Origin of the sequence: Bradyrhizobium uaiense, from assembly GCF_010811875.1 — a bacterium.
GTDB classification, from domain to species: domain Bacteria; phylum Pseudomonadota; class Alphaproteobacteria; order Rhizobiales; family Xanthobacteraceae; genus Bradyrhizobium; species Bradyrhizobium uaiense.
The window spans coordinates 1-54783 of the sequence record NZ_VKHP01000026.1 but is presented as its reverse complement, the minus strand read 5'-3'; the positions used below and the strand labels follow the sequence as shown (position 1 = coordinate 54783).

50 protein-coding genes are annotated in these 54783 nt (G+C 64.1%); 39 read left to right on the top strand and 11 right to left on the bottom strand.

The features are described 5' to 3' along the window. The first annotated feature begins 405 nt into the window (after positions 1-405). The 3 genes from FNJ47_RS09610 to FNJ47_RS09600 all read left to right on the top strand — a co-directional run bounded on the left by FNJ47_RS09610 (position 406) and on the right by FNJ47_RS09600 (position 3181). Positions 406-2061, top strand: coding sequence for a type II and III secretion system protein family protein (locus tag FNJ47_RS09610; RefSeq protein WP_163152836.1), 1656 nt, complete (start codon positions 406-408; stop codon positions 2059-2061). 12 nt (positions 2062-2073) lie between these two features. Beyond that, positions 2074-2472 (top strand): hypothetical protein, encoded by a 399-nt coding sequence (locus tag FNJ47_RS09605; RefSeq protein WP_163152835.1) that lies wholly within the window; start codon positions 2074-2076, stop codon positions 2470-2472. 142 nt (positions 2473-2614) lie between these two features. After that, positions 2615-3181, top strand: coding sequence for a tetratricopeptide repeat protein (locus FNJ47_RS09600; RefSeq protein ID WP_235999709.1), 567 nt, complete (start codon positions 2615-2617; stop codon positions 3179-3181). Between the two features lie 359 nt (positions 3182-3540). On the opposite strand, the gene FNJ47_RS09595 is transcribed toward FNJ47_RS09600, so the two are convergent. Beyond that, a complete protein-coding gene (locus FNJ47_RS09595; protein WP_163152834.1) occupies positions 3541-4683 on the bottom strand; it encodes a hypothetical protein in 1143 nt (380 codons plus the stop codon). Between the two features lie 223 nt (positions 4684-4906). Continuing rightward, positions 4907-5173, bottom strand: coding sequence for a hypothetical protein (locus tag FNJ47_RS09590; RefSeq protein ID WP_163152833.1), 267 nt, complete (start codon positions 5171-5173; stop codon positions 4907-4909). A gap of 306 nt (positions 5174-5479) precedes the next feature. Here FNJ47_RS09590 and dinB point away from each other — a divergent pair, with 306 nt between their 5' ends. Beyond that, a complete protein-coding gene (gene dinB / locus FNJ47_RS09585) occupies positions 5480-6727 on the top strand; it encodes a DNA polymerase IV (protein ID WP_163152832.1) in 1248 nt (415 codons plus the stop codon). Between the two features lie 168 nt (positions 6728-6895). Here the strand turns inward: dinB and FNJ47_RS09580 are convergent, their stop codons facing one another. Beyond that, positions 6896-7666: an SGNH/GDSL hydrolase family protein gene (locus FNJ47_RS09580; protein ID WP_163152831.1), complete on the bottom strand. Its 771-nt coding sequence runs from the start codon at positions 7664-7666 to the stop codon at positions 6896-6898. A gap of 31 nt (positions 7667-7697) precedes the next feature. On the opposite strand from FNJ47_RS09580, the gene FNJ47_RS09575 reads away from it, so the two are divergent. The 13 genes from FNJ47_RS09575 to dhaK all read left to right on the top strand — a co-directional run bounded on the left by FNJ47_RS09575 (position 7698) and on the right by dhaK (position 19806). Then, positions 7698-8762, top strand: coding sequence for a hypothetical protein (locus tag FNJ47_RS09575; protein WP_163152830.1), 1065 nt, complete (start codon positions 7698-7700; stop codon positions 8760-8762). A gap of 940 nt (positions 8763-9702) precedes the next feature. Further along, positions 9703-11061 (top strand): ABC transporter substrate-binding protein, encoded by a 1359-nt coding sequence (locus FNJ47_RS09570; RefSeq protein ID WP_163152829.1) that lies wholly within the window; start codon positions 9703-9705, stop codon positions 11059-11061. A 70-nt stretch (positions 11062-11131) separates the two neighbouring features. Then, a complete protein-coding gene (locus FNJ47_RS09565) occupies positions 11132-12106 on the top strand; it encodes a carbohydrate ABC transporter permease (protein ID WP_206685301.1) in 975 nt (324 codons plus the stop codon). Further along, positions 12103-13065 carry a carbohydrate ABC transporter permease gene (locus tag FNJ47_RS09560; protein WP_163152828.1) on the top strand — a complete coding sequence of 321 codons (963 nt, stop codon included), beginning with the start codon at positions 12103-12105 and terminating at the stop codon, positions 13063-13065. Before FNJ47_RS09565 ends, FNJ47_RS09560 begins: the two co-directional genes overlap by 4 nt. Continuing rightward, a complete protein-coding gene (locus FNJ47_RS09555; RefSeq protein WP_163152827.1) occupies positions 13062-13262 on the top strand; it encodes a hypothetical protein in 201 nt (66 codons plus the stop codon). Before FNJ47_RS09560 ends, FNJ47_RS09555 begins: the two co-directional genes overlap by 4 nt. Before the next feature lie 4 nt (positions 13263-13266). Beyond that, positions 13267-14364 (top strand): ABC transporter ATP-binding protein, encoded by a 1098-nt coding sequence (locus tag FNJ47_RS09550; RefSeq protein WP_163152826.1) that lies wholly within the window; start codon positions 13267-13269, stop codon positions 14362-14364. Next, entirely contained in the window at positions 14357-15382 is a 1026-nt protein-coding gene (locus tag FNJ47_RS09545; protein ID WP_163152825.1) for an ABC transporter ATP-binding protein, read from the top strand. The genes FNJ47_RS09550 and FNJ47_RS09545 overlap by 8 nt, the downstream gene beginning before the upstream one ends. Before the next feature lie 21 nt (positions 15383-15403). Then, complete coding sequence (gene dhaL, locus FNJ47_RS09540) at positions 15404-16027, top strand: dihydroxyacetone kinase subunit DhaL (protein ID WP_163152824.1); 624 nt, start codon at positions 15404-15406, stop codon at positions 16025-16027. Then, positions 16024-16416, top strand: a complete 393-nt coding sequence (gene dhaM, locus FNJ47_RS09535; protein ID WP_163152823.1) for a dihydroxyacetone kinase phosphoryl donor subunit DhaM — start codon at positions 16024-16026, stop codon at positions 16414-16416. Before dhaL ends, dhaM begins: the two co-directional genes overlap by 4 nt. Before the next feature lie 31 nt (positions 16417-16447). Continuing rightward, positions 16448-16750 (top strand): HPr family phosphocarrier protein, encoded by a 303-nt coding sequence (locus tag FNJ47_RS09530; RefSeq protein ID WP_229181712.1) that lies wholly within the window; start codon positions 16448-16450, stop codon positions 16748-16750. Position 16751: 1 nt separating this feature from the next. Continuing rightward, on the top strand, positions 16752-18371 hold the full coding sequence (gene ptsP / locus FNJ47_RS09525) for a phosphoenolpyruvate--protein phosphotransferase (protein WP_163152821.1): 1620 nt from the start codon (positions 16752-16754) through the stop codon (positions 18369-18371). Next, on the top strand, positions 18364-18786 hold the full coding sequence (locus FNJ47_RS09520; protein WP_163152820.1) for a hypothetical protein: 423 nt from the start codon (positions 18364-18366) through the stop codon (positions 18784-18786). Before ptsP ends, FNJ47_RS09520 begins: the two co-directional genes overlap by 8 nt. Positions 18787-18822: 36 nt before the next feature. Further along, positions 18823-19806, top strand: coding sequence for a dihydroxyacetone kinase subunit DhaK (gene dhaK / locus FNJ47_RS09515; RefSeq protein ID WP_163152819.1), 984 nt, complete (start codon positions 18823-18825; stop codon positions 19804-19806). A gap of 37 nt (positions 19807-19843) precedes the next feature. Here the strand turns inward: dhaK and FNJ47_RS09510 are convergent, their stop codons facing one another. From FNJ47_RS09510 to FNJ47_RS09495, 4 genes are all read right to left on the bottom strand, one after another. Next, positions 19844-20290 (bottom strand): VanZ family protein, encoded by a 447-nt coding sequence (locus FNJ47_RS09510; RefSeq protein ID WP_488226090.1) that lies wholly within the window; start codon positions 20288-20290, stop codon positions 19844-19846. 202 nt (positions 20291-20492) lie between these two features. Continuing rightward, positions 20493-21275 carry a fumarylacetoacetate hydrolase family protein gene (locus tag FNJ47_RS09505; RefSeq protein ID WP_163152818.1) on the bottom strand — a complete coding sequence of 261 codons (783 nt, stop codon included), beginning with the start codon at positions 21273-21275 and terminating at the stop codon, positions 20493-20495. Positions 21276-21280: 5 nt separating this feature from the next. Then, complete coding sequence (locus FNJ47_RS09500) at positions 21281-22300, bottom strand: 2-dehydropantoate 2-reductase (RefSeq protein WP_163152817.1); 1020 nt, start codon at positions 22298-22300, stop codon at positions 21281-21283. An 86-nt stretch (positions 22301-22386) separates the two neighbouring features. Continuing rightward, the gene (locus FNJ47_RS09495) at positions 22387-22800 is read right to left on the bottom strand and encodes a CBS domain-containing protein (RefSeq protein ID WP_163152839.1); all 414 of its coding nucleotides are present in this window, start codon (positions 22798-22800) and stop codon (positions 22387-22389) included. Between the two features lie 227 nt (positions 22801-23027). Here FNJ47_RS09495 and FNJ47_RS09490 point away from each other — a divergent pair, with 227 nt between their 5' ends. From FNJ47_RS09490 to FNJ47_RS09470, 5 genes are all read left to right on the top strand, one after another. Next, entirely contained in the window at positions 23028-23870 is an 843-nt protein-coding gene (locus tag FNJ47_RS09490) for an IclR family transcriptional regulator (RefSeq protein WP_163152816.1), read from the top strand. A 191-nt stretch (positions 23871-24061) separates the two neighbouring features. Then, positions 24062-25849 carry a glyoxylate carboligase gene (gcl, locus tag FNJ47_RS09485; RefSeq protein ID WP_163152815.1) on the top strand — a complete coding sequence of 596 codons (1788 nt, stop codon included), beginning with the start codon at positions 24062-24064 and terminating at the stop codon, positions 25847-25849. Between the two features lie 38 nt (positions 25850-25887). Next, the gene (gene hyi / locus FNJ47_RS09480; RefSeq protein WP_163152814.1) at positions 25888-26673 is read left to right on the top strand and encodes a hydroxypyruvate isomerase; all 786 of its coding nucleotides are present in this window, start codon (positions 25888-25890) and stop codon (positions 26671-26673) included. A 24-nt stretch (positions 26674-26697) separates the two neighbouring features. Then, positions 26698-27585, top strand: coding sequence for a 2-hydroxy-3-oxopropionate reductase (locus FNJ47_RS09475; RefSeq protein WP_163152813.1), 888 nt, complete (start codon positions 26698-26700; stop codon positions 27583-27585). 145 nt (positions 27586-27730) lie between these two features. Next, positions 27731-29323, top strand: a complete 1593-nt coding sequence (locus FNJ47_RS09470; protein WP_163152812.1) for a gamma-glutamyltransferase family protein — start codon at positions 27731-27733, stop codon at positions 29321-29323. 52 nt (positions 29324-29375) lie between these two features. Here FNJ47_RS09470 and FNJ47_RS09465 read toward each other — a convergent pair whose 3' ends face one another. Together FNJ47_RS09465 and FNJ47_RS09460 are read right to left on the bottom strand one after the other, a co-directional pair. Beyond that, the gene (locus FNJ47_RS09465; protein WP_163152811.1) at positions 29376-30113 is read right to left on the bottom strand and encodes a TetR family transcriptional regulator; all 738 of its coding nucleotides are present in this window, start codon (positions 30111-30113) and stop codon (positions 29376-29378) included. Positions 30114-30255: 142 nt separating this feature from the next. Next, positions 30256-31476 carry an amidohydrolase family protein gene (locus FNJ47_RS09460; protein WP_163152810.1) on the bottom strand — a complete coding sequence of 407 codons (1221 nt, stop codon included), beginning with the start codon at positions 31474-31476 and terminating at the stop codon, positions 30256-30258. A 311-nt stretch (positions 31477-31787) separates the two neighbouring features. Here FNJ47_RS09460 and FNJ47_RS09455 point away from each other — a divergent pair, with 311 nt between their 5' ends. The 15 genes from FNJ47_RS09455 (at position 31788) to FNJ47_RS09385 (ending at position 50385) form a co-directional block, all read left to right on the top strand. Further along, positions 31788-32990: an ABC transporter substrate-binding protein gene (locus tag FNJ47_RS09455; RefSeq protein ID WP_163152809.1), complete on the top strand. Its 1203-nt coding sequence runs from the start codon at positions 31788-31790 to the stop codon at positions 32988-32990. Positions 32991-33030: 40 nt separating this feature from the next. Then, complete coding sequence (locus tag FNJ47_RS09450; RefSeq protein ID WP_163152808.1) at positions 33031-33906, top strand: branched-chain amino acid ABC transporter permease; 876 nt, start codon at positions 33031-33033, stop codon at positions 33904-33906. After that, positions 33903-36431 carry a branched-chain amino acid ABC transporter ATP-binding protein/permease gene (locus FNJ47_RS09445; RefSeq protein ID WP_163152807.1) on the top strand — a complete coding sequence of 843 codons (2529 nt, stop codon included), beginning with the start codon at positions 33903-33905 and terminating at the stop codon, positions 36429-36431. The genes FNJ47_RS09450 and FNJ47_RS09445 overlap by 4 nt, the downstream gene beginning before the upstream one ends. An 87-nt stretch (positions 36432-36518) precedes the next feature. After that, the gene (locus FNJ47_RS09440; RefSeq protein ID WP_163152806.1) at positions 36519-37388 is read left to right on the top strand and encodes an oxamate carbamoyltransferase subunit AllH family protein; all 870 of its coding nucleotides are present in this window, start codon (positions 36519-36521) and stop codon (positions 37386-37388) included. Positions 37389-37582: 194 nt separating this feature from the next. Continuing rightward, on the top strand, positions 37583-37771 hold the full coding sequence (locus FNJ47_RS09435; RefSeq protein ID WP_163152805.1) for a hypothetical protein: 189 nt from the start codon (positions 37583-37585) through the stop codon (positions 37769-37771). 10 nt (positions 37772-37781) lie between these two features. Next, positions 37782-39032, top strand: coding sequence for a YlbE family protein (locus tag FNJ47_RS09430; protein ID WP_163152804.1), 1251 nt, complete (start codon positions 37782-37784; stop codon positions 39030-39032). Beyond that, on the top strand, positions 39029-40537 hold the full coding sequence (gene fdrA / locus FNJ47_RS09425; protein WP_163152803.1) for an acyl-CoA synthetase FdrA: 1509 nt from the start codon (positions 39029-39031) through the stop codon (positions 40535-40537). The genes FNJ47_RS09430 and fdrA (FNJ47_RS09425) overlap by 4 nt, the downstream gene beginning before the upstream one ends. Positions 40538-40541: 4 nt before the next feature. After that, positions 40542-41501: a carbamate kinase gene (arcC, locus tag FNJ47_RS09420; RefSeq protein ID WP_163152802.1), complete on the top strand. Its 960-nt coding sequence runs from the start codon at positions 40542-40544 to the stop codon at positions 41499-41501. Between the two features lie 230 nt (positions 41502-41731). Further along, complete coding sequence (gene fdrA / locus FNJ47_RS09415; RefSeq protein ID WP_163152801.1) at positions 41732-43330, top strand: acyl-CoA synthetase FdrA; 1599 nt, start codon at positions 41732-41734, stop codon at positions 43328-43330. Then, the gene (locus FNJ47_RS09410; protein WP_163152800.1) at positions 43330-44775 is read left to right on the top strand and encodes a YlbE family protein; all 1446 of its coding nucleotides are present in this window, start codon (positions 43330-43332) and stop codon (positions 44773-44775) included. The genes fdrA (FNJ47_RS09415) and FNJ47_RS09410 overlap by 1 nt, the downstream gene beginning before the upstream one ends. Positions 44776-44885: 110 nt before the next feature. Continuing rightward, complete coding sequence (locus FNJ47_RS09405; RefSeq protein WP_163152799.1) at positions 44886-45875, top strand: BMP family protein; 990 nt, start codon at positions 44886-44888, stop codon at positions 45873-45875. 2 nt (positions 45876-45877) lie between these two features. Next, the gene (locus FNJ47_RS09400; RefSeq protein ID WP_163152798.1) at positions 45878-47428 is read left to right on the top strand and encodes an ATP-binding cassette domain-containing protein; all 1551 of its coding nucleotides are present in this window, start codon (positions 45878-45880) and stop codon (positions 47426-47428) included. 13 nt (positions 47429-47441) lie between these two features. Beyond that, positions 47442-48521: an ABC transporter permease gene (locus FNJ47_RS09395; RefSeq protein ID WP_235999703.1), complete on the top strand. Its 1080-nt coding sequence runs from the start codon at positions 47442-47444 to the stop codon at positions 48519-48521. Further along, positions 48518-49441: an ABC transporter permease gene (locus FNJ47_RS09390; RefSeq protein WP_163152797.1), complete on the top strand. Its 924-nt coding sequence runs from the start codon at positions 48518-48520 to the stop codon at positions 49439-49441. Before FNJ47_RS09395 ends, FNJ47_RS09390 begins: the two co-directional genes overlap by 4 nt. A 44-nt stretch (positions 49442-49485) precedes the next feature. Next, a complete protein-coding gene (locus tag FNJ47_RS09385) occupies positions 49486-50385 on the top strand; it encodes a cysteine hydrolase family protein (protein ID WP_163152796.1) in 900 nt (299 codons plus the stop codon). Between the two features lie 239 nt (positions 50386-50624). Here the strand turns inward: FNJ47_RS09385 and FNJ47_RS09380 are convergent, their stop codons facing one another. Together FNJ47_RS09380 and FNJ47_RS09375 are read right to left on the bottom strand one after the other, a co-directional pair. Continuing rightward, on the bottom strand, positions 50625-51836 hold the full coding sequence (locus FNJ47_RS09380) for an ABC transporter substrate-binding protein (protein WP_165445618.1): 1212 nt from the start codon (positions 51834-51836) through the stop codon (positions 50625-50627). A 41-nt stretch (positions 51837-51877) separates the two neighbouring features. Further along, positions 51878-53017, bottom strand: a complete 1140-nt coding sequence (locus tag FNJ47_RS09375) for an acyl-CoA dehydrogenase family protein (protein WP_163152794.1) — start codon at positions 53015-53017, stop codon at positions 51878-51880. Between the two features lie 82 nt (positions 53018-53099). Here FNJ47_RS09375 and FNJ47_RS09370 point away from each other — a divergent pair, with 82 nt between their 5' ends. Both FNJ47_RS09370 and FNJ47_RS09365 read left to right on the top strand, forming a co-directional pair. Beyond that, positions 53100-53963: a FadR/GntR family transcriptional regulator gene (locus tag FNJ47_RS09370; protein WP_163152793.1), complete on the top strand. Its 864-nt coding sequence runs from the start codon at positions 53100-53102 to the stop codon at positions 53961-53963. A 57-nt stretch (positions 53964-54020) separates the two neighbouring features. Then, positions 54021-54783 (top strand): enoyl-CoA hydratase/isomerase family protein (locus FNJ47_RS09365; RefSeq protein WP_347341643.1); only part of this gene is annotated, 763 nt, incomplete at its 3' end.

Genomic DNA, 54783 nt, shown 5'->3' with positions numbered 1-54783 from the left:
CCACGCGTTGAGCTCCAGGCGCGGGTGGTGCCGGGGCGCGGCTGGGGCTGCGTCGTGCCGGGCGGCGGGGCGACATGGTCCGTGCTCAGTGAGGAGGTGGTGCGGGGATGGGATGTCGTGTCGGTTTCTCGGGGGCGGGGGCGGCGCGGCGGGGCTCTTTCCTTGCAATCAAGGTGGGGGGCGGGGGATGATCTTGGAGCCGTCATTAGCGGTCAGGCGCGACGTGTCCGGAGTGAACTACGTTCTGGTTCAGCTCAGCGCGCCGGGGAATGGGAATTCGCGAGTAACTATTTGTAGTCGGACAGACTGTAAGCTCTACGGCGTGGTGCACGAACTGGAGTGATCGGGACGTCGGGGCCGTAGATTTACGGGGATCGTCGTGGAGACGCGGCGAAGGGGATTGGCATGATGGGAAGTCGCGTTTCGGTTGATGCGGGACTTGGGCTGGTCGCCTTGAGCGCGATGGCATTTGGCGCTGCGGTTGCCCTGTTTCATTTCACCGATCCTGCTACTGCCGCGGAGCGGCGGGCTCCGTCGTCCAGCGGCGTCTTCGTCAGCGAGATGAGCGACGTCCAGCGTGTCAGGGTGACCCTCAATAAGTCGCGCACCTTCAGGGTCGATACCGCGTTCTCATCGATCGTTGCGGGTTCGCCCGATATCGCCGACGTGAAGTCGCTGAGCGACCACCTGCTCTACATCCAGGGCAAGAAGACCGGCACCACCAACGTCATCCTGTTCGACAGCTCGATGAAGCAGATCGGCATCCTCGATGTCGAGGTGACATTCGATATCGGCAACCTGCAGCAGAACATCCATGCCGGCACTGGCAACCGGGGTATTCGCGTGTCCGCCTCCGAAGGCCAGGTGGTGCTGAGCGGAACGGCCGCCGATGCCGTCGCCGCCGAGCGGGCGCTGACGATTGCCAAGGGCAGCGTTCCCGAGGGTGCCATCGTCGTCAATGCGATGAGCGTTGCGGCGCCGCAGCAGGTGATGCTCGAGGTGCGCTTCCTCGAGGTCAATCGCGACGCCGGACGCCAGTTGGGCGTGAACCTTTATGCAGCGAATGCCAATGGGACTAATGTTGGAAATACGGGGGTAGGCGGGGCCACAGCGGTAGGCCGAAGGCCGATCGGTGGTATCAACAATGCTGCCCTCGGCAATGGCGGGGGGCAGGTTGGTTCTCCTCCGACGGGGAGCCTTCCGGTACTTGGAACAGCGGGAACGCTCCTTGGTGCCGCCGGCGGCGTAGCGCCCGTTCCGTTCGGAAGTTTGTTGACCAGCATCGTCCGAACCAGCAACGGCGGCTCAGTGGACCTGTTGATCTCGGCATTGGAAACGAAGGGATTGGTTCGCTCGCTGGCGGAGCCGAACCTGGTCACGCTGTCGGGCGACGCCGCGCGCTTCCTGGCCGGTGGCCAGATTCCAGTTCCCACAGTGCAGCCGGGAAGCGTAAATGGTTTCGCCCAGGTTACGACCCAATACCAGCCGTTCGGCGTGGAATTAGCCTTCGTTCCCACGGTCCTTTCGCGAGGCACTATCAATTTGAGGATTGAACCTTCGGTAAGCGAACTCGACTTCTCGAATGCTGTGACGATCGCCGGGACTCAAGTCCCAGCGCTGACTAGTAGGAGCGCGAGAACCACCGTCGAGCTGCGTGACGGCCAGAGCTTTGCGGTTGCCGGCCTGTTGCAGACCCGGAATGTCCAGGACGTATCGCAGTTGCCCTGGATCGGCTCGGTGCCGGTGCTCGGCACACTATTCAGCAGCAAGTCCTACCAGCAGCAGGAAACCGACCTCGTCATCATCGTGACGCCGCGCCTGGTCGCGCCGGCGGCACCCGGCCAGCAACTGGCGTCGCCGCTCGATTCCCGGCTGCCGGCCAACGACGTCGATTTCTTCCTCAACGGTCAGATGGAAGTTCGCAAGCGTTACGACGACTACGTCAATTCCGGCGGCGAGGTGAAGGGACCCTATGGCCACATCATCGCGCCCAATGCGGTCGTGCCCGCTCCGGCGCCGGCGGCCGTTGTCGACCAGCCGGTCGTCAAGACCCTGAACTAGAGGAGGCGAGAGATGACCGTCAGATACCTCGCTTTGCTCGCTCCCTTCCTGCTCGGCGGCTGCTACGGCGTCTACGGGCACGACGAGATGGACCGCTATGTGCAGCGTTCCGACACCATCACGATGAGTGCCGGCAATGCCAAGGAGGTCAACGCCGTCACCCACACGATTCACCCATGGCCGTCCTATGTCGGCGATCGCAGGATCGCGTACGACGCGCGGCGCGCGACCGACGCTGTGAAACGCTACGGCACCCAGCAGCGGCCGCTCGATCAGCTCCCCGACGTGGGCGATCCGACCAAGGCGATGGGCCAGCCGCCGCCCGTCACCACAATTCAGAACGTCAATACAACCGGATTGGGCGCGGGGACCGGTGGATCGGTGGCCGTCGGGGTAGGCGGCGCCAGGTAATATCCTTGCAGCGCGGCCGGATGCCGGGGCAGGGACTCGGAAGAGGAAATACGACGTTGGTCTCTGGCGCTGACTTACGTTTCGGTCGTGCTGTCTGTTTTTCGTAGGTAGTTTCGCGATGATGTTTCGAATGGGGCAAGAGATGCGCTGGACTTGGGGAACGGGGCGAGGATTGCATCGTCTCGCGCCGGCGCTGATCTGTTGCTGCTTGGCGACCGGCCTCGGCGCCTGTGACTACACGACGCGGGAGGCGGCGATCGTAGCCCCCGTGGATCCGCCGGGCGGCGATCCCGTGCAGGAGCCGACCGACGTCAAATATTATCCCTCCGATGAGCCGGTGCGGATGGGGCTCGAGCAGTACAACCGCGGCAACTACGGCATCTCGCAGCGCTATTTCAAGGACGCGGTCGAGAAGGCGCCGAAGGACGTCACAGCCTGGGTCGGGCTCGCGGCAAGCTACGACAAGATTCGCCGCTTCGATCTTGCCGATCAGGCCTATGCGCAGGCGATCCGGCTTGGCGGCGAGACCGTCCAGATCCTCAACGATCAGGGCTATTCCCTCATGCTGCGTGGCAATCTGAACGGCGCGCGGCGGAAGTTCGAGAAGGCCTATTCGCTCGATCCCGGCAATCCGGTCATCGCCAACAACCTCGAGCTTCTCAACGGCAGCCGGAAATTCATCGAGCGGCCGCCGAACAATCAGCCGTAGGCTGCGGCCGCGAATAAGGCGCGTTCCGTATCCCTTCTGCCACTGGAAGCGTCAGTTGCAGAAGCCCGCAAATGTCATACGCGATAGTCTCGGGCGACCGGACGTTTGTATAATTTCGGAATATTAGAAGAATATCCCTGAGTTGCCCGACGTGTCAAGTTGCTCGGTCGAACGCCGGCCGCCGCCGGCTCCTTTGCATGGGGTTGTTTTCGATATTTTGGCAGCGCCCTCGACGGCGGCAGCTCTAAAGCGGGATGAATTTTGCTTGAATCGGCCCGCCAAGGCTTCGGATCACCTCTCCCCGCCCGGTAGAGGTGAACTTTCGACGCCGCACAAGCTCAACCTAATTCCATCAAGCTCTAGTTCGGTACCAGCACGGCATCGACGCGGCGGCTGCTTCGTGTGCTGATGATGATCGCGCCGTTGCGGATGGCAAACCGTGCACCGGCGAGCCTCGGAACTTTTTCGGTCAGCGGTGACGGCAGTGGAATCATTCCGCCGGTGACGGGATCACCGACGTTGATCGACGGGCCGCCTGCGCCGGCCGAAGGCGCGGCCTTGATGTACTCCCTGATCAATTGAGTCTCTTCTCGCGAGAGGCTGAGTGCGGGCTGTTCGCTGTTCGCCGCCTTCCTTTCCGCCTCGGCCTTGCTCGCCGCTTCTTCCTGTTGCGCAGCCTCGCGTTTCGCGGCGTCCTGTTCGAGCCGTGCCAGACGCTCCCTCAACGGGACGAGTTCCCGGCGTAGCATGACGATGTCGGATTTCAGCGAAGAGTTCTGACCGAGGGCAATCGCTGCTGCAACGCAAGCAACGACCGAGATCAGGCTGAGACATGCAACCGCCAACCCCGGCAGTCCCACGCCATTGACCGCTTTCCGATCCGGCACGTCGCCCGCTGAACGCCGACGCCGCCCTCGCGCAAATCCCGGCATGCTGCTGCGGAGGAGCTTTACAAGTCGCGAGAGCCACGAACCGCTTTGGTCCGTTTCGTGAATGGAGCCAAATGTCGGCTCTAGAACGATCGGGGCATGCACAAGCAGTTCGGGGGCTGCGGCTGGGCTTGCGGTCGAGGTCGTGCGATCGGCGAGGTCGTGATCCATCACGCGGGGGATTTGCCGATCAATGTCGTCGGACCGGTCGACAACAGCATCGCTGACCGCATCGTGCGTGTCGGCGGCAACGATCTCCAGACGCTCTGCTTGCTTTTCGTCGAGCTCCTGCGCGTTGCGCTCCAGTTCGATGCGTTCCTGTTCGGCGCGGGAAGCTTCAAGCGAGCGCAGGAGCGCGAGTCCGGAATCCGTGATCTGCAGTCCGGCTTCATTGATCGAGGCCCATCCGGACTGGAACACGTCGGCGTCGCCAAGTTCGGACGATCGCTTCAACTTCGTGGCCGCATCGCCTGCCGCGATCATGCGCTTGACTTCGCGGCTGACCTCCTCAAGTGGAATCCGCTGCTCGGGTCTTGCGGCCAGCACACTCAAGATCGCCAGATTGAATCGCATGCGGCGCCTCTCGATACCCCATCAACGGTCGTGCAGGTGATTCGCAAGTCTCACCGGAGATCGACGCGGGGGTATGATGCCGCAATGGACACCCGTTAGCCAGAGAGCGGAGCGATTGTAGCGAGCCCTAACCGGGCAAACAATCCGGCTCCAGGCGTACGACGGATGGATAAGCCTGCCCGCGACCGGCACGCGCCGGGATCATGTCTGCTGAAACGACGCTTCAGAGAAACTCGCGCAGCCTGGAAAGCTCGATCACATGCTCCGGCGACAACACGTCGGGGACGAGGGGAGGCTGCGACCTGGTCCGGATTTCGTAGAGATGTCGCGTCTTCTCAGGCTTGCTCATGAAATTCCGAATGCAATGGTCGAGCGTACCGTTGACGACCATGTAAGGCGCGCGATCCTCTCGCCGGGAATTGTTGAGAGAAGGCCATTTGTAAAGGTAGGCCGCGGCTTGGAAGTCCACCTGATGAGAGTGGTCGGTCATTCGAAATGTCTATCCGAAAAACCCTGTTCGTCAAAGTCGGCGGCACATCAGCGGGGCGGCCCGGCCGGGTGAGAGCCGCGTGTCGCCGCGTCTATCCTTGGCAGCGCGTGCCATCGTGGATGTGGAGCGATCTGCCGACGCGCCTCGCGCGGATCCTTTCCCGAGCCGTCGACGGCCCGCGGCTCCATAGCGCCGCCCGCCGCGACGACAAAAAAGCGAGGTTGAGAATGTTCCTATTTTGTTCTAACGTTCGCGGCCCCGCCCAATGCGAGCGGCGTCGGTCAAGTCAGGAGCGAATGGGGCGAGATGGCAGATGCAGCCACCATCCTTCACGCGGACCTGGATGCATTTTACGCGTCGGTCGAGCAGCTGCTTGAACCGTCGCTGCGAGGCAAGCCGATCGCCGTCGGTGGCGGCGTTGTGCTTGCCGCCTCCTATGAGGCCAAGGCCTTCGGGGTGCATGGCGGCATGTCGGGACGGGACGCGCGCCAACTTTGTCCGCAACTCATTTTCGTCGGCGGCCACTTCAGCGATTATCAACGGCTGGGTGACGCGGCCATCAAGGTGATCGGTGACTTCACGCCGCTCGTCGAGCGCATTTCTATCGACGAGGCGTTCGCGGACGTTGCCGGCTGCACTCATCTGTTCGGAACGCCCGCCGAAATAGCGGCGACGATCCGGCGGCGGGTGCGCACCGAGCTTGGGCTTCCGATCTCGGTGGGCGTCGCGCGCACCAAGCATCTGGCAAAGATCGCCTCGCAGGTCGCAAAGCCTGACGGGCTCGTCGTCGTTGATCCCGCCGCCGAGCTCAGCTTCCTTCACGCATTGCCGGTTGAGTTGATGTGGGGAGTAGGGCCGGTCACGAGGACGCGGCTGGACGCGATCGGTGTCGCGACCATCGGGCAGCTCGCCGAATTGTCGGAACGTTCGCTGACGCGGTTGCTCGGTCCGGCGGCCGGAGAGAAACTTGCAGCGCTGGCCTGGAACCGCGATCCGCGACAACTCAAGCCGCATCGGCGCGCGCGATCGGCAGGAGCGCAGTCGGCGCTTGGCCGAAAGCCCGCGGTCGTGCAGATCATTCGCCCGACGCTGCTTCATCTCGCGGATCGTGTCGCCACGCGGCTTCGGGCGAAAGCCCGGCCCGGACGAACCGTGACGGTGCGCGTTCGTTTCGCCGACCTGAAGTCGGTGACGCGCTCGATCACGCTCGATGCGCCGGTGTGCACGACGGTGACCCTCGCCCGGCTCGCCGAGAATTTGGTGCGCGTCACGTTAGCTGACCACCCGGGCGAGAAGATCATCTCGCTGCTGGCGATCTCGGTGTCGCATCTCGAGGAGCACTGGGATCTTGCGCTGGAGCTTCCGCTCGGACTAGCGGATGAAGCGCTACGCCCCGGCAGTCCGACCGGGATGGCCCGCTGGGCGGCCGACTGTGCGATCGACAAGATCCGCGATCGCTTCGGCTGGGAGGCGATCGGATACGGCTCGGCGGCGCTCGAGGCTATTCGTTCGGTGCCCGACGCGTTTCGCAGGCTTGCCGAGAAAGACCTCTAGCCCGCTGGTTCACGCGCTTGTCAGCACATTAAGAGATGGCAATTTGGAATCGCAGGCTTGTGAGTGGTGACCTCACGCGTTCGGTCTATTGACGCGCGATCTGCGACAGGCGATTTCCTGCAACGAGCGGCCGCCGTCCACCCGTTGCGTCGCAGTCGAGCTGAATAGCTAGGGCGAGCCAATGCCGTCTCTGGTGATCTTGGTGAGCGCTTCGTATCCGGGTGGTGTGAGGTGCAGCAGATCGCTCTTGTAGTTGGCGCACGGCGTCGTCATTCCGCACGCGACGCCAGAGGCGTCGATCGTTCTGATTCCGAGTTCCCTGCTTGTCCTGCTGAGTTCGGAGTTGACATATCCAATGTTCTCAGCCGCGCCCTTCATCTGCTCGCCTCGCGGGAGAATGTGGATGCTATAGATCTTGCCGCTCGGCCAAAGCGATCTGATCTCGCCAAACAGCTTGCGATATGATTGCATCACTCCGCAGGGCTTATCGAGATAGATGTTGTTGGTTCCGACCAGAACGATAATCCTTTTTGGCTTGATTTGCCGCAGTCGCTCGCGTTCATGCTCGATGAACCAGAGTGTGTTCTGAATCCTGTCGCGTCCGACGCCGAGATTGGCTACGGGTCCAGCGCCGAGCGCGCCGGATAGTTCTTTCGGCCACGCCTCAACCAGCGAGTCACCCAGCATGACCGTTGAAACGTCACTGGTTAGGCTGGACACATTTCTTTCATATTTGCGCAGAGCATCCGCATTGTCAGGCACAGTCGCTGTTACGGCGAATTGCGTATCGGTCTTGTCGCATACGGATCGCGCATTTTGCGCTCGGCCCTCGGATGGTAGACAGAGCGCCGCGACAATTGTTAACGTCACTGCAGCATAGACAATCGATGTCGTTGACGCGGTGTGGCGGGGTTCTCCATCGGGTGTGTTCGATGTCATTGAGCGGTTCCATCTGAGGGCGGTCAATCCGATGTCGCTGAACATTTCGATCCTGGGACAGTCAAACAGCATCTTGAAGGCGGGATTCTTTCAAAAGTTTCTGGATGCTGACGACACAATTGATGTGAAATCAGCAGGGCGGATCGGTGCGTCGCCGTCCTTGCTCGGTCCTTACTTCGCCCAGGGCGACTTCTTTCAAGGCTCGGAATTCTGCATTGTCGATACGTGCGTCATCGATTTTTCGCTCCTTTCGGCCAATGCGATCGACTATTACGATGTCGTGAGATGGGTTGAGTGGATTGGGCATTCTGCCAAACGCGCCAATTGCGAACCGGTTTTCGTCTGCATACCGGTGAGCGACGTCAATGCATCAAGAACGATCATCTCTGCCTGCATCTCGGTCTGCCAGAAGCAGGATTGGTATTACCTTGATGTGAGGGACATCATTGCGGCCGTCGCCAAATCCAGGAATGTGGATGCGAAGGAACTATACGCGGACGGCAGCCATCCGGCCGAGTTCCTGTCGGGAGAGATAGCGGCGCACCTTGGCAATTTCTTGACTAAGATAAGGAGTGCGGAGACTGCAACGTGCAAACGCACGTTTGCGTTCACGGCTTACGAACGCGTCCCCCTCAAGGATCAGATACAGAGCGCGCCGGTCGAATACACGTCGAGGCTGATAACGTTCTCCGGTGCCAGGCTTGAACGCGGAGAGACCTATCCGATCTACGTCGGGTCGGATGCATCGGTCTGTGGCCTCATGGTCAATTCAGCAGCTTGCAAAAGCGTGCTGTCGATCGAGGGAGACCGAGCCTTCTACAAGAACCTGCGCCTCAAGCCCTATCACCCGACAAACTTTGAGGCGAGGCTCATTCCGATTTGCAAGCCAATTCGAGACCATCAGGGCGTCGTCAGGCTATCGCTGACGAACCAGGATGTCCGCATGAGCGATGTTACCATGCATAGCTCGAACGACGGGAATGACGATGGTTTCATCGAGGCGGCCGATCTCGTCGTCGAGCGGGGATACGATTTGATCACGTACACGACCACGCGGCCCGCCGATCCGGCTTCCATCAGATGGATACCTGATTGATGGCGGCGCCTCCATCGGGTGGCCAACGCAATCTTTGTCGCGCGACAGATCGACGTGTCTAAGTTCGCAGAAATGTAGCGTGACGCCTTCTCATAGCATCGCGTGACGGTTAGGATCGATGCGGCTTCGAATTGTCCGTAGACGCTCGCTTCGGGCACGCGTGGGTTCTGCCGCTATGAAGCGGCATTGACGGCATCGTGCATCTTGTTTCACGTCGCGATGCCAGGGGTTGCCAGGCGCTCGACGGCAATGCTGCCGATCGCGCGGAGCGCTGCGGCGCATGCGCAACGCGGCTTTGCCAACACCGCCGATGCGTTCGACAAGGATATCGAGCCGCCGACCCCCGTGTTCGAGGGGAAATGAACGTTCAGTAAAATGATTTATTAAACACGGACGCCGGGCCACGCTTGGTGTTTTTCGTGGTCGGCGTAGCGCCGGGTCGCGTTGCCAGGCGCAGCCGTCAAGACTGTGCGAGAGCTGCGATCCGATTCGTCGTAATCGGAGGCCAGTCGTCGCAGCCTTTCATGTCATCGTGCGGCTGCGATGAGATTCTGCTGCAATACAGCAAAATTCGGCCTCCTTGCGCGCTGCGATGATCCGCGCGGCGATCGTCGCCCGCTGGAAGTCCGAGAGTCCCCATCGCTGCACTGCGGTGGATACGTTCGTGCCAGCGAGCTTGGCGAGCCTTTCTTTGGGGCACGTGAGAAACCGCCTTGACGGCCTCCCGAATTTAGTAATACGTTTAGTATTACAAAAACGATAAACATCGCGCATCGAGCAGATGTGTGGGAGGAGCCCAGCCATCCGGACTGCAATGTCCGGAAGCGCTTCGTTTCGCCCTCCATCATCGCTCATCAACTCGTTTTCGAAATCCTCGGCGTCAATCCGGCAGGGATGCGTCGAGCGGGTTAGGTGCTTCAACGATATGGAGGAAATGGATATGCGAAGATTGGGATGGTTACGCAGTACGGCGGCGTCCGTGGTTGTTGCGGCCGCAGCCCTCGGGGGGCTCGGCGGCGGGCAAGCCGCAGCGCAAGGCAAGCAGCTGACACTTTGCTGGGCGGCTTGGGATCCTGCCAACGCGCTGGTCGAGCTGGGCAAGGACTTCACCAAGCAATCCGGCATCGAGATGAAATACGAGTTCGTCCCCTGGACGAGCTACGCCGATCGCTTCCTCAACGAACTGAATTCCCACGGCAAGCTCTGCGACCTGATCATCGGCGACAGCCAGTGGATCGGCGGTGCCGCCGAGAACAAGTGGTACGTCAAGCTCAACGACTTCTTCGATAAGGAGAAGATCTCGATGGACGATTTCGTCTCGGCGACCGTCGTCGGCTACTCGCAGTGGCCGAAGAACACGCCGAACTACTGGGCGCTGCCGGCCATGGCCGATGCCGTGGGCTGGACCTACCGCAAGGACTGGTTCGCGCGGCCCGAGATCCAATCCGCGTTCAAGGCCAAGTACGGCCGCGACCTGGCGCCGCCGAAGACCTATGACGAACTGAAGCAGATCGGCGAGTTCTTCCAGGGCCGCGAGATCGACGGCAAGAAGGTCTATGGCGCCTACATCTTCACCGAGCGCGGCTCGGAGGGGATCACGATGGGCGTGACCAACGTGCTCTACAATTACGGCTTCGCCTACGACAATCCGAAGAAGCCGTACCAGATGCAGGGCATCGTCAACTCGGCCGACGCGGCCAAGGGGCTCGAGTTCTACAAGGAGCTCTACAAGTGTTGCACCGCGCCGGGCATGACCAACGCCTACATGCAGGAAGGACTTGATGCCTTCAAGTCCGGCCAGGTCGCGATGCAGATGAACTGGTTCGCCTTCTTCCCCGGCCTCTACAAGGATCCGAATGTCGGCGGCGACAAGATCGGATTCTTCGTCAATCCGGCCGGTCCGAAGGGGCATTTCACCCAGCTTGGCGGCCAGGGCATCTCGGTGGTGGCGACCTCCGACCACAAGGACGACGCGCTCGCCTACATCAAGTGGTTCGCGCAGCCGGCCGTGCAGCAGAAATGGTGGCAGATCGGCGGCTACTCCGCCCTCAAGGCCGTGGTCGACGCGCCCGACTTCCCCAAGAGCGCGGCGTTCGCGCCGCAATTCCTGGAGTCGATGGGTATCGTCAAGGACTTCTGGGCCGAGCCGTCCTACGCGCAGCTGCTGCTCGACATGCAGAAGCGGGTGCATGACTACGTCGTTGCCGACAAGGGCACGGCACAGCAGGCGCTCGATCTCCTGGTCAAGGATTGGACCAAGGTGTTCAAGGAGCAGGGCAAGGAAGTCGCCTCGCAATAGACGGCGCCCGTACTCCACCTGAACTGGCTTCCCCGAGGGCTGCCTCGGGGAGGCCGAACCAGCCCAGCCGATGGACACGATGACGACGATCCTGCAACCCGATCATGCTACGATCCCAGGCGTGAGCAAGCCTGCCAAATCCCGCGCCGCCCGGCGCGTCCACGGTCTGTCGGACCGGACCATTGCCTGGCTGTTCGTCGCGCCGACGATCGCGCTGCTGCTTGCGATCAACATCTTTCCGCTGATCTGGATGATCCGGCTGTCCTTCACCAATCTCAACCTCAGCATGTCCTATCTGCCGCTGCGGTTCGTTGGCCTCGACAATTTCAGCGACATCCTCAACGACGAGGACGTCTGGCTCCGCCTGCAGACCACGGCGCAGTTCGTGATCTCGTCGGTGGCGTTGCAGGTGGTGGTGGGCTTCGGCCTGGCGCTGTTGATCAACCGTCAGTTTCGCGGCCACAGCTTCTGGACCACGATCATCCTGCTGCCGATGATGCTGTCGCCGGCAGTGGTCGGCAATTTCTGGACGCTGCTGCTGCAGCCGCAGATCGGTCCGTTCAATCATCTGATCAGCCTGTTCACCGGCGTGCCGCCGAGCTCGTTCAGCATGACCGGGCAGGTGTCGCTTGCGCCATGGACCATCGTGCTGGTCGATACCTGGATGTGGGCGCCTTACGTCATGCTGATCTGCCTCGCCGGGCTGCGCTCGATCCCGGATTACATCTATGAGGCCGCGGAAGTCGATCGTGCCTCGGCATGGCGGCAGTTCTGGTCGATCACGCTGCCGATGACGGTGCCGTTCCTGATGCTCGCGGTGCTGTTCCGCGCCATCGAGAATTTCAAGATGTTCGACATGGTCAACCTGCTGACCTCGGGCGGGCCAGGCTCGACCACCGAGCTCGTCTCGATCTCGCTGAAGCGCGCCGCGTTCGAGAAGTGGCGCACCGGCTATTCCTCGGCGCTCGCCATCATCCTGTTCGTGACCGTGTTCGGTGCCGCCAACATTTACGTCAAGACGCTCAACAAGGTGAAGCAACGATGACCACTGCCGCCACCAAATCCACCGCGCATTCCATCGTCGAAGCCTCGCCGCGCGCCAAGGCGTTCGCCAGCGGTCTCGTCATCCTCTATGCCGTGATCACGATCCTGCCGCTGCTGTGGATCGTCGCCACCGCCTTCAAGTCGCAGAGCGATGCTATCGCCTATCCGCCCAAGGTGATCTTCGAGCCGACCCTCGAAGGCTACGTGAACCTGTTCACGGTGCGCACGCGCCAGACGCCGGACTTCATCGCCAAGCTGCCGCCGCCGCAAACCTGGTACGACAAGCTGGTACGGCAGCGCGACATGGTCATCGCCGGGCCGTCCAAGGTCGTGCCGCGCTTCGTCAACTCGCTGATCATCGGCTTCGGCTCGACCTTCCTCGCGGTCTTCCTCGGCACGCTCGCGGCCTACGCATTCTCGCGCTTCCGCATACCCCTGGCGGACGATCTGCTGTTCTTCATCCTCTCCACCCGCATGATGCCGCCGGTTGCGGTGGCGATCCCGATCTATTTGATGTACCGTCAGCTCAACCTGACCGACACGCGGCTCGGCATGATCCTGCTCTATACCGCGGTGAACGTCTCGCTCGCGGTCTGGCTGCTCAAGGGCTTCATCGACGAGATCCCGCGCGAGTATGAGGAGGCCGCCCTGGTCGACGGCTATACGCGGCTGCAGGCGCTGCGCAAGGTGGTGTTGCCGCAGGCCGTCACGGGAATCGCGGCGACCGCGATCTTCTGCCTGATCTTCTCCTGGAACGAGTACGCCTTCGCGGTGCTGCTGACCAGCGGCGAGGCCCAGACCATGCCGCCCTTCATCCCCTTCATCATCGGCGAAGGCGGGCAGGATTGGCCGGCGGTTGCCGCCGCGACCACGCTGTTCGTGGTCCCGATCGTCATGTTCACCGTGCTGTTGCGCAAGCACCTGCTGCGCGGCATCACCTTCGGAGCGGTGCGCAAATGAGCGGGTCTGTGGTTGCCAAAGGTAGTGTAGCGCGCTGGTTCCGTCGCGGGCCGTGGGAGGCCATTGCGATGACCCTGATCGGAGGCGGCATCGTCATGCTGGTGCAGCCCTGGTCGATCGATCTCTACAGCTACTCCTTCGTGACGATCCTTGCCGGTACGGTCGGCTTCGTCATCGTCAGCCATTTTCCGGAATAGGGCCATGGCACAGATCCGTATTGAAAACCTGCGCAAGTCGTTCGATCAGTTCACCGCGGTGGAAGGTTCGACCTTCACGATCGACGACGGGACGTTCTTTGCAATGCTCGGGCCCTCCGGCTGCGGCAAGACCACCACCTTGCGCATGATCGCCGGCCTCGAGCTGCCGACCGAAGGCAAGATCCTGCTCGATGGCGAGGACGTCACGTTCCACCGCGCTGCCGCGCGCGATATCGCTTTCGTCTTCCAGCTGTTCGCACTCTATCCGCATATGAATGTCGGGGAGAACATCGGCTTCCCCCTGAAGTGCCAGGGCATGGGCCGGCGTGAGATCCGCGAGCGGGTGCAGGAGACCGCGCGGATGTTGCGGATCGAGCATCTGCTGTCGCGCAAGACCTCGAAGCTCTCGGGCGGCGACCGGCAGCGCGTCGCGCTCGGGCGCGCCATGGTGCGGCGGCCGAAGGCGTTCCTGATGGACGAGCCGCTGGGCGCGCTCGACGCCGAATTCCGCCATCTGATGTGCGGCGAATTGCGCGACCTGCACGATCGCATCAAGGCGACCACGGTCTATGTCACGCATGACCAGCTCGAGGCGATGTCGATGGCCGACCAGATCGCCGTGATGAACAAGGGGCGCGTCGAGCAGATCGGCACGCCGCAGGAGGTCTACGACCGGCCCGCAAGCATGTTCGTCGCCGACTTCATCGGCTCGCCGCCGATGAACTTCCTGCGGTTCGAGGGTGGCCTGCGATCCGGCGATCGCACGGTCAGCTTCCACGACACCAGGCTTGCGGTGCCGGAGATCCGTGAGGATCGTGGCAACGCGCCGCTGGCGCTCGGCGTCCGTCCGGAGCATATCCGCTTCGCCGACGCCGGCGCCGTTCGCGGCGAGGTGTTCGGCGCGGAATATCTCGGCACCACCCAGATCGTCACCGTCGACACCGCCTATGGACGGGTCGCGGCGCGGTTGTCTTCAAGCGCATCGGTGCGGATCGGTGAAAACATCGGTCTCGAATTCAACGCCGAGCGGTTGGCGCTGTTCGACGTCGGCAGCGGGCTTGCGATCCGGACCGCTAATGGGGAGGGCCCGCGCCATGGCTGACGTCACCCTGCGTAACGTCACCAAGCGCTTTGGCGCGGTGGACGCGGTCCGCGACCTCTCGCTGACGGTAAGCGACGGCGAGTTCCTGGTGCTGCTCGGACCGAGCGGCGCCGGCAAGACCACGACACTGCGGCTGATCACCGGACTGGAGACCCCTGATGCGGGCTCTGTCATGATCGACGGGCGCGATGTGACGCACGATGCGCCCGGATCGCGCGATATCGCTTTCGTGTTCCAGCAGTACTCGCTGTATCCGCATCTGACGGTGTACGACAATCTGGCATTTCCGCTGCGCTCGCCGGCGCGGCGGGTGGCGGAGCCGATTATCCGCAAGCGCGTCGAGCAGACCGCCGAGCTGCTGCATATCGCGAGCAAGCTGAACAACCGCGCCACCCGGCTGTCCGGCGGTGAGATGCAGCGCGTGGCGATCGGCCGTGCCCTGGTCCGTGATCCCTCGATCTATCTGATGGACGAGCCGCTGTCCTCGCTCGACGCAAAGCTCCGTGCGGAGCTGCGGCTCGAACTCAAGCGGATCCAGATCGAACTCGGCGCGACGATCCTCTATGTCACCCACGATCAGGTCGAGGCGATGACGATGGCCTCGCGCATCGGCGTGATCAAGGACGGCCAGTTGCTTCAGCTCGGCACGCCGCGGGAGATCTACGAAAGCCCGTCCAGCAGCTACGTCGCCTCGCGGCTCGGGACGCCGCAGATCAATTTCCTGCCGGCACACCTGCTCTCGGATGTAGCAATGCCGTCGGGAACCGAGACGGTCGGCATTCGCACCGAGCACCTTCAGCTCGCCGCGCGCAATGGCGGGCAGATGGTCGGTCGTGTGCACCGGGTCGAGCACCTCGGCGAGCAGAATCATATTCATCTGGACTATAAGGGCGAGACGCTGGTGACGCTGGCCGATCCGCATCAGCCGTTGCAGGCCGGCCAGGAGGTCGACTTGCATCTGGTGCGTCCGTTGTGTTTCGACCGTGCGGGGCAGCGCATTGGCGCGGCGGTTCATTAGAGGGGCGAGAGGATCGAAGAGATGTCGGTGCCATCAGAGACATTCAAATCGTTGGTCAAGGCGGCCGCAGAGCAGGTCATCGCCAGCGCGCCGGAGCTGACGAGCCTCGACCAGGCGATCGGCGACGGTGACCACGGGACCAACATGAAGCGCGGTTGCGAAGCCGTGCTCGGCAAGCTCGATGCGATCTCGGCACAGCCGCTCGACGAAGCGTTCAAGATGATCGGCAAGACCCTGGTGATGACTGTCGGCGGTGCCTCCGGGCCGCTTTATGGCAGCTTCTTTCTCGCCGCGGGCGAGGCGCTCTCGCACGACAAGGACCTGCCCGACGATCTCGCGGACGTCTTCAGCAGTGCCGTGAACGCGGTGAGCGCGCGCGGCCGCTCGCAGGTTGGCGAGAAGACGATGCTGGATGTGCTTGTTCCCGTGCTGGAGACGTTGAAGACGGCGGCCGGCCAGCCGGATCTGATCGCGCGGGTGCGCAGCACGGCGACCGAAGCGGTCGAACGGACGGCACCGATGCAGGCCACCAAGGGGCGCGCATCGTTCCTCGGCGCGCGCAGCGTTGGACATGTCGATCCCGGCGCGCGGTCGAGCTGCGTGCTGGTGCATGCGGTGTGCGCGGGCTTGGAGGCACGCGCATGACCGAGACCGTAGGGATCGTGATCGTCTCGCATTCCAGCGACATCGCCAAGGGAACCGCCGACATGGTGCGGCAGATGGTCGGCACCGAGGTCAAGGTGGCCTTCTGCGGCGGTAATCCCGACGGAGGATTGGGCACCAGCGTGCCGCTGATCATCGACGCCATCAATGCCGCCTGGTCTCCCAAGGGGGTCGCGGTGCTGGTCGATCTCGGCGGCGCCGAGACCAACAGTGAAATGGCGGTCGAGATGCTGGAGCCTGCGCGGCGCGATCTCGTTGTCGTCTGCAACGCACCGATCGTCGAGGGGGCCGTGATGGCTGCAACCGAGGCGGCCGGCGGCAGCACGCTGGCGCAGGTCAAGGCCGTAGCCGAGGAACTCTCTGCCGACTGAGATGTCGGCGAAGTGATGATGGATGATGAGCATGCTTGATAAAGCGGACGGACAGATATTCACCGGCAGCGTACGACTGGTGCACGCGGTAGGCATGCACGCGCGTCCGGCGGTCAAGCTGACCAAGCTCGCCAAGAAATTCCAGGCCCAGATCTCGGTGCGGGTCGCGGGCGCGCCCGAGTGGATCAATGCCAAGAGCGTGGCCAAGATCATGGCGATGCGCGCCGCGCACGGCAGCACGATCGAGATCAAGGCGTCGGGCAGCGATGCCGAGGCGGCCGTTGCCGCGCTGGTCGATCTGGTCGCCAGCGATTTTCCGGATGGAGCAGGCTAGCATGCAGGGCGGCGCTGCAGGACTGGCTTACCGCGGCAGGACCGCCTCGATCGGCTTTGCCCATGGTCCGCTGGTCCGCGTCGATGCGGGCGCGGGTGGCGATCGGGTGGCCGGCACGCTGGTCGAGGAGGCGCTCGCGCTCCGCAAGGCGATCGATCTCGCAAGCGGGCAGATCGCCGATCTTGCCGCCAGCGCCGGCGGTGAAGCCGCGCAGATCCTCGAATTCCAGGTCGCATTGCTGGAGGATGAGGATCTGATCGAGGCGATCTTCGCGTCGATCGGCGAGGGGCGTCCGGCCGACGTCGCGTGGCGCGCGACGCTCGACGAGCAGATCGCGGCGTACAATTCGGCGGAGGATGAGTATCTGCAGGCCCGCTCGTCGGATCTTGCGGATCTGCGCGACCGCGTGATCCACATCCTGCGCGGCGACGCGGGCGAGCCGCTGAAGATCCCAACTGGCGGTGTCGTCTGTGCCGACGATCTGCCGCCGTCGCGTTTCCTGGAGATCGACTGGTCCGGCGGCGGCGGGCTGGCGCTGCTGCACGGCAGTCCGACCAGCCATGTCGCGATGCTGGCGCGTGCGCGCGGCATCCCGATGGTCGTGCAGCTCGGCGCCATTCCGGATGCCGGCGCCACGGCGCTGCTCGACGGCGAAGGCGCGACGCTGGAGCTCGATCCGAGCGCCGAGCAGGTGCGCATCTTCGAGAAGCGGCGCGAAAGCCATCGCAAGAGCAGGGCATCCGCGCGGGCGATCCTGCGGCGGCCGACGGCCTCGTGGCGCGGCGAGCACATCAAGCTCCTGATCAATATCCAGCGCGTCGACGACCTCGATCATGCGGATGCGCAATATGCCGACGGCATCGGCCTGATGCGAACGGAATTCCTGCTCAGCGGGCGGAGCGACCTGCCGGACGAGGAGACCCAGTTCCAGGCCTACGATTCGGTGTTGCGCTGGGCCGGCCAGCGGCCGGTCACGATCCGCACCTTCGATGCCGGCGGTGACAAGCCGGTGCCCGGCTTCACGCTGGATGGCGAGGCCAATCCGTTCCTCGGCGTGCGCGGTCTGCGGCTTTGCCTGGCCCGGCCGGAGATTTTTACCGTCCAGCTTCGCGCGCTGGCCCGCGCCGCGGTGCGCGGCAATCTCAAGGTCATGTTCCCGATGGTGACGTCGGCCGACGAGCTCGAGGCCGGGCGTAAGCTGTTCGCCGACGTCGTGCAGCGCTTGCAGGCGGACGGCATTGCCGCAATGCTTCCGGAGCTTGGAATCATGGTCGAAGTCCCGGCGGCGGCCCTCGCGATTGCGAGCTTCAAGGCCTCCTTCTTCTCGATCGGCTCGAACGATCTCGCGCAATATGTCCTGGCCTGCGATCGTTCCAATGGAGCTCTCGCCCCCCTGATGGACCCCCTGCATCCCGCAGTGCTCGAACTGATCGCGCGGACCGCGGAGCACGGCCGCCGCGCCGGCATCAGCGTCAGCCTATGCGGCGACATGGCCGGCGATCCGCGCTGTCTTCCGGCACTGCTGAACTCCGGGCTGCGCGAATTGTCGGTGAATGCCTCGGCGCTGGCGCAGATCAAGCAGACCATCGACCGGCTGAGCAGCGGAGGCGGTGTTGGCTGACACGGCGGCCGATGAAGCGCCCGAAGCCGGCGCGGTTGCGGTCTACAAGCGCATCTTCAAGGAAGTGCTGGAGAGCCGCCCGTCCGGCATGCGGCTGCGACTGGCCCACGCCATGGGCAAGAACCGCAGCTTCGTCAGCCAGATCAGCAACCCGGCCTATCCGGTACCGATCCCGGTGCAGCATCTCAACACGATCTTCGATGTCTGCCACTTCCCGCCGCAGGCGAAGAGCGCCTTCCTTCGCGCCTATGCCCGGGCGCATCCGCGTCGCGTCGGCCGGTTGAGCGAGGGATCGCATGAGCGGACGCTGACGCTGCATCTGCCGGATCTCGGCAGCGCCAAGCGCAATGCCGAGCTCGACACGCTACTCCAGGAGTTCACACGGCGCCTGATTGGTATCATGCGGGAAAAATAGGCGAAAACGCCGAACAGACGAAGCGGGGAGGACACCATGAAGAAGTTCATCAATGCGGTCGACAACGTGCTCAGCGAGAGCCTCGACGGCTTCGCGGCCGCGCATGCCGATCTGGTCGCGCTGGGCGCCGAGCGCAAATTCGTTCACCGCCGCGAGCTGAACCGCAACAAGGTCGCGCTGGTCTCGGGCGGCGGCAGCGGGCACGAGCCGCTGCATGCCGGATTCGTCGGCTACGGCATGCTGGACGCCGCTTGTCCCGGACAGGTCTTCACCTCGCCGACGCCGGACCAGATCGTCGAGGCCGCGCAGGCGGTCGCGGGCGATGCCGGCGTGCTGTTCATCGTCAAGAACTATGCCGGCGACCGCATGAACTTCGAGATGGCGGCGGAGATCACCGAAGGCCGCACCGCCACCATCGTGACCGATGACGACGTCGCGGTCGAGAAATCCACCTACAGCATCGGGCGCCGCGGCGTTGCCGGCACCTTGATCGTCGAGAAGATCGTCGGTGCGGCCGCCGAGAAGGGCGCCGATCTCAAAACCTGCGTCGCACTCGGCGAACTCGTCAACGCGCGGACGCGTTCGATGGGCGTGGCGCTGACCAGCTGCACGGTGCCTGCCGCGGGCACGCCGACCTTCGCACTCGGCGAGGACGAAATGGAGATGGGCGTCGGCATCCACGGCGAACCAGGCCGCCGCCGCGTCAAGCTCGAAGCCGCCGACGCCATCGCATCGGAAATGACGACCGCCATCGCGGAGGATCTCGCTGCGCCCGTCGGCTCCGAGGCCCTGTTGCTGGTCAACGGCTTCGGCGGCACGCCGACGATCGAGCTCTATCTGATGTACAATGCCGCGCGCCGTATGCTCGAGCAGCGCGGCCTCCGCATCGCCCGCTCGCTGGTCGGCAGCTACGTCACCTCGCTCGATATGGCCGGCTGCTCGCTCACCGTGAGCCTGCTCGATGCCGAGACGGCCGCATTGTGGGACGCCCCGGTGCGCACGGCGGCGTTGAAATGGTGATCGCTGCCGCGAGCGCGAGGCAAGGCGGCGCAGGTCGTCACGAGTTACCTTGATCGGTACGCCCGGACATCGCCGAAAACGCACGCCGCAAGGCAACTGCGGCAAAAACGCCTGCACTAGCGCCGATGCCTTTGACGAACATGTCCTTCACGTATCCATGCCTGCCGGCGAGCAGCCTTTGAAGCAGTTCGAAGCCGACGACCACGGCTAGAAGTGTAAGCAGGATCGGCAGAACGTGCTTTGGATATGCGAGCGAAAACACGGCACCGACAACGAACAGCGCCGCAAAACGATCGATGTTCGGCGATATCAACGTGTGGGGACGGAATGCCAGCGATGTATCGGTGACGATGAAGAGGCCGAGGATCAAAGTCCAAGCCAAATAACGGAATATGGTTTGTGTCATCCTTGCCGGCACCAATCGCGAGCAATCTACACGACGTCTGGAAATGCTCAATGGGCCGCGTTGCGGTGCGCGATACACGCACTATTCCCTGTGCGCCGGGGGCAGAACGGGCAATCGCGTGCGTTTCGGCTAACTCAGGGGTACGCGTTGATGCTCAATCCGATCGGGAATGTCGGTTGAGTCGTTGAATTCGCAAGACTATTTGCGGGCGGCCGGCGCGGGCCATGTCTCCGCCATGCTGACGATTCCGATCATTGGCCGAACTATGCGCGAACTCCGTCTACTGACGAAATTCGTTGGTCAGCTCGCCGATTCCATCGATCGCGACGGTGACCGTATTGACGGGCTGTTTCATCACCCCGACGCCGATGGATGTCCCGCAGCAGATGAGGTCGCCCGGCAACAGCGTCATGTCGTGTGAAATCTTGCTGACCAGCACCTGTGCACTGAAGATCATGTCGGCAATCGGGTAGTTCTGGCGCTCCTCGCCGTTGAGGATGGTGCGCACCACGAGGCTTGCGGGATCGAGGCCCGAGGCGATGACGGGACCGAAGGGGCCATATCCGTCAAAACCCTTGGCCCGCGCCCATTGCGGGAAGGTCGGATCGCGATTGAGAATGTCCGCGGCGGTGACGTCGTTGGTGCAGGTATAACCGAAGATGAAGGCGTCGGCCTGTTCGGGCGCGACGGCGGTGCAGCTCTTGCCGATGACGATGCCGAGCTCGCCTTCGTAGGTCGTCTTGCCGTCGTAGCCTTGGGGGCGCTTGATGACGGCGCCGGGCGCGGTCACGCTGGTCGGCGCTTTCAAGAGGTACAACGGTTCGGCCGGCTCAGGCGATTTCAGCTTGGCCGCAAGTGCGTGAAAATTATTCCAGAGCGCGATGATCTTGCTCGGTTGGGTAGGGGTGAGCAATTCGACAGCGTCGAGCGCCAGCGTTTCTCCGGTCGGTCGTGCGTCGCCGAACATCTCTCCTGCGTACACGGAGATGCCGGATGGGGTGAGTTGCCCGAAGCCGATTTCGGCACGGTGGCGGAAGCGGACCCAGCGCGTCACATTGGCCATCGGGATCACGCCACCGCAAGCGATTGTGCTTCGGCGGCACCGGCCGACCCGTCATAGAGGCCTGCCAGTCTGGTGCGCTGCGCGACCAGCGCCAGCACCGCGTCGAGGGCGGGCGTCGCAATTCCGGCCATCCGACCCATCTCCTGCACCACGGTGATCAGCGGATCGATCTCGACGGGGCGTCCACGTTCGAGATCCTGCAGCATCGAGGTCTTGTGCGCGCCGACCTTGCGTGCGCCCTCGATGCGGCGTTCGACGTCGACCCGAAACTTGACGCCAAAGCTTTCCGCGATCGCCTGGGCCTCCAGCATGATCGCCCTCGACAGCGCGCGCGTGCCGGGATTGCTGCAGATCACGTCGAGGGTCGCGTGGGTGAGGGCGCTGATCGGGTTGAAGCAGACATTGCCCCACAGCTTGAGCCAGATCTCGTCGCGGATGCGTTCGTGGACCGGCGCCTTCATGCCCGCCGCTGCGAACAGGGCGGAAAGGCGCTCGACATCAGGCGTGATCTCGCCGGAGGGCTCGCCGAGCGGGAAGCTGTTACCGTAGACGTGGCGGATGACGCCGGGCGCCTCGATTTCGGTGGCGGGATAGACCACGCAGCCGATGGCGCGCGCAGGATCGAGCTCGCTCCACTGCCGCCCGCCGGGATCGATGCTCTCGAGCGCCGATCCTTCGTGCCGCCCGCCATGCTTGTAGAAATACCAGTAGGGAATGCCGTTGACGGCGGGGACGGTGCGGGTCCGCTCACCCAGCAGCGGCCGCATCGGCTCGATGACGCCGGTGATCGAATGCGCCTTGAGGCAGATGATGACGAAATCCTGCTCGCCGAGTTCGGCGGGGTTATCGGTGCAGCGGGGACGTACCACGCGCTCCTCGTCGCCGATCAGGAGCTTCAGGCCGTTCTGCCGCATCGCGGCGAGGTGCGCGCCCCGCGCGACCAGGCTGACGTCGGCGCCTGCTCGCATCAATTCGACACCGAGATAGCCGCCGATAGCACCGGCGCCGTAGATGCAGATTTTCATGAAATCCTCTCGAGCAGAGTTGGGGGCACAGTGCGAGCCGCAGCGGCTTGCACTGGACTGCGCGGCAATGGCTTTGGGAAAATCCGTCAGGCCGCGCAGGCGGCGTCCTCCAACGCAAAGCCGATGTCCCGCATGCTCACGACGCCGACGAGCCGGCCGTTGTCGATGACGGGGATGTGCCGGATGTCGTGACGAACCATCAGACGCTCGACATCGGTGAGCGTGTCCTGCGAATTGCAGGACACCAGCGGCCGCGGCGAAATGAACTGCCCGACCTTCGCAGCAAGACCACCGGTGCCGCGCTCGGCGATGACAGCGACGACATCGCGCTCGCTAAACATTCCGACCACGGCGGCGTCGACGCTGCGCGAGACGTTCCTGACCACGAGTGCGCCGACATTGCTCGCGTACATCAGGTTCGCTGCAATGCTCACGGTTTCGCTCGAGCCGATCGTCACGACGTGCGCACTGTTGGTGCGAAGGATGTCCCCGACATACATGGCATGTCCTCCCGGTTGGGTTGTTAAAAGCCAATCGTGGTATACATTATCCCAGAAGTCAAATGAAAGAATCGAAACATTTTGCAAGAGAAGTGGCAAAAATGCTGACCCATTCACGAGCAGCGCCGCCTTGACTCTAGAGGCTTTTGGCATGCCATATGCCAACCTGACGCTCGCCTCCGGCGAGCGATTTCGTTCCGAACCACAACCGGTTAGGTCAGGTCGTGATGAAAAGAGAGCCGATCCGCCGCAAGCCGTCCGATCCCGATTCTCGCGCCCAGCCGGATCAGGACTCGCGAGACGGCGGCGTTCAATCTGTCGATCGCGCGCTGCAAATCCTGGAAGCGCTTGCCGAGGATGACGAAGGCTATCGGCTGACAGATCTTGCGATCCGCATCGGCCTGCCGCCGTCGACGGCTCATCGGTTGCTGACGACGCTGGAGAACCGCAGGTTCGTGCAGTTCGACCGCGAGGAGTCCAAATGGCACATCGGCGCGCAAAGCTTCGTGGTCGGTTCGACCTTCATGCGCCGGCGCAATTTTTCCGCGCGGGCGTTGCCGTATCTGCGCAAGCTGCGCGACCAGACCAGGGAAACGGCCAATCTGGCGGTGGTCGATGACGATTCCATCATCGTCGTATCCCGCATCGAAAGCCGGGAGATCATGCGTTCGCTGACCAAGGTCGGCGGACGCGTCGCGTTGATCGCCTCGGGCGTGGGGAAGGCGGTGCTGGCCGCGTATTCCGATGACGACATCAATGCGATTATCCGCCGTCGCGGCATGCCGCGCCTGACGGAGAAGTCGATCATTCGGCCGGGCGAGTTGTTCAGGGAATTGGAGACCGTGCGACGCCAAGGCTATGCGGTGGACGATGAAGAGGCGCGGCTCGGCCTGCGCTGCGTGGCGGCGGTCGTCTTCAACGATTGCAGCGAGCCGTTCGCCGCGGTGTCGGTATCGGGGATGGCGGATCGTCTGACGGATGGTCGCTTGCCGGAGATCGGCGCCATCGTGCACCAGATCGCAGCCGAGCTTTCGGCAGAGCTTCGCGGCAGCAGCCGCACGCAACCGTAGCAGGCGCAACGCCTGCTGCTGTTCTCGTCGTTGCCGGTTTCCACGCTTTCGTGGGCACTAATCACTTGGAGACACGCAAGAAATCGCCAGCGCTGCCACAGCGCGGAAAATCTGATCGATTGCGTTGAGATCGATGATCGCGGGCCTGATGATCCCAGTCAGGCCAACTCATAGCCAAGCGGGATCATCAGATGAAGATGCGAGCGATAGATGCGGCAGTGCGCATACTGGAACGCGAGGGGATCACTTGCGCTTTTGGCGTTCCCGGCGCCGCGATCAATCCGCTTTACTCCGCACTGAAACGCAACGGCTCGATCCGGCATGTTCTGGCGCGGCACGTCGAAGGTGCCTCGCACATGGCGGAAGGCTATACCAGGGCGAAAGCCGGCAATATCGGCGTTTGCATCGGCACATCGGGCCCCGCTGGAACCGATATGATCACCGGCCTCTACTCGGCAATTGCGGATTCGATTCCGATCCTCTGCATCACCGGTCAGGCGCCGCGGGCGCGGCTCTACAAGGAAGATTTCCAGGCGGTCGACATCGAGGCGATCGCCAAACCGGTAACGAAATGGGCGGTCACCGTGCGCGAGCCGGCGCTGGTGCCGCGCGTGTTCAGCCAGGCTTTTCACATCATGCGGTCGGGGCGGCCGGGACCGGTGCTGATCGATCTTCCGCTCGACGTGCAACTGGCCGAGATCGAGTTCGACGACGAGACCTATTCGCCGCTGCCGGTCTACAAGCCGACGGCGACCCGCAAGCAGGTCGAGAAGGCGCTCGAGATGCTCAATGCCGCCGAACGGCCGCTGATCGTGGCCGGCGGCGGCGTGATCAACGCCGATGCATCCGAGCTCCTGGTCGCCTTCGCCGAAGTGGTCAACGTTCCGGTCGTCCCGACGCTGATGGCGTGGGGCGCCATTCCCGATGATCACGCGCTGATGGCCGGCATGGTCGGCTTGCAGACCAGCCACCGTTACGCCAACGCCACGATGCTCGAATCCGATTTCGTGCTGGGCATCGGCAACCGCTGGGCCAACCGGCATACCGGTTCGATCGAGACCTACACCAAGGGCCGCAAATTCGTCCATGTCGACATCGAGCCGACGCAGATCGGGCGGGTTTTCAATCCGGACCTCGGTATCGTGTCGGATGCGAAGGCCGCGCTGGAGCTGTTCGTAAGCGTGGCAAAGGAGTGGCGGAAATCGGGGAAGCTGCGTGATCGGCAGGCGTGGCCTGCCGCCTGTCGCGACCGCAAGCGTTCGATGCTGCGCAAGAGCCACTTCGACAACATCCCGATCAAGCCGCAGCGCGTCTACGAGGAAATGAACAAGGCGTTCAACCGCGACACCTGCTACGTGACCGTGATCGGATTGTCGCAGATCGCGGGTGCTCAGTTCCTCAACGTCTATCGCCCGCGCAACTGGATCAACGCCGGGCAGGCCGGTCCGCTCGGCTGGACCCTGCCGGCTGCGCTCGGCGTGCGCGCCGCCGATCCCGACCGCGAGATCGTCGCGCTGTCGGGTGACTACGACTTCCAGTTCCTGATCGAGGAGCTTGCGGTCGGGGCGCAGTTCAATCTGCCCTACATCCACGTCGTCGTGAACAACTCATATCTCGGGCTGATCCGGCAAGCGCAGCGCGGCTTCGATATGGATTATCACGTCCAGCTCTCGTTCGAGAACATCAACGCACCCGAGATCGGTGGTTATGGCGTCGACCACGTGACCGTCGCAGAGGGGCTCGGATGCAAGGCGATCCGTGTGACGGATCCGAACGACGCACAAGCCGCGTTCGCGACCGCGCGCGAGCTGATGGCCAAGCATCGGGTGCCCGTAGTGGTGGAGTTCATTCTCGAACGGGTCACCAACATCGCGATGGGAACGGAGATCGACAACATCGTCGAATTCGAGGAGGTGCTCGATCTTCCGCTTGATGATGTCCCGAGTGCGCAACGATCCGGCACGCTGCTGCCGGCCTGACGACATCACCCAGCGCTGCCCGAAGCGGAGATACGACCGTGCCTCAATTTGCCGCCAACCTCACCATGCTTTTCAACGAGCTGCCGTTCCTCGATCGGTTCGCGGCTGCCAAGGCCGCCGGCTTCAACGCGGTCGAGTATCTGTTTCCCTATGACTTCGAGAAGAGCGAGTTGCGGGAGGAGTTGGCGCGCTGCGGGCTGACCCAGGTGCTGCACAACCTTCCCGCCGGCAATTGGGCCGCCGGCGAGCGGGGCATTGCGATCCTGCGCAATCGGGTCGATGAATTCCGCGACGGGGTGGTGCGCGCGATCGACTATGCGAAGGCGCTGGATTGCCGGCAGCTGAACTGCCTCGTCGGCATCGCGCCCGCCGGCGCGGATGCGGCGGAATTGCGCGAGGTACTGGTGCCCAATCTGCGCTTTGCCGCCGGCGCGCTGGCCCAGCATGGCATCAAGCTCCTGATCGAACCGATCAACACGCTCGACATTCCCGGCTTCTTCCTGAGCGGGACGGAACAGGCGGTGCAGCTGATTTCCGACGTGGGCTCACCCAATCTGTTCATCCAGTACGACATCTATCACATGCAGATCATGGAAGGCGACCTGGCGCGGACCCTGCAAAAGCATCTCGGCCGGATCGCGCATATCCAGCTCGCCGACAATCCGGGCCGTTATGAGCCTGGGACCGGCGAGATCAACTATCCCTATCTGTTCAAGCATCTCGACAGCATCGGATATCGCGGCTGGATCGGATGCGAATACAAGCCGCGGACGACTACGCTCGAGAGCCTCGCATGGCACGCCGCGCAGACTTTCGAGACTTGATCAAGCTGACAGGAGCATCGTCACATGAAAGACATCGGATTCATCGGGCTCGGCACCATGGGACGTCCGATGGCCGGCCATCTCCTGGCTGCCGGCTATCGCCTGTTCCTGCACGACGTTGCGCCACTTCCGCCGGAGCTGATTGCAGCCGGTGCCATCGCTTGCGAGTCCGGCCGGCAGGTCGCGCAGGAAGCGGACGCGGTCATCATCATGGTGCCGGATACGCCGCATGTGGAAGCCGTGCTGTTCGGTAAGAACGGCGTCGCGGAGGGGGTCTCCAAAGGCATGATCGTGGCGGATATGAGCTCGATCTCGCCGCTGGCAACGAAGGAGTTTGCACGGAAGATCGACGCGCTCGGGGCCGACTATCTCGATGCGCCGGTTTCCGGCGGCGAGGTTGGCGCAAAGGCGGCCAGCCTGACCATCATGGTCGGCGGGCGGGAGCGGGCGTTCAACGCGATGAAGCCGCTGTTTGAAACGATGGGCAAGAATGTCACGCATGTCGGCGGCAACGGCGACGGCCAGACCACCAAGGTTGCGAACCAGATCATCGTGGCGCTGACCATCGAGGCGGTGAGCGAGGCCTTGCTGTTCGCCTCGAAGGCGGGCGCCAATCCGGCGCTGGTGCGGCAGGCGTTGATGGGCGGCTTTGCGTCGTCCCGGATCCTCGAAGTGCACGGCGATCGCATGCTGAAGCGCAATTTCGATCCGGGCTTTCGCATCGAGCTGCATCAGAAGGACCTCAACCTGGCGCTGGAGGGCGCGCGGGCACTCGGGCTGTCGCTGCCTGGCACCGCCGCAGCCCAGCAGCTGTTCAATTCCTGTACCGCCCTCGGTGGCAAAGCCTGGGACCATTCGGCAATTCTGAGAGCGCTGGAAGTGATGGCTGGCCACGAGGTCGCTTCTGCCTGAGATTCATGCAACATTCGTGATGCCGGACTTCGGCCGGCCTTGGCGACGATATCGAGGCCCGGCGCCCAAATCCCCAAGAGGGATCGCTGGCTCCTTGACACGGTAAGTAAAAATATTATTACATACCGGGCTTGGAGAAGAGCTGATGTTGCAGACAAAACGAAGCTATGGCGGCATGGTGACCGCGCCGCACCACCTCGCGGCGCAGGCTGGACTCGGCGTGTTGTCGGAAGGTGGCAATGCCATTGAGGCCATGATCGCCGCGGCAGCGACGATCGCCGTGGTCTATCCCCATATGAACGGCCTCGGTGGCGACAGCTTCTGGCTCGTCGGCCGCGCCGGTTCGATGCCGGTCGGGATTCAGGCTTGCGGGCGCTCAGCGATGGCCGCCGACCGCGCCTGGTATCGCGAACGTGGCTGCAGCAGCATTCCAGGCCGCGGCCCGCTGGCGGCGCTCACCGTCGCCGGCACCGTCGACGGTTGGCAGAAGGCCTATGAACTCAGCCGCGATCGTCATGGCGGTCGGTTGCCGCTGGCGCGGCTGCTCGAGCCTGCAATCGGGCATGCCGAGGAAGGCGTCGCCGTCACCGGCACGTTGCATGAGAACATCGGCAAGAAGCGGCATGAACTCGAGAACGTGCCCGGCTATGCCGAGGTCTATCTGCCGCAAGGCAGCCCGCTCGCGGTCGGCGCGCGGTTCCGGCAGCCGCGTGTCGCCGAGACGTTGCGGCGACTGGCCAGGGCCGGCCTGGCTGACTTCTATCGCGGCGAACTGGCGCGCTCGATGGCGGCCGACCTCGAGCGGGTCGGGAGCCCGCTACGGCTGGCTGATCTGGAGCGGCATCAGGCATCGCTGGTGACGCCGCTCTCGGTCGAGGTGTCCGGACACAAGATCTTCAACATGCCGCCGCCGACGCAGGGGCTGGCCTCGCTCTTGATCCTTGCGCTCTATGCCCGGCGCATGGCTGATGCGGCCGATGGTGTCGATCATCTGCACAGGCTCGTCGAGTGCACGAAAGCTGCGTTCCGCATTCGTAACGGCTACGTCACCGATCCGGACTACATGAAGCGTCCGGCCGCCGAGTTCCTGTCTGAGGAGTCGCTGGCCGCGCTTCACGAGAGAGTATCAAACTGCCGAGCCGCGCCGTGGCCAGATCCGTCCAAGCAGGGCGACACGGTGTGGCTCGCTGCGACCGATCGCAGCGGGCTCAGCGTCAGCTTCATTCAAAGCGTCTACTGGGAGTTCGGCTCGGGCGTCATCCTCCCCGAGAGCGGAGTCACCTGGCAAAATCGCGGGACCAGCTTCAGCCTCGGCGAGACCGATACCAACAGGTTGGATCCGGGACGCCTGCCGTTCCACACGATCCAACCGGCGATGGCCGAGCTCAGCGACGGGCGGCTGATCTCCTATGGCACCATGGGCGGAGAGGGGCAGCCGCAGACCCAGGCCACCATCTTCAGCCGTTACGCAATGCACGGCCAGGAGCTGCAGTCCGCGATCACGGCGCCCCGCTGGCTGCTCGGTCGCACCTGGGGCGAGGAAAATAACAACCTGAAGATCGAATCCCGTTTCGATCCCGCGATCATCGATCGGCTACGCGCACTCGGCCACGACATTCAGGTGGCCGGCCCGTTCGAGGAATTCATGGGACACGCCGGCGCGATCGTCTGGCATCCGGACGGCCTGATGGAAGGGGCCAGCGATCCTCGCAGCGACGGCGTCGTTGCGACCCGCTGAGGGGCATTGCCAGCGCATGAGCCGCACGAAACCGTTTCGTGCGGCGCGCCCGCTAGCGGGATGGCTTGCCGAGGCGCGCGGTCGTCTTCGATCCCGCAGGCTTGTGCTTGCCTTCCCCGACGGTCGCCGTCAGCCAGGTCAGGATCATGTCCTGCGCATGCTCGCGGCGTAGCGAAAGCCAGTCCGATGCGCCGAGGTCCTTGTCGAACATCGCAGACAGCGTGTAGCGATTGGAGACGTGAAAATAGCTCATCGCAGTGATCGAGACATACAGCTGGATCGGATCGACATCAGTGCGAAACAGGCCCGCTGCCACGCCGCGCCGCAGAATGCTTTCGATGCTTGCAACCAGCGGCAAGGTGAGATCGGCGATTTTGCGCGACTTGCGCATGTTGCGCCCGCGTTGAAGGTTCTCGGTGTTGATCAGGGCGATGTAGTTCTGGTGCTGCCCGAAAAACGTGAAGGTGAAATCAATCAGCTCGCTCATCGCGGCGATCGGCTCGAGATCGTCCAGCTTCAGCTGCTGTTCGGCCGCGCGAATTTCGGTGTAGACGTCCTCGAGGACCGCGATATAGAGCCCGTTCTTGTCGCCGAAATAGGCGTATAGCAGGCGCATGTTGGCCTTGGCGCGCTGCGCGATGGCCTCCACGCGTGCGCCGCCGAGGCCATTGTGGCAGAACTCGAAGGTCGCCGCGCGCAGGATCGCCTCCTTGGTGAGCGCGGAGTCGCGAGGCCGCTTTCCGCGTGCGGCGCTGCGGGTGGAGCTGGTCTGTGCTGTCGTCTCTGTCACGGCGTCAACCTTGCGTGGGCTCGGGCATTCACGCAAGGCATATCCGCATCAGGCCACATGGCGCAGCGGACCGGTTCCCGGCGCAAGCAGCTGGGATTGAGATCGGCATTGCGACTGTTCGTCAAGGGCGATTCCTCCATGTTCACTGCTTCTGGGCGCTGGCCCCAATCATCACGCCGCCCTGTGCGACGAGCCGGCCGGCCTTGTAGACATCGCGGGGCTTGGGGCGGGCAACCACAGCTTCCTGGACATGCCGGGCATCCAGCACGACGAAATCCGCCGCACCTCCGACGGTGAGGCCGTAATCCCTGAGGCCGAGCGCACGCGCCGCGTTGGTCGTCACCATGTCAAAGGCCGCGACCAGTTGATCGTCCGTGTTGAACCCGGAGCGGTATCCGACCATCATTGCACGTTCGAGCAGGTCACCGTCGCCGTAGGGCCACCAGGAATCGCGGATGTTGTCATTGCCGGAGAACACGGTGACACCGGCATCGCGGAGCAGCAACACCGGCGGAAACAGGCGCGCGCCCGGGGCGTTGGTGAGAATGGCAACGCCGGCCTCGGCAAGCTGCTGCGCGGTACGTCGAACCACGTCAACAGCCACTTCGCCGAGCGCGTAGGCATGACTGATCGTGACCTTGCCGCCAAGGCCCGACGCTTTGGTCCGTCGCGCGATTTCCTCGATCTCCGCGATGCCCTGCAGGCCACCGTCGTGCAGGTGAATGTCGATGCCGACACCATGCCGCTCGGCGATGCCAAAGATGGCGTCAAGATGGCCGGCGACGTCACCGTCATGGCCTGCGGGGTCAAGTCCGCCGACCAGATCGGCGCCGGCGCGAACGGCTTCCTCAAGCAAGCTGGCGGTTCCGGGCGATGTCAGGATGCCGCTCTGCGGAAACGCCACGATCTGGATTGAAACCTTCTCCCGGTGCGCCTCCCGCGCGGCGGCGATCGGTTCGAAATGCCGCAGGCCGACCTCGGCGTCGACATCGACATGGCTGCGCATGTGAGACGTGCCTTGCGAGACGCAAAGGTCGATCAGGGCCGCCGCGCGAACTGCGATCGGCCTGGCGCCGGCGAGGGCTTCCTTCTCGAACTTGACGCGCTCGCGCACGCTGAAGCCGGCGGTGCAGGGCCGGTGCGGCTTCCAGTCGTCGCCGATGAAGCATTTGTCCAGATGGATATGACCTTCGACCATGCCCGGGAGCACCAGACGTCGGCCAAGGTCGCGGGTTGCGCCGACTGTGCCGTAACTTTGCGGGGACGACGCGATCGCCACGATCTTGCCGCCGCCGACGGCGATGTCGACAAGTTGGCCATCGGCCAGCCGCGCGTTTTGAAAGAGGGTGTCGATGGCGGTCAATCAAGATCTCCAGGTTCTTACGTCGGGACGGCGCGTGATCGCGCCGTAGCGATAGCGGTCGTGAGAGCGGAGACCGCGGGCCGGATTCGGCGCTTGCGCGCATGTTGCATCGCCGAGAACGCCACGTGGATTGGCTCGTTCCGGTTCCGCCCCAATCTCCCGCTGCATCGCAATCTCCACGCGGCGCGCGATCGGCCGCTTGACATTCGTCAATTTGTGAAGAAAGTTTTTACTTCCGTCAAGGCCACGGAGACAGCGGCAAGCGGACCAGAGACGGCTGGGGAGCCGTCGGAGCGGGAGGAATTGCAGAAATGAACTATGCTTGTACCCCCATTACCGGGTTGCGCCGCCGCGTTGTCTTGCAGGGCGCGCTCGCAATTCTCATCGGCTCTCTGCCGTTTGCGGAGCGCGCGCTGGCCGCCGAACCGATCAAGATCGGCTTGGTCACGGCGCTGTCCGGGCAATCGGCGCGCGCCGGCGAAGCGCTGACGCGCGGCGCCACGATCGCGATCGAGGACATCAACGCGAAAGGGGGCGTGCTCGGCCGTCCGCTCGAGCTGGTGCGCCGTGACGATGAAAGCAATCCCGCGAAGGGGCTGACCGCCGCGCGCGAGCTGATCCAGCGCGAGAAGGTCGCAGTGTTGCTTGGTGGTCTCGATACGCCGGTCCAGCTTGCGATCGTGCCGTTCGTCAATAATGTCAAGATGCCGTTCGTGGTGCCGTGGGCCGCCGGAACCAACATCACGCAGAACGGCGCCGCGTCCAACTACGTGTTCCGCGTCTCGGCAATGGACGACGAGGTCGACAAGGCGATCGTCGCGTTCGCCGGCAAGACCTTCGCAGCCAAGAAGCCGGGTCTCATCCTGGTCAACAATCCCTGGGGCGAATCGAACGAGCACGGCCTGCGCGCCGCGCTGAAAGCGGCCGGTATCGAGCCGGCGGGTGTCGAGAAGTTCGAGGCGAACGATGTCGACGTCGTCGCGCAATTGTCCCGGCTCAAGCAGGCCGGCGCCGATTCGCTGTTCCTGGTCGGCAATGTCGGTCCATCTTCGCAGGTCGTGAAATCGCTCGACCGGATGGGCTGGTCGCCGCCGATCGTGTCGCATTGGGGGCCGGCCGGTGGCCGCTTCACCGAGCTCGCCGGGCCGAGCGCCGAGAGCGTGGTCTTCGTCCAGACCTACAGCTTTTTCGGCAACCTCTCGCCGGTCGGCAGGCGCGTGCTCGCCGAGCTGCAGGCGAAGTATCCCGATATCAAGGGGCCCGCAGACGTAACCCCCGCGGTCGGCTTCGCCAACGCCTATGACAGCGTCATGGTGATCGCCGGCGCGATCCAGAAGGCCGGCAGCACCGATCCGACCGCCATTCGCGACGGCTTCTACGGAATCGACCGGCTGGAAGGCCTGATCAAGACCTATGAAAAGCCGTTCGCCCAGAACAAGCACGATGCGCTGACGGCCCAGGACTACATCTGGGCCCACTTCGAAGACAACCACATTCTGCCGTTCAAGAACTGACGGCAACGGTGGTCCAGCAAGCAGATCGGGGTGATCATCGATGTCGTTTCTTTCGGCGATAATAACCGGAATGGCGCTGGGGAGCATGTATGGTCTGCTCGCGCTGGGCTTTCACGTCACTTATGCCGTGTCCGGCACGGTCAACTTCTCACAGGGCAGCTCGATGACCCTGGGGGCCGTTGCCGGATACTTCTTCCTCGTCGTGTGGGGCTGGCCGGGCGCGATCGGCATCCCCGCGGTGTTGCTGGTCTGCGCTGTCTACGGCGTTCTGATCGAACGCTTCGCGGTTCGTCCGTTCGTGCTGCGCGGGTCGGACAGCTGGCTGATGGCGACCGTTGCGGTCGGCATCATGGTCGACAACCTGATGCTGTTCGTGTTCGGCAAGGAGCCACGCAGCTTCCCGTCGATGCTCGCGGCCAAGCCGATCCAGATCGTCGAGGGGGCAGGGGTCTATCCCCTGCAGCTCCTGATTCCCGTGGTCGGCCTCCTGCTTGCGCTGGCGCTGCATCTGATCACCCGCCGCACGCGGCATGGCGTCGCGATGCTTGCGGTGGTGCAGAATCCCAATGCCGCACGGCTGATGGGTATCAATGTCAGCGGCGCCATTGCCGCGAGCTACGCGGTGTCGGCCATGCTGGCGGGCGTCGCGGCGCTGCTGATCGCGCCGCTGTTCAACGTCTCGTCCGAGATGGGCACGCTGTTCGGCATCAAGGCGTTCGCCGCCGCCATCATCGGCGGTCTCGGCAGCGCCTGGGGCGTCATGCTGGCCGGGCTGTGTCTTGGCCTGATCGAGGTGTTCGCGACCAACTATCTCGGCTCGGTTTACACCCAGATCATCACGTTCGCATCCGTCATCGTCATCCTCGTCGTCATGCCGCACGGGCTGCTCGGCCGAGCCGGAGTTAAGAAGGTATGACCTCTCGCGCTTCCCTTCTCGTCGCGGTCGCGGCGTTCGCGATTGCCGCCGGCTACGCCGCGGTCGCAGACAGCTATTCGGTGTTCCTGATCGCGACGATCGCGCTGACGGCGATCGGCTGCATCGGCCTCAACGTCCTGCTCGGCCTCGCGGGCCAGATCTCGCTCGGGCATATCGGCTTCATGGCGATCGGCGCGTACACCACCGTGCTGCTGATGGAGAAGGCCGGCTGGCCCTACCTTGCCGCGACGGCGGGGGCCATCGTGCTGGTCAGCATCGTCGGCGGCCTGCTCGCGATGCCGGCACTGCGCGTGCGCGGGCCGTATCTGGCCATGGTGACGATTGCCTTCGGCTTCATCGTCGAGCACGTCACCATCGAGTGGCGTGATCTCACCGGCGGCGGCAACGGCCTGATGCTGAGCGCGCCGCCGAGCGTGTTCGGCTATGCGCTGTCCGAGCGTTCGCTGGCGATCGCGGGCATCGTGCTGGTGTTTGCCGGCCTCATCCTGTTCGAGCGGCTGAAGCGCAGCGGGTGGGGGTATGCCATGCGTGCCGCGCGCGATACCGAGGTCGCGACGCGCTCGCTCGGCATCGATCTGGTGCATGTCCGCGCCGTCGCCTTCGTGATCTCGGCGGCCGCGATGGCGCTCGCCGGCGCGCTGTTCGCGCCGCTGCAGGGCTATATCAGCCCGAGCTCGTTTCCGTTCCTGCAATCGGTGCTGCTCTTGTTCGCGGTGATGGTCGGCGGTGCCGGCTCTGCGCTCGGCCCGGTGATCGGCGCCGCGCTGGTGGTGCTGCTGCCGGAAGTGCTGTCGGACCTCGCCGAGTATCGCCTGCTGGCCTTCGGCGCGTTGCTGTTCGTCGTGCTGCGCGCCGCGCCTTCCGGCATCGTTGGCCTCGCGGAGCAGCTCGCCGCAAAGTTCCTGCCGGCGCGCAAGCCGGTGGCCGAGCCCGCGGCGGCGAATGTCGATGCGGCGCTGCTCGAGACGCACAATGCGGCCGGGCTCGACGTGACGGATCTCTCGATTTCGTTCGGCGGCGTGCGCGCCGTCCAGGGCGTATCGTTCCAGGCGGCGCCCGGCGCCGTCACCAGCATCATCGGTCCCAACGGCGCCGGCAAGACCAGCGCGCTCAATCTGCTCTGCGGCTTCTACCGGCCGCAGGCGGGGTCGGTGAAGCTTGGCAATCGCGATGTCACCGGCATGACTTCGCATCTGCTGGCTCGGGTCGGCGTGGCGCGCACGTTCCAGACCACGCAATTGTTCGGCTCGCTCACGATCCTCGAAAACATCCTGCTGGCCGAGCGGGCCGGCCGTCTCGGCGGCCTTGTCTCCGCGCTGCGCAATGCGGGGACCGAGGGTTTTGCCCGGTTCCTGCTGCGCTTTGCCGGCGTCGACGGCGATGTCGATCGGCTTGCGGATTCGCTGTCCCATGGCGAGAAGCGGCTGGTCGAGATCGCGCGCGCGCTCGCGCTGCGGCCCCGCATCCTGTTGCTCGACGAGCCGGCGGCGGGCCTCTCGAAGGGCGACAAGCAGCGCCTGACCGCGCTGTTGCGCCGGATCGCCGACCTCGGGATTGCCGTCATCATCGTCGAGCACGACATGCCGATGATCATGTCGCTCAGCGATCTCATCGTCGTGCTCGACGGCGGCAAGCGCATCGCGATCGGCGATGCAGCGGCGATCCGCAACGATCCGCTGGTCCGCAAGGCCTATCTTGGCGACGCCGCGCCGGGTGAGAAGAGCCGCGCACCGCGGCCGGCACGGCAGGGCACCGCACTCGAGGTCAAGGCGCTCGATTCGTTCTATGGCCTGTCGCGCGCCCTGAACGGTATCGATCTCGTTGTCGCTCCCGGCGAGGCGGTTGCCGTGCTCGGCGCGAACGGCGCCGGCAAGACCACCCTGATGCGGTCGATCGCCGGTCTCGAACCGCCGCGATCCACGGGCGAAGTCCGGCTCGCCGAGACGCGCATCGACAAGATGCCCGCACATATCCGCGCCTGTTCGGGTGTCGTGCTGGTGCCGGAAGGTCGGCAGGTGTTTCCGGAACTGACGGTGAAGCAGAACCTCCAGCTCGGCGCCTATGCGCGCAAGGGTATCGACCTCGATACCGAGATCGAGGCGATGTTTGTGCGCTTCCCGCGGCTGAAGGAGCGCATCGATCAGCGCGCCGGCCTGCTGTCCGGAGGCGAGCAGCAGATGCTCGCGGTGGCGCGCGGGCTTTTGACCGGGCCGAAGGTATTCATGCTGGACGAGCCGTCGCTCGGGTTGGCGCCGCTCGTCGTCGACGAACTGTTTGCGTCCTTCGAGCGGCTGCGGATCGAGGGCATGACCATCATCGTGGTCGATCAGATGGCGGGCCATGCGCTCGCTCTCGCGGACCGGGCCTATCTCCTGGAGACCGGTGCGATCCTGAAGAGCGGCGCCGCCGATATCATCGCCGAGGACCCGCTGCTGGAGGCGGCTTATCTGGGCGGCGAGGCCCAGGCCGGTGCACCGCAGCGGTTCGCGGCTCAGGCGCGCTGAAGGAGGTGAGGGCAGATGCTTGTCGGAGACCGCGAAGCTGAGGGGAGGACGCAGGTTTGCGCGGGCGCGCCCGGCGAGCGGCGTCGCATGCCCGCAACGACGGTCTGTGACTGTGTGGAAGTAGGCCTCCTTGCCGACAGGGCGCTTCGCGACCGCGCCGCGGGCCAGGTCGTCGCCGTGTTCGAGCGTTCGTTCTACACCGTCATCGACGGGATCTGGATCTGCATTGGACAGACCGGCATCGGATCGGGGCCGTTGCAGGTGCTCGGCGACTTCCGATGGCCGGGCCTTGTGGTCGGCGATCCCGTGCGGGTCGCGGACAGCGTTCTGTGGATCGCAGGGACGCCGCTCGCAAATCTGGCCGCGCGGTCCGTCTGGGCGCCGCGCGCTGCGCCGCATTGGTCGATCAGCAGCCTCCGACGCGGCCTTGATGCCGTCGACGAGATGTGGGGTGATGATCTGACTTCCGAAGGCCTGGCCGTTGTCGGGGCCGGACCTGTTCCGAGCGATGCCTCTGCGCTGGTTCGGGCTGCCATGCCCGGTCTCGCTGCGCTGGAATGCGTCCTGGCAGGAGGGGATGACCATGCGGTTCAAGACTCCGGGCTTGGCAGCTTGATCGGTCTCGGGCCGGGGCTTACGCCGTCCGGCGACGATCTGATCGGCGGTGCGCTGATTGCGCTGGCTACGCTGGGGCGCACCGAACGTCGCGATGCGTTGTGGGACCGTTGCCGCACGCTGCTCGACGGCACCAACGACATCAGCCGAATTCATCTGCGCGCGGCGGCACTTGGCTACGGCGCGGCAGCACTGCACGCCGCGATCCATGCGACGATGAGCGGGGAGGTCGCCGGAGTTCGCCGCGCCTTCACCGCGCTCGCCGCGATCGGCCACACGTCCGGCCGGGATGCATTTGCAGGCAGTCTGATCGTCCTGCGCCACGCCCTTCGCGAGCGATGACGATCGAATTTCAAGTTCTCCCAAACTGCTCCGAACCAAGTTCGGAGCACTTTTTTTAAGGCGGGATCGCTCTCGACCGATCCGCTCCGCGACCGGGCACAGAGTTTTGCATTTCACGAGAATCCGGTCTTGACGAAGTAAGTATTTTCTTATTATCTCGACATAACGAAAACGAACTTGTTAGGGCGGAAACGATGACGGATCAGGATGGGCCGCAGTATCAGCAGTTGCTGGCGCGCAAGGTCGAAGTCGTGAATGTCGGGCTTGAGGGGTTCGTGAAGGACCTCCGCGATTGCGGTATCGACGTCGTTCACGTCGACTGGAAGCCATCGGCGGGCGGAGATCCGCAGATGGCGGCGCTGCTCGCGAAGCTCGGCGTGTGAGGGCACGCCGATGAAACTGATCGAAGACGCAAACCAGCAGGCGCTCGAGCGGATCCTCGAAGGAGAGCCCCGGCTGATCGACATCGTTCCCGCCCGCGAATTGATCCCGGGCCTGCGCGAACGGATGATCCTGCACGCCGGACCGCCGATCTCCTGGAACAGGATGTGCGGGCCGATGCGCGGTGCGGTCGCGGGCGCCATCGTGTTCGAGGGATGGGCGCAGGATCTGCCGACTGCGACCAAGCTCGCCGCCGGTGGCGAGATCGAATTTCACCCGAACCACCACTTCGGGGCGGTCGGCCCGATGACCGGCATGACGACGATGTCAATGCCGTTGTTCGTGGTCGAGAACGCACGCTTCGGAAATCGCGCCTATTGCGCGATCAACGAGGGGCTCGGCAAGGTGATGCGCTTCGGCGGCAACGACGCGAGCGTGCTGAAGCGGCTCGCCTGGTTGCGCGACGTGTTCGGGCCGACTCTGGGCAAGGCGATCCGTGCCGCCGGCGGCATCGACCTGAAATCGATCGTCGCGCGCGGCCTGTCGATGGGCGACGAGCTGCATCAGCGCAATCTCGCCTGCTCGAGTGTTTTCCTTCGTGAGATCGCGCCCTGGATGGCGCGAACCTCGACCGACAACGCCGTTCTCGCCGAATGTCTCGCATTCATCGGGCAGAACGATCAGTTCTTCCTCAACATCGCGATGGCGATGGGCAAGGCGATCACAGATCCCGCGAACGGCATTCGCGGCTCGACCATCGTCACCGCCATGTGCCGCAACGGCACCGATTTCGGAATCCGGGTCAGCGGGCTCGGCGAGCAATGGTTCACCGCGCCGGTCGAAATGCCGGAAGGGTTGTATTTTGCCGGCTATTCCGAGAAGGACGCCAATCCGGACATGGGCGATTCCGCCATCGTCGAGACGATTGGCCTCGGTGGATTCGCGATGGCGGCAGCGCCGGCAGTTGCGGGCTTCGTGGGGGCCGGCGCGCCGTCCGAAGCCGGCAATTTCACCCGCTCGATGGGCGAGATCACGGCTGCGCAGAATCCGGAATGGACCATCGCCGCCATGGACTTCGCCGGCGTGCCGACCGGCATTGATATCCGCCTGGTCGTCGATTCCGGCGTGGTGCCCGTCATCAACACCGGCATCGCGCATCGCGAGCCCGGCATCGGCCAGGTCGGTGCCGGCGTGGTCAAGGCGCCGCTGGCGTGCTTCCAGCAGGCGATCGTGGCCATCGCCAAGGATTTGGGGGTGTCATGAACGTCGTTGTCCTGAATGAGGTCCGCAAGGGATTCTATCTCGATTCGGTCGCGCTGATGCGGCTGTCGCGCGAGGTGGCCGGATCGCCCGGCGTGATCGAGGCGGCGTTGATGATGGGGACTCCGTCGAACGCTGCGATCATGCGCAATGCGGGGCTGCTCGAGGAGGGCACTGCCGTGAAGGGCAATGACCTCGTGATCGCGGTCAAGGCCGAGTCCGAGACCGCTGCCCGCGAAGCCCTCGACAATGCGATCAAGTCGCTCGACAAGCCGAAGAGCCAGGGCGAGGCACAGTCGGCCTGGCGACCGCACTCGATTGCCGCCGCTGTGAAGAACAGGCCGGAGATCAATCTCGCGCTGATTTCCGTGCCCGGCGAGTTCGCCGCCGCGGAGGCCCGCAAGGCGCTCAATCGCGGCCTGCATGTCCTGATGTTCAGCGACAACGTGTCGCTCGAGGACGAATTGTCGCTCAAGCAGCAGGCGCGGGCGGCCGGCCTCCTGATGATGGGACCGGATTGCGGAACCGCCGTGATCGGCGGCGCGCCGCTGGCGTTCGCCAACAAGCTGATGCGTGGTCGGATCGGCATCGTCGGCGCGTCGGGTACCGGAACGCAGGAGGTCTCGTGCCTGATCTCGGAAGCCGGCGCGGGAATCTCCCATGCCATCGGCGTTGGCGGGCGCGATCTGAAGAAGGACATCGGCGGCATCACCACGCTGATGGCGATCGATGCGTTCGATTCCGATCCGGAAACCGACCACGTGGTGCTGATCTCGAAACCGCCGCATCCTGATGTCGCCAAATCCGTCCTTCAGCGGATCGGCAAAAGCAAGAAGTCGTTCACCGTCTGCTTCATCGGCGCCTCGGAGGTCGAGCTGCCGCCGAACGCCCGCTTCTCGCCGACGCTGAAAGGCGCCGCGGAGCTCGCACTGGGACACCAGAAGATCGGAGCGGGCTTCGACGCCAACGCAGTTGCGTCAAGGATTCCGCGGAACGGTCGTGGCGGGATCGAGGGCTTGTTCGCCGGCGGCACGTTGTGCGCCGAAGCGCAGGTGATCCTCGCTGCCGCAGGCCGCAAGGTGGCGTCGAATGCGGCCATCCCCGGCGTGCTCAAGCTCGGCGTCGAGCCGAACGACGGACGCGATCGGCTGATCGACCTCGGCGACGACGAATATACCCGTGGCCGGCCGCACCCGATGATCGACCCGTCAGTGCGCGACGAAGCGTTGCGTGCTGCACTCAAGAACCGCGACCTTTCGGTGGTCCTGCTTGATCTTGTGCTCGGCTATGGCGCGCATGCCGATCCCGCCGAGCATCTGACCAGGATCGTCGCGGATCGTGGGCGAGATGCACCGGCATTGATCGCGTCCGTCGTTGGCACGGAGCAGGATCCGCAAGGACGCTCCGCGCAGGTCAGGAAACTGGAGCAGGCCGGAATCCTCGTTGCGCCGTCGAACGCGCAGGCCTGCGAGCTTGCGGTCGCCATCGTTCAGAATGCCGGGAGATAAGGAAATGCGTACGCTCAATGACGTGCCGCGTCGCCTGGTGGTTGCGATCGGCGGCAATGCGGTTCACCCCGAAGACATCAGGGGCACTTCCCAGGAGCAGAAGTCCGTTGCGCAGATCACCGCGGAGGCGCTGCTGCCGCTTGCGCAACTCGACAATGAGCTGGTCATCACGCACGGCAACGGCCCCGTCGTCGGCAAGATCATGATGCGCCAGATGCTGACGATGAACCGGATTCCGCCGATGGACATGGACATCTGCGTCGCTCACAGCCAGGGCGGCATCGGCTATCTCCTGATGCAGGCGATCGAGAATGCGCTGCGCGAACAGGGCAACCAGCGGCATGTGGCAAGCCTGCTGACCCAGGTCGAGGTCGACAAGGACGATCCCGCGTTCAAGAATCCGACGAAGTTCGTCGGGCCGTTCTTTTCCGAGGACGAGGCCAGGAAGATCAGCGACGAGCTCAATTGGGCAATGCGCGAGGATTCCGGGCGTGGCTGGCGTCATGTCGTGCCGTCGCCGAAGCCCAAGCATGTCTGCGACATCTCGCTGGTCGATGCATTGGTCAAGCGGGGGACGATCGTCATCGCGGGAGGCGGCGGCGGCGTTCCCGTGGTTCGTGACGCAAAGGGCGTTCGCACCGGCGTGCCGGCAGTGATCGACAAGGACCTGACATCAGCTCATATCGCGAATGTGCTGGGCATCGAAGAGTTGCTGATCCTGACGGCAGTGCCGCGCGTCGCCGTGAACTTCGGCAAGCCGAACAAGAGGGAACTCGATCAGGTCAACCTCGAGGAGATCAAGGCCTACCATCGCGAAGGCCATTTTCCTCCGGGAAGCATGGGCCCCAAGGTCGATGCGGCCATCCGGTTTCTCGAGGGCGGTGGAAAGCGCGCGATCATCAGTCACCTCGATTGCGCCATGGCGGCGTTGCGCGGCGAGACCGGCACGCACGTCGTTCAATAGCTACCGGGATTGGCGCATCGGCGGGCGAGTAGCCCCCGCCAATCTGGATTCGAGTGTCGAGCAAGATGGCGGTCCTCACCTCATGGCCGCAATGGCGCAGGCGCTCTCCGAGTTGAAGCAGATGAGACGCCTCGGCGCCTCATCCGATCAGGCGATCGAGCTGGCCGCTGGTTGAAGCTCAAGCACAAGACAAACAAGCAGCCTGCGGGATTCAAGGGAACGACAAGGCAATGGCCATCCAATCCAGCATAAGGGCGAACCTGTACAAGGATTCCGTGTCGTTGATGCGGATCTCGCAGGTCACGGTTGCGCGGACCGGCGTGCAGCGGGTCACGCTGCTGATGGGAACGCGCAGCAACAAGGAATTCCTGCAGCAGGCCGGGCTGATGAACCCCGCGCTCGAGGGCGCCAAGCCGGGCGACATCATGATCGTCGTGGCGGACGACGCGCCCGAAAAGCTCGCCGCCGCAGAGCGGGAGATTCACTCCCTGATCGTGGGCGAAGAGCCGAAGGGTGGGGCGGGCGAACCTGCGGCGGAAGCGCCGCCGCGATCGATCTCCGGCGGCGTCGCGATTGCCGATCATGCCGACCTCGCATTGATATCGGTGCCGGGCCCCTATGCCGCGGCGGAAGCCTTGAAGGCGCTGCGCCAGGGCCTGAACGTGCTGCTGTTCAGCGACAACGTGCCGATCGAGCAGGAGCAGGCCATCAAGCGCGTTGCGGCCCAGAAGGGCTTGCTGGTGATGGGACCGGACTGCGGCACGGCGATCATCAATGGCGTGCCGCTCGGATTTGCCAACGTCGTTCGGCGGGGCGTCATCGGGCTCGTGGGAGCGTCGGGAACGGGCCTGCAGGAGGTGATGTGCCAGGTCCACCGTCATGGCCAGGGCATATCGCAGGCCATCGGCACCGGCAGCCACGACGTTTCCAGCGAGGTCGGCGGCATCACCATGCTGCAGGGCCTCGAGTTGCTGGCGGCCGACCCGCAGACAACGGTCGTCGCTATCGTCTCCAAGCCTCCAGCGCGCGACGTGCAGAAGCTGGTGATCGAGCGTGCGAGCGAGATCGGCAAGCCGGTCGTGATCTGCTTTCTCGGCGCCGAGCCTGCGGCATCCGCCGGCAATGTCCACCGTACCTCGTCGCTCGAGGAGACGGCGCGGCGGGCCGTTGCACTTGCGGGCGCGCGCCAGCCCGGCAGTGACGATCAGGCCATCGAACAGTTGGCAACGCGGATTTGTGCGGCGCTGGCGCCGTCGCAGCGCTACCTGCGCGGTCTCTACTCCGGCGGCACGTTCTGCTCGGAAGCCCAAACCATTTGGCGGGCCGCGGGCATTCGTGCCCGGTCGAACGCGCCACTCGCCGCTGCAGACCGTCTCGCGGACGTGGAGGAAAGCCACGGACACATGGCGATCGATCTGGGCAGTGACGAATTCACGGTGGGGCGCCCGCATCCGATGATCGACTACGGCGTGCGGATCGAGCGGCTGCTGAAGGAGGCGGACGATCCGACCGTTGCCTGCATCGTTCTGGACGTCGTGCTGGGCCACGGCAGTCACCCGAATCCCGCAGAGATTCTGGCTCCGGCCATTCGCCGGGCGAAGGCCGCCGCGCGGGCGCAGGGGCGGGAGCTTCCCGTGATCTGCTTCATCTGCGGCACGGATTCAGATCCGCAGCCGGTCGGGACCCAGAAAGCCATGCTGGCGGACGCCGGCGCGGAGATTGTCGGCAGCAGCACCGGCGCGGCCCTTGCCGCCCAAGCCATCGCGAGCCGCATAGCGGCCGATGACAGCGGCACAGGGCGTCGTGCGATGCAAGGAGGAGAACGATGATGAACGCAGCGCCCTTCGCTCTCCAGGCCAAGACATCCGTCATCAGCCTCGGCGCCGCCGACCTCGACCGCGGTGTCGAAAGCAGCGGTGCGCCGCTGGTGCGGCTGCAGTGGCGGCCGGTTGGCGATGGAAGTCCCGAGGTCGCCTGGAGCCTCGCGCAACTGGTTGGCGATGCCGGTGATGCCGATTGCCTGGGATCGCGGATCGACCGCGCCAATGCGGAAGTGCTCGAGCGCATCCTGACCGCACAGCCGGTATGGGTCGACGTCGCGGCGCACGCATCCGAGATCTGGCCGGACATGGGCCGGACGCTGCTCCATGCCGGTCCGCCGATCGCCTGGAGTGACATGTGCGGCCCGATGAAGGGCGCGGTCGTCGGCGCCATCCTCTACGAGAATTGGGCGGCGACCCCACGGGAGGCCGAGCAACTCGCCGCGTCAGGCGGCATCCGCTTCGCGCCGTGTCATGAATTCGGCGCGGTCGGGCCGATGACCGGGATCGTTTCGCCCTCGATGCCGCTGTTCGTGGTGCAGAACAAGACCACGGGCAATCGCGCCTATGCGCCGATGATGGAATCCGGCGGCGCCAAGACGCTGCGCTTCGGCGCCTTCGCCCCTGAAGTGATCGAAGGCCTCAAGCTGATCGAGAATGTGCTGGCGCCGTGCCTGAAGGCCGCCGTCGCCGGCATCGATGGCGGGTTGCCGTTGAAGCCGCTGATGTCGCAGTCGCTGCATATGGGCGACGACGTCCACAATCGCAACACGGCGGCGACCCTGCTGCTGTATCGCGCCGTCACGGAAGCGCTGCTTAAGTCCTCGATCTCGCTCGATGTCGTTCACGAGACGCAGCGGACGATCGGGGCGGACGACATGTTCTTCCTGAGCCTGTCGATGGCGGCGTGCAAGGCGACCATGGACGCCGCGCACGGCGTGCCGTTCAGCAGCATCGTTACGGCGATGGCGCGCAACGGCGTGAATGTCGGCATCAGGGTCAGCGGACTGGACGGGCAATGGTTCGTCGGCCCGGCCGACATCCCCATCGGCCTGTTCCTGCCCGGCTTCAGCGAGGCGGATGCCAATCCCGATATCGGCGACAGCGCGATCACCGAGACCGCTGGGCTCGGCGCGTTTGCGATGGCGGCGGCCCCCGCGATGGTCCAGTTCGTCGGCGGCACGCCGCAGGACGCGCTGCGCTATTCGCGCGAGATGGCGCACGTCACCGTCGGTCGCAATCCCGGCTTCACTCTGCCGATGCTCGACTTCATCGGGGCTCCGGTCGGCATCGACATCCGCAAGGTCGTCGACGAGAGCATGCGGCCGGTCATCAACACCGCAACGGCGCACAAGGAGCCGGGCAAGGGGATCATCGGCGCCGGCGTCGTGCAGGCTCCGATGAAGTGTTTCGTCGACGCCGTGGGAGCGTTGGCGACGATTGCTGCGAGATGAGGTTGCTTCGATTCTGAAGACGACAGCACGGCCGATGGCCGCGCCGTAGATAACAAAAATGCCGCAATAAAAAGAATGCGGCAACAGCGGGAACGAACAGGAGGAAACACATGAACGGTACCCGTCGTGCATTTCTGCAAACAGGCCTGCTCTCGGCGGCCTTTATCGGTTCATCAGGTCGGCTCGCCTTCGCCGACGACGCTGCGAAGCCGCTCCGCATCGGCATTCTCATTCCGGGATCGAGGGCCGACCATGGCTGGATGGAGTCGGCCTATAACGGCATGAAGGCGGCTGAGCAACGCCACGGCAAGAATGTCGTGATCACGTCGATCGAGAACGTCAAGTTCGCCGACATGGAGCAGGCGCTCGTCACGCTCGCGAGCAAGAACGACATGGTGATCGGCGCCGCGGGGCAGACGCAGGCCTCGGTGCTCAAGGTCGCCAAGCGTTTCCCGAAGGTGAAGTTCTCGATCGTCGGCCCGACCGGACAACCAACCGACAACGTCGCGCAATACGACGTGCTGCAGGCCCAGATCGGCTTCATTGCCGGCGCGGTCGCCGCGATGATGTCGAAGAACGGCGCGGTGAGCTACGTCGGTGGGCTTGAAATTCCCGCCATCGTCAACACCGGAACGGAATTCGCGAACGGCGCCAAGCACGTCAAGCCGGATACCAAATGCTTCGTGACCTACACCGGCGACTTTGACGACGTCGCCAAGGCGAAGGAAGCAACGCTTGCCTCGATCGCGCAAGGGGCCGACGTCCACTACAACATCCTCAATCTCGGTGTGCGCGGAATGGAGCAGGCGGCGCGCGAGAAGGGCACCAGGATGATCGGGAGCTATACCAATTACTGCTCCGACAACAACCCGCTCTACATCGCCTACACGGTCAGCGGCATCGGGTTCATGGTCGAATACGCCATCGACCAGGCCGTCGCCGGAACGTGGCACCCGGAATACAAGCAGTTCGGCCTCGCCATGGGGCCACGCTCGGCCGACATCGAGATCTGCGCCGGGGCAACGCCCGAGATCCAGGCGAAGATCAAGGAGCTCAAGGACGACCTGCTGTCGAACAAGATCAAAGTCAAGGTGGGCTGATCGTGGCTCTTCTCGAACTGTCTGGTCTGACCAAGCGCTTCGGGGCTTTTACCGCGCTCGACGACATATCGCTGCTGATCGAGCGCGGCGAGGTGCACTGCCTGCTTGGCGAGAACGGCGCCGGCAAGTCGACATTGTGCAATCTGGTGTTCGGGGTGCACCGGCCGGATGCCGGCACGATGACGCTGGGCGGAGAGCCGTTTGATCCGCGTGGCCCGGCGGAAGCGCTGCAACGCGGCGTCGTGATGGTGCATCAGCATTTCAGCCTGGTGCCCAACATGACCGTGGCCGAGAACCTGATGCTCGGCCGCGCCAGCGCGGTGCTGAAGCCGCAAGATATCATCGTGCGGATGGAGCAGCTCGCCGCGGAATACGGGCTCGAGATCGACCCCGAGGCGCGGATCGACGAGCTCTCGGTCGGTGAGCGGCAGCGGGTCGAGATCATCAAATGCCTGCTCGGCGATCCGCAACTGCTCGTGCTCGACGAACCGACGGCCGTGCTGCAGCCGGACGAGATCGACGCGCTGCTGGCGATCTGCCGCCAGGTGGCGCTGCGCGGAAAATCCGTGATCCTGGTGACGCACAAGCTCGGCGAAATCAGCCGCGTGGCCGATCGCACGACCGTTCTGCGGCAGGGCCGGATCATCGAGACCGTCGCGATGGAGGGCGCCGACATCCGGTCGCTGGTGCGCTCCATGGTCGGCCGCGATGTCCAGTCGGCAGGTTCGGTGCTCGCCGCAGCGGTCGATATCGAGGGCAAGACGCCGGCGAAATCCAGCTCGGTTGGTCCGACGTCGCCGGGTGAGGCGGTGCTGCAGATCTCGGACCTCGTGTATCGCGACCCGCATGGGGTGCCGAGGCTGGACGGGTTGAGCCTCACGGTCGGCACCGGCGAGATCGTCGGGATCGCGGGCGTCGAGGGCAACGGTCAGAGCGAGCTCGGGTTGATCCTGGCTGGTCTCGCCGCGCCAAGCGCAGGCGCGATCGTCGTCGGCGGGACACAGGTCACGGGCTGCACGCCGCAAGAGATCACGGATGCCGGTGTCGGCATCGTTCCCGAGGATCGCCATGCGGTGGCATGCATCAAGGAATTGTCGGTGGCCGAGAACCTCTATCTCGGCGCGATCGGAAAATTCAGCCGCTTTGGCCTGCTCGACAAATCGGCGCGCCGCAAGGCGGCGGAGACGATGATGCGCGACTTCGACGTGCGCGCGAGCAGCCCTGATGTTTCGATGGCGAGCCTCTCCGGCGGCAATCAGCAGAAGGCGGTGCTCGCACGCGAGCTCTCGCTCGATCCGCTGGTGTTCCTGCTCGCGGCGCAGCCGACGCGCGGGCTCGACGTCGGTGCGATCGAGGCTGTCTACAATCGCATCCGTGCGGCCCGCGATGATGGTCTCGGGGTGCTTTTGATCTCCAGCGAGCTCGAGGAGCTGATGGCTGTGTCGGATCGGATCGCGGTGATCTACCGCGGAAAGCTGGTTGGCGAGCTCGCTGCCGGGTCGTTCAGCCGTGAGGCGATCGGGGCGATGATGTCGGGGCACGCGCATGTCTAGGTTAGCCATGGTCATGAAAAATCCGAAGCTTGCGCAGGGCACGCGGCGCAAGCTCGTGCCGCTGCAGGTTCTGGTTCCCGTAGTGTCGACCGTCATCGCGCTCGGGATCGGCCTGCTCATCATCGCTGCCACCGGTGCGTCCGTCGTCGAGGCGATCGAAGCCTTCTGGGACGGCATGGCGGGAAGCGATTTCAACATCGGTGCTTCGATCAATCGCGCCATCAGCCTCGCGCTGGTCGGTCTCGGCTTCATCTTCGCCAGCCGTGCGAACCTGACCAATGTGGGAGGCGAGGGGCAGATCGCGATGGGCGGTATGTTCGCGACCGCGGCGGCTCTCCATGGCGCCGGTGGCCTGCCGTTGGGACTGGCGTTCATCGTGCCGCTCGCCGTGGGAACCGTCGCCGGTGCCGTCTGGGGCGGCCTGGCGGGCTTCCTCAAGGCGGCACGCGGCACCAACGAGGTCATCAGCACATTGCTGTTGAGCTTCATCGCGCTGCCGCTGGTGTACTGGTCGGTCGAGTCCTTCCATTTGCTGCGCAAGCCAATCAGCGACGTGTCGTCGCTGCCGGAATCGGCGGAGATTCCGGATTCGACCAAACTGCCGCTGCTATTCCCGGACAATGGCTCTCCGCTCCATATCGGTTTGCTGATTGCAGCGATCGCGGTCGTCGTGGTGTGGCTGGTGCTCAAGCACTCTACGCTCGGCCTGCGGCTGCGCGCCGTCGGCCTGAACGCGACGGCCTCCCGCCGTGCGGGCATGCGGACGAGCTTCTACGTGATCCTCGCAATGACGGTGTCCGGCGGCCTGGGCGGTCTCGGCGGCGCGATCATGATCCTCGGCCAGCAGTTCTATCTGACGAGCGATTTCTCGTCCGGTTACGGATTCGACGGCCTGGTGGTCGGCCTGCTGTCGCGCGGCTCGGCCGTCGGCGTCGTGATCGGGGCGTTGCTGTTCGGATTCCTGCGCTCGGGATCGATCAACATGGAAATCTCGGCGCACGTCCCGTCCGCCGTCGTTCTGATCTGCCAGGGCCTGATCGTCATCGTCATTGCCGCCTCCGCGCTCCTCACCAACCGAACGGTGACCCGATGATTGACGAACACATGCCTGTGTTCATCGGTTCCGGACTTCGCCTCGCGGTTCCGATCATTTTCGCCGCAACGGGCGAGATGCTGAGCGAGCGCGCCGGCGTGCTCAACCTCAGCCTCGACGGCATGATGCTGATGTCGGCTTTCACGGCGGCGCTGGCATCGTGGGCGACCGGCTCGCCGCTCATTGGCGTCGCGGCCGGCGTATTGGTCGCGACGGCGGTTGCTGGCGCGCAGGCCGTGTTGAGCGTGACATTGCGTGCCAATCAATTGGTGGTGGGGATCGGGTTCAACATCCTGGCGCTGGGATCAACAACGTTTCTCTACCGTGAGATATTCGGGCCGCTGTCGCGCGATCCGATCCCCGGATTCGCGCAGCTCAATCTGCCGTGGCTCGTGCATATCCCGGTAATCGGGCCGGCGTTGGCGAACCAGACCGGCCTTGCCTATGTCAGCATCCTGATGGTCGTCGTGACCTGGCTGATCCTGAAATATACGTCCTTCGGGCTGGCGGTGCGGGCGGTCGGCGAGGATCCACGCGCCGCGGACAAGGCCGGCATCAGCGTCGCCAGGACGCGCTATCTCGGCGTGCTCTACGCCGGCATCCTGGCGGGCCTCGGCGGCGCCTTCATGTCGGTCGCGGACAGCAATACGTTCACCGAGAACATGACCAAGGGAGCTGGCTATCTCGCGATCACGGCCGTGATCTTCGGCGGCTGGAATCCCTGGTACACGCTGGCGGCGTGCCTGCTGTTCGGCTTCGCGACCGCGCTGCAATTCCTGGTGCCGGCGTTGCAGCTCGATGTGCCGGTCGCGCTTCTGTTGCTGCTGCCATATCTGCTGGCGCTGGTCGCCATCGCGGGCTTCGTCGGAAAAAGCCGGCAGCCCTCAGCGCTGACCATTCCGTTCGAACGCGGCGGCTGATCGCAACCGACTTCAAGAAAACATATGCAAGGGAGGAAAGTCCGATGACGAGTTCCACTTTAGCAAAGGCCGCCGAATCCGCAGCACCTGGCACCGCCAAACCCCTCGGGTCTGCTCCCGGCTACAAATGGCTGGTCGACGACAACAACGTCAACATGGCGATGGCGGCACCGCCACCCAAGGCCGTCACGATCGACGCGCAGCCTCAAACGGTGACGGTCGACCTGCACCGCACCGCTCTGATCGTCGTCGACATGCAGAACGACTTCTGCGCGAAGGGGGGATGGGTCGACCATCTCGGCCTCGATCACACGCCGGATCGGGCGCCGATCGAGCCGCTGCAGAAGCTTCTCCCTGTCTTGCGGAACGCCGGCGTGCACGTGATCTGGCTGAACTGGGGCAATCGGCCCGATCTCAAGAACATGGCGCCCAACCAGCTCCATCTGTACAAGCCGAAGGGGGTCGGCATCGGTCTTGGCGAGGCCTTGCCGGGCAGTGGCGCGCGTGTGTTGCAGAAGGACAGCTGGGCCGCGGCGGTCGTCGATGAATTGAAGCAGGAGCCCGAGGACATTCACGTCGACAAATACCGGATCAGCGGCTTCTGGGACACGCCGCTGGACAGCATCCTGCGCAACCTCGGAACCAAGACGATCCTGTTTGCCGGCGTCAACACCGATCAATGCGTGCTGCATTCGCTCACCGACGCGAATTTCCTGGGTTACGGTTGCCTCCTGGTCGAAGACTGCTGCGCAACGACCTCGCCGGGCTTCTGTGTTGAAGCAACGCTGTTCAACGTCAAGAAATGCTTTGGCTTCGTGACCCATTCGTCAAACGTCATCGATGCAATTCAGGGACATGTCCAACAGCGGGTTGGACAGGCTTCCGATCCGGAGAGCGAGCATCGGGTTCGGAATGAACTGCTTCAGGGGCGACATCCCGCATAGGAGATCGCGCAGGCGTCCGGCTTGGAGTGGCTCGGGGTCTGAGTCTGGGACTTCATGAGTTCGAGCGGAAGCGAGGCTATGATTTTGCTTTCGCTGGCAGGCGACGGTCCGAACCGGGGTGCTCCCGGGCGCTACTTTGCATGGGGTTGTTTTCGATTTTTGAGTTGAGTCGGGCGGGCCGGCCTATTGTCCTGACGCAGCGAGAGCCGCGCTGGCTCTCGCCCGCGGTCTCATCCGTTCTAGTCGGCCGATAGAGGCGCGCCGGTCAAGGACCAGCTTTCTCCGTCGAATGTCGCAATCCGCAGAGTCCTGAAGGGTGTGTAGTCTACCGGCCCGGTGCTGATCGCGACGCCTGGCAGCATCATCGGCAATCGTTCGCCATTCAGCGAGGTCGCCTGCTTCATGAGGTTCTGGCGGGTCAGGTCGTCGCCGCATTTGCGCAGCGCCAGCTCCACGGCATGCACGTTCATATATGCGACGAGCACGGAATAGTCGTCCGGATTGGCTGAAGGCGCGTACGCTTTCAAGAACTCCTTGTAGTCCTTGACCTCTTCATCATTGGCCCAGGCCGGGTCGCCCGGTTGCTTGAGGAATTGCGTCGTGACAAGTCCTTTGGATGCTTCGAGGCCTGCGGGCTTAAGGATGGTTTCGACCGATGCGGTCGAGCCGCCGATCACGTGCAGCGGCTTCCAGCCGAGCTCGTGAACCTTGCGGATCGATTGCGCTGCTGCTTTCGACGACGACTGCTCGATCAGGGTGTCGACACCGGCGGCCTTCAGCTGAACGATCTGCGAGTCGATCGTTGGATCGGCGAGCTCGTAGGAGGTCTGGGCGACGATCAGCTCGGCTTTCGGGCCGAGCCCGGCGCGGAGGCCCTTGAGGTAGTCCTTGCCATAGTCGTCGTTCTGGTAGAGCACGCCGATCCTGGCGTCGGGCTTTGCGCTCAGGATGTACTTGGCGACGACGCGGCCTTCGGTTTCGAAGTCGGGATAGAGCGGGATGGTCCAGGGAAATGCCTTGGGATCATTGAAGCGGCGTCCGCCGGCGGTGATGAACAGCTGCGGCACCTGCTTGGCGTTCAGGTACTTCTGGATGGCGACGTTGGGCGCGGTGCCGATCGTACCGACCTCTGCCAATACGCCGACATCCTCGATCAGCTTGCGTGATTGTTCGACCGCTTTCGGCGCGCTGTAGGCATTGTCGAGCTGCGTGAAGTTGATCTTGCGGCCGTTGATGCCGCCTTTGGCGTTCAGCATCTCGAAGTAGCCGACCACCGCCCGTCCGGCGCCCGCGCCGAACGCGGATGCGGGGCCGCTCAGGGGCGTCGATTGGCCGAGCTTGATCTCGGTGTCGCTGGCGCCGGGATCATAGGCTTTTTGAGCGTAGGAAGGTTCCGCCAGCAGGGCCGACAGCGCGCCGGCTATCAATGCCCGGTTGATGATGTGGTTCAAGGTCGTTTCTCCCCGTAATCGTTTCTTGAAATCGGTCGGCACTAGCGCAGCAGCTCGCGGGCGATCACCACGCGTTGGATCTGGTTGGTGCCCTCAAAAATCTGGGTCAGCTTGGCGTCGCGCATCATGCGTTCGACCGGATAGTCCATGGTGTAGCCATAGCCGCCGAAGATCTGGACGGCGTCGGTCGTCACCTTCATGGCCATGTCGCTGCCGACGCATTTCGCCATGCTGGCGAGCACGTTGAGGCGCTTCCAGTCGCCTGCGTCGCCCGCGCGGGCGCATTCGTAGACCAGCGCGCGGGCCGCCTCGATCTGCATCGCCATGTCGGCGAGCATGAACTGGACGCCCTGGAACTCGGCGATCGGTTGCTTGAACTGCTTGCGCTCCTTGGCGTAGGCGACGCAGGCGTCCAGTGCGCCCTGCGCAAGGCCGACGGACTGCGCGCCGATGGTCGGACGGTTGAGGTCGAGCGCGCGCATCGACGCGCGAAAACCCTTGCCTTCCTCGCCGACCAGATTTTCCGCCGGGACCCGGACATTGTCGAAGAAGATCGGCGTGTTGGGGGCGCCGCGAAATCCCATCTTGCGCTCGTGGCGGCCGAACGTGATGCCCGGCATCGTCTTCGGCTCGACAATGAAGGCGCTGATGCCGTCAGCGCCGGCGCCGTCACTTGTCCGCGCCATCACCACGATGTAGTCGGCGGCGACACCGTAGCTGCACCATTGCTTGCGGCCGTTGAGAACATAGCTGTCGCCATCCTTCCGGGCGCGGGTATTCAGCGCGGCGACGTCGGAGCCGGCCTGCGGTTCCGAGATCGCGATTGCCGTGACCACGCCGCCCTGGGCGATGATCGGCAGGTATTTCTTGCGCTGCTCCTCCGAGCCGAAATGCAGCAGCGGCATGATGAACATCGTGTTGAGTGCCGCGATCGATGCGCAGGCCGGCGAGACCTTCGAGATCTCCTCGCGCGCGATGCAGGCCATGGTCAGATTGCCGTTCGGGCCGCCGTAGCGCTCCGGCACCCAGAGCTGCATCAGCCCCATCTCGCCGAACAGCTTGACCAGCTCGAGCGGGAAGCGGTCGGTCTCGTCGATCTCGGCGGCTATCGGCGCCACGTGCCTGGCGACCATTCTGCGCACGTTGTCGCGGAAAGCGACCTGCTCCTCGGAAAAACTCATGCGGACTCCCGTTTCGTTTTCTTTGTCGGAAGCCCAAAAAGGGGCTTCCATTGAATGGGTGATCCATTTAATAATCCACCGCATGAACACCAAGTCAAGCCCTCGCGCGCCGCAGCGCTCCCGTACCGCCTCGCCAAACCGGCGGGAGCGAGCCGTCGATCACCGTGCCGCGGCCGCGGCTGCGCCGACATTCAAGCCGATCCACACAAGGCGGACGTTCGAGGAGATTTGCGAGCGGATTCGCGAGCAATTGGCGCTCGGCGTGCTGAAGCCCGGCGACAAGCTGCCAGCCGAGCGCGAATTGGCACAGCAGCTCGGCGTCAGCCGCAACGTGCTGCGCGAAGCGCTGCGCAGCCTCGAAATGGCCGGCGTGCTGCGGCTGCAGAAGGGCGTCAAGGGCGGCGCCTTCATCCAGCAGGGCGACACCCGCCGCATGAACGAGGTCATGCGCGACATGCTGAGCCTCGGCACGATTTCCGTGCGGGAGCTGTCGGAGGCGCGGGTCCACGTGCTTGATCTCGTGGTGCAGCTGGCGTGCGCGCATGCGCGAAGGGCCGATCTCGATGCGCTGGAAGCGAACATCGCGCGCACCGAACTCGCCACCAAGGAGGGCCGGCTGCTCGATCGGGTCGAGTGCTCGCGCGAGTTCTACAAGCTGCTGGCGGCCTCAACGGGCAACAAGGTGATTGCAATGATCGTGGATTCCGTCACCGAGATCCACATGCGCTTCGTCTACGCCAAGGTCGCTTCCAGCGGGGTTGCGATGGCGCGGCTGGGCGAGAAGCGGCGGCAGTTCCTGGTGGCGTTGAGCGAAAGAGACGTGGCGGCGGCGAGCCGGTTGCTGCGATCGCACCTGGAGTCCGTGCAGCGCATGCTGGAGCAGGATCCGGGAGCGATGTCGCTGCATGTCGCACTGGCGGACGTGCAGCCCGGAATGCGCCGGTAGGCGCGGCGGGCCAGCGAGCTAGTCAATACAGAAACAGCAATAATAACGGAGGTAAACGTGTCCAATTACGCCAAGTATGAATGCCTGACAGTCGAAGTCGCCGACAAGGTCGCAACCGTGACCCTGAACCGCCCGCAGGCGCGCAATGCCATCAATCAGAAGCTGATTCGTGAACTGCGGACGATCTGGGACGATCTTGCCGACGATCACGCCGTCAACGCCGTGGTGCTCACCGGCGCCGGGGATTTCTTCAGCGTCGGCGGCGACGTCAAGGCGATGTCCGAGCGACCTGGCGGCGACGTGCTCGAAGAGGGCGAGGTGCACGATCCCATGATCAGCCGCCGTGGCGTCACCCGCCAGCTCGAGCTCGACAAGCCGATCATCGCGGCGATCAACGGCGACGCCATCGGCCTTGCCGCAACCCACGCGCTGCTCTGCGACATCACGGTGATGGCCGAAGACGCACGGATCGGCGACACCCACGTCTCGCGCGTCGGCCTGGTTGCGGGCGACGGCGGCACCGTGATCTGGCCGCTGCTGATCGGGATCAACAAGGCCAAGGAGTTCCTGATTCGCGGCACGCTCCTGAAGGGGAATGAGGCGGAGCGCATCGGGCTGGTCAATCATGTCGCGCCGCGTGCAGAGGTGTTGGCGAAGGCCCGCGCGATCGCGGTCGAGCTCGCCAACGGTCCGACCTGGGCCATTCGCTGGACCAAGCTGTCGATCAACCAGATCGTCAAGGAGCGCGTGAACATGCTGCTGGAGGCCTCGATGGCGCTGGAGCAGGTGACGTTCGAGACCGCCGACCACAAGGAAGCGA

Bases quoted from the DNA above. Each gene is read 5' to 3' on its own strand.
- FNJ47_RS09590 (WP_163152833.1), bottom strand. From the start codon at position 5,173: ATGACCGACCACTCTCATCAGGTGGACTTCCAAGCCGCGGCCTACCTT.
- FNJ47_RS09600 (WP_235999709.1), top strand. From the start codon at position 2,615: ATGCGCTGGACTTGGGGAACGGGGCGAGGATTGCATCGTCTCGCGCCG.
- FNJ47_RS09395 (WP_235999703.1), top strand. From the start codon at position 47,442: ATGAAAAATCCGAAGCTTGCGCAGGGCACGCGGCGCAAGCTCGTGCCG.
- FNJ47_RS09505 (WP_163152818.1), bottom strand. From the start codon at position 21,275: ATGGCCAATGTGACGCGCTGGGTCCGCTTCCGCCACCGTGCCGAAATC.
- gcl (WP_163152815.1), top strand. From the start codon at position 24,062: ATGAAGATGCGAGCGATAGATGCGGCAGTGCGCATACTGGAACGCGAG.
- FNJ47_RS09595 (WP_163152834.1), bottom strand. From the start codon at position 4,683: ATGCGATTCAATCTGGCGATCTTGAGTGTGCTGGCCGCAAGACCCGAG.
- FNJ47_RS09405 (WP_163152799.1), top strand. From the start codon at position 44,886: ATGAACGGTACCCGTCGTGCATTTCTGCAAACAGGCCTGCTCTCGGCG.
- FNJ47_RS09440 (WP_163152806.1), top strand. From the start codon at position 36,519: ATGCCCGCAACGACGGTCTGTGACTGTGTGGAAGTAGGCCTCCTTGCC.
- dinB (WP_163152832.1), top strand. From the start codon at position 5,480: ATGGCAGATGCAGCCACCATCCTTCACGCGGACCTGGATGCATTTTAC.
- ptsP (WP_163152821.1), top strand. From the start codon at position 16,752: ATGCAGGGCGGCGCTGCAGGACTGGCTTACCGCGGCAGGACCGCCTCG.
- FNJ47_RS09565 (WP_206685301.1), top strand. From the start codon at position 11,132: ATGGACACGATGACGACGATCCTGCAACCCGATCATGCTACGATCCCA.
- FNJ47_RS09530 (WP_229181712.1), top strand. From the start codon at position 16,448: ATGCTTGATAAAGCGGACGGACAGATATTCACCGGCAGCGTACGACTG.
- FNJ47_RS09560 (WP_163152828.1), top strand. From the start codon at position 12,103: ATGACCACTGCCGCCACCAAATCCACCGCGCATTCCATCGTCGAAGCC.
- FNJ47_RS09575 (WP_163152830.1), top strand. From the start codon at position 7,698: ATGTCGCTGAACATTTCGATCCTGGGACAGTCAAACAGCATCTTGAAG.
- dhaL (WP_163152824.1), top strand. From the start codon at position 15,404: ATGTCGGTGCCATCAGAGACATTCAAATCGTTGGTCAAGGCGGCCGCA.
- FNJ47_RS09495 (WP_163152839.1), bottom strand. From the start codon at position 22,800: ATGTATGTCGGGGACATCCTTCGCACCAACAGTGCGCACGTCGTGACG.
- FNJ47_RS09605 (WP_163152835.1), top strand. From the start codon at position 2,074: ATGACCGTCAGATACCTCGCTTTGCTCGCTCCCTTCCTGCTCGGCGGC.
- FNJ47_RS09430 (WP_163152804.1), top strand. From the start codon at position 37,782: ATGAAACTGATCGAAGACGCAAACCAGCAGGCGCTCGAGCGGATCCTC.
- FNJ47_RS09390 (WP_163152797.1), top strand. From the start codon at position 48,518: ATGATTGACGAACACATGCCTGTGTTCATCGGTTCCGGACTTCGCCTC.
- fdrA (WP_163152801.1), top strand. From the start codon at position 41,732: ATGGCCATCCAATCCAGCATAAGGGCGAACCTGTACAAGGATTCCGTG.
- FNJ47_RS09435 (WP_163152805.1), top strand. From the start codon at position 37,583: ATGACGGATCAGGATGGGCCGCAGTATCAGCAGTTGCTGGCGCGCAAG.
- FNJ47_RS09580 (WP_163152831.1), bottom strand. From the start codon at position 7,666: ATGACATCGAACACACCCGATGGAGAACCCCGCCACACCGCGTCAACG.
- arcC (WP_163152802.1), top strand. From the start codon at position 40,542: ATGCGTACGCTCAATGACGTGCCGCGTCGCCTGGTGGTTGCGATCGGC.
- dhaK (WP_163152819.1), top strand. From the start codon at position 18,823: ATGAAGAAGTTCATCAATGCGGTCGACAACGTGCTCAGCGAGAGCCTC.
- FNJ47_RS09555 (WP_163152827.1), top strand. From the start codon at position 13,062: ATGAGCGGGTCTGTGGTTGCCAAAGGTAGTGTAGCGCGCTGGTTCCGT.
- FNJ47_RS09455 (WP_163152809.1), top strand. From the start codon at position 31,788: ATGAACTATGCTTGTACCCCCATTACCGGGTTGCGCCGCCGCGTTGTC.
- FNJ47_RS09550 (WP_163152826.1), top strand. From the start codon at position 13,267: ATGGCACAGATCCGTATTGAAAACCTGCGCAAGTCGTTCGATCAGTTC.
- FNJ47_RS09450 (WP_163152808.1), top strand. From the start codon at position 33,031: ATGTCGTTTCTTTCGGCGATAATAACCGGAATGGCGCTGGGGAGCATG.
- FNJ47_RS09610 (WP_163152836.1), top strand. From the start codon at position 406: ATGATGGGAAGTCGCGTTTCGGTTGATGCGGGACTTGGGCTGGTCGCC.
- FNJ47_RS09490 (WP_163152816.1), top strand. From the start codon at position 23,028: ATGAAAAGAGAGCCGATCCGCCGCAAGCCGTCCGATCCCGATTCTCGC.
- fdrA (WP_163152803.1), top strand. From the start codon at position 39,029: ATGAACGTCGTTGTCCTGAATGAGGTCCGCAAGGGATTCTATCTCGAT.
- FNJ47_RS09370 (WP_163152793.1), top strand. From the start codon at position 53,100: ATGAACACCAAGTCAAGCCCTCGCGCGCCGCAGCGCTCCCGTACCGCC.
- FNJ47_RS09375 (WP_163152794.1), bottom strand. From the start codon at position 53,017: ATGAGTTTTTCCGAGGAGCAGGTCGCTTTCCGCGACAACGTGCGCAGA.
- dhaM (WP_163152823.1), top strand. From the start codon at position 16,024: ATGACCGAGACCGTAGGGATCGTGATCGTCTCGCATTCCAGCGACATC.
- FNJ47_RS09475 (WP_163152813.1), top strand. From the start codon at position 26,698: ATGAAAGACATCGGATTCATCGGGCTCGGCACCATGGGACGTCCGATG.
- FNJ47_RS09570 (WP_163152829.1), top strand. From the start codon at position 9,703: ATGCGAAGATTGGGATGGTTACGCAGTACGGCGGCGTCCGTGGTTGTT.
- FNJ47_RS09385 (WP_163152796.1), top strand. From the start codon at position 49,486: ATGACGAGTTCCACTTTAGCAAAGGCCGCCGAATCCGCAGCACCTGGC.
- FNJ47_RS09445 (WP_163152807.1), top strand. From the start codon at position 33,903: ATGACCTCTCGCGCTTCCCTTCTCGTCGCGGTCGCGGCGTTCGCGATT.
- FNJ47_RS09545 (WP_163152825.1), top strand. From the start codon at position 14,357: ATGGCTGACGTCACCCTGCGTAACGTCACCAAGCGCTTTGGCGCGGTG.
- FNJ47_RS09500 (WP_163152817.1), bottom strand. From the start codon at position 22,300: ATGAAAATCTGCATCTACGGCGCCGGTGCTATCGGCGGCTATCTCGGT.
- FNJ47_RS09470 (WP_163152812.1), top strand. From the start codon at position 27,731: ATGTTGCAGACAAAACGAAGCTATGGCGGCATGGTGACCGCGCCGCAC.
- FNJ47_RS09410 (WP_163152800.1), top strand. From the start codon at position 43,330: ATGAACGCAGCGCCCTTCGCTCTCCAGGCCAAGACATCCGTCATCAGC.